The sequence below is a fragment of the Alkalicoccus chagannorensis DSM 18086 genome (assembly GCF_000429725.1).
Taxonomy (GTDB): Bacteria; Bacillota; Bacilli; order Bacillales; family Salisediminibacteriaceae; genus Alkalicoccus; species Alkalicoccus chagannorensis.
On sequence record NZ_AUCK01000013.1, the window covers coordinates 1 to 57,671 of the forward strand.

Here is a 57,671-nt window from a genome sequence, read left to right on the forward strand (position 1 = left end):
ACCGGTCTTTCAAGACGGAATCTGGCTAAAGATTCCTGTAAAAATTGACAGAGAATGATTCATTCTCTTGTTCCTTCTCATCATCTTTTGTTTAGTTTTCAAAGAGCTGTTTCGTGCGCCGCTCGTTTTTCGGCGACTTTTATATAGTACCATCTGCTCAATTTAGAGTCAACAACTTTTTTTGTTGTTTTTTCAAATGGCCTGCCGCTTTGTTGGCGACATTTAATACTATACCAAGATAACGTCCGGGACGCAACCTCTTTTCCAAAATTTCTGCTGATGTTTTTTTCAGAAGAGCTACTCCGTTTTTCACCAGCTCCGCTATTCTACAAATTTACACTCGGAAAGTCAACACTTGATGCACAGACAGCCGACCATCCATCTTCCTGCATGAGAAAAGCAAATTTCGAAGTGCGGGTACGGGAATGCCGTTCTACAATCCCACCTCTCCTTCTCTGCTGTATAAAATCCCCCTGCTTCTATCTCTAAGTGTCAAAGAAATCGCAGCTCTTGAGAGGAGCGTCCTTTTTCTATACTTCAAGCAGCTTGAAGATAGGAGGCATGATGTGGGAGTGATCTCACTGATGGTCAGGAAGACTGCGCTTCCTGTTGAAGGGCGAAAGTAGCTGCGGCTGAACAGGAAAGCGGGTCGCTTCACAGAGAAAAAGACGCCTGCCTGAAGCGTGCGGACAGCAGAAACAGACGGGTTTTCTGTGAAGAGCACCGCAGGAGCAGACGAACTTTTTTGCGACGAGTAACCGCAGGAGCAGACGAACTTTTTTTTGCGACGAGTAACCGCAGGAGCAGGGTTTGAATATCCCTTCTTCCCCAAGAAGGGGGAGAAGAACTTGAATGCAAGCCCTGCGAAAAGCCAGGTGCGTCAGGCACAGCGCCTTATTAACGTACGAATGCTTTGACGCTTACTTCCGTCTCGACGAAACGGAAAACAGAACGCTCCACTCTTCCATCCGACCAGCCGGACAGCAGCAAAGTGCAGGGGACTCAGACTTTGTTCTTCATCTGTCACTTCTATATGTAATACCTGCTTCGGCAGGAAGCGGAGAAGCCAAACGAAAGATCGGATTCTTTATCATCATGTAATCTCAGCTTCTCGGCCGCTCTTTTCGACCAGTGCGAGCACGGGAGGTAATGATAAGCGGAACTGCGTGCTTTTCTCTCTTCGCAGCGCAGGCATGTTGATCCGCTTTTTCAAAATAGACCGCGTTCAATCAGATGCTTTCAACATACAACAGTGCTCTATTGACTTTTTATGCTGGAAGCGATAAATTAATTGTTAACCAAAATATTCTTTAGTTAACATAACAGGAGGTCTTTTTGTGTATACACAATTAAGCAGCACACGGAAATTGACGTATGGAGCTATCTTTATTGCATTGATGGCAGTTGGAGCGAACGCAACAGCCATGATTACCATTGGCACCGTGCCATTAACATTTCAATCTGTGATTGCTATTCTATCCGGTATTGTGCTCGGTAAACGAACAGGCTCCTTCGCCATCATCGGCTACGTTCTGCTTGGACTCGCCGGAGCTCCGATTTTTGCCGGTTTTGCCGGTGGACCAGCCGCTGTCTCTCTTCCTACATTCGGGTTCATCCTGTCGTTTATCTTCACTGCGTTTGCAGCAGGGTGGGCAGCTGAGAATTTCAACCGGACTCGAAAAGGGTATACAGCAGCAGGCGGGCTCGGTCTTGCTGTGAACTATGTGGTCGGCACTCTCTACCTATACTTTTATTTAAACACAGTCGGCGCTGGAGCTCCCCTGTGGGGAACAGCAGCAGGAATGGTACCTTTCTTGATCAAAGATATTCTGCTCGTGATTTTTGCCGGCGGTCTCGCCTACCAGCTCCAGACGCGCGGCATCATTAAAACCGAGAAGAAGAATCCATCTGCCGCTTAACAAACGAGAAGAACGATGCCGCTGCGGCACTACCTTTTTCCAGCTCTTCCCTCGAGCAGAGACAGGTGACGCACTCCCAGTCAGACGTTCCTTTCTTTGAAAAAGAGCCCAAAGCGTGGAGCGCTCTTTGTTTGGAAAGGCGTACTGCAGGTTTTAGAAGGAAAGAACACCTTCTTTATTCCGCGCAGCATGCGCAGCTGCCGCCTTTCTCATGAAGAACGTAACCATTCTTATCAACGAAAAAAGAGAGACCCTGAAAAGGGCCTCTCTTTTTTTATACTATTAGTCAACATCACCATCGTAATGCTCTTCAATTTCCTCTTCCAGCATATCTAGGATCATTTCTGCATCGTCGCCTTCTTCTTCACGATAGAAGTCACGAACCTCTTCTGCCAGCTCACGGAACTGATCGCGCTCGTCTTCGTCGAGTTCATAGATTTCTGTCGGGTTTTCATCGTCATCTTCAATATCGGACAAGAAGTCACTGTTCTGTTGCTCCTGAATATCAAAGCCTACTTCCCGCATCTCTTCTACTACGTCGTCAATAACTCCCCGTGTCTCGTCATCTAAGCCATCATAGAATTCCGGGTTGACTGTTGTCATCGTGACATACATATTATGATTGGAAATCGTCATGTAATCCTGCACTTCATTAAAGGCAGCGTCGGCAATGAAGAAAATCGGGTTTTCCTGACCATCTACTGCACCCTGCTGAAGGCCTGTATAAAGCTCTCCCCAGCTCATTGCTGTCGGGTTCGCGCCATAGGCTTCATAGGAACGGAGAATCAGCGGCGATTCCTGCGTACGCATCTGGAAACCTTCGAAATCTTCAGGTTCCGTCAGCTGCACGTCATTGCTCGTCCACTGCATGGCACCTTCTGTCCAGAAAGAAAGTGGCTTGATTCCCTGATCTTCGTAATTGGCAGCCAGATGTTCATTAATTGCTTCTGACTCGTTCAAAATATCCTGGTTGATCTGCTGATCATCGCCAAAGAGGAACTGCAGGGCAAAGATATTCCCTTCAGGCACAAGTGTCCCTGTGAAACCTGGAGAAATAATCGCAAATTCTACGATGCCATCCGTCAGCTGTTCCACCTGGTCCACTTCACTTCCGAGTTCGCCGAATTCAAACACGTCAATGTCAATAGCACCATCAGTACGGTCGCTGACACGCTCTGCGAATTCCTCTGCATACACGTGCTGCACCTGTCCCTGTGTCTCTTCAACGACGAATCTCAGCTCTTGTGGTTCCACATCGACAGCTTCCGCATCGTCACCATCATTGTTGTCTGCATCGTTGTCTTCATCATTGTCTGCGTCGTTGTTCATGTTATTATCGGCTGCATCATTATTGTCTGCTCCACCGTTGTTGACCTCTTCGTTATTCCCATCATCATTTCCACACGCAGCAAGGACAAGCCCTAAAGACAGCGCACCAGTAAGCATTCCAGTTTTTTTAAACATTCGTAAACATACCCCCAAATTAAATTTAATATATATTTTAAAGAGTTTCTTTTCCCCTCTGTTAAAACATCCAGAGAAGGAATAAAGAAATCTCTTCAAAAACGATGACAAGTACCGCAACAATTAAAAGCATCACTATAAATGGCGGTGTTCCCCTGATTACATCCAGATAAGATTTGTTGAACACCGCACTCGCAGTGAATATATCGACTCCAAACGGCGGTGTTGCTGAGCCGAGAGCCGCCTGAAAGACAATAACGACACCGAGGTGGATCGGATCGACTCCAGCCTGAATGGCAGGGTCGTAGAAAATCGGTGTCAAAATCAGTATCACGACGATTGGATCGACGAACATACACCCTACAAAGAAGAATAATGCAACAATCACCAGCACGGTCAGCGCCGTTGGATCTTCAGGCAGGACTGCATCCGTCAGCTGCCGGGGGATTCTCGCAAAGGAAATAACCCAGGAGAACGCCTGCCCCGATGCAACGAGAATGAATACGGCTGAGGTGACAATGCCGGACGATAAAGCAATATCCGGAATCTGCTTCAGGTGAATGGACCTGAATATAAACACTTCAAGGATCAGCGCGTATAAGACAGATACCCCGGCAGCTTCGGTCGGTGTGAAAATACCACCATAGATTCCCCCTATTATGATGATGGGAAATCCAAGAGGCATAAGCGCCTGAACCGTAAGCCTTCCCCTCTCAGACCAGCTCGGCTTCTCTGCGAGAGGAATGTTGTGGATTTTGGCGTATATAAATGCGTATACAGCGAAAAAGAGAAATATAAGTACACCAGGCCCGATCCCTGCGATAAACAGATCGCCTACCGAAGCTCCCTGCGCCACAAGCGCATAGATGATCATCCCGATACTCGGCGGAATCAACAGCGCCACGTCACTCGAGTTAATAATGAGTGCGATCGCACTGGAGTCTTTATAGCCGGCTTTCAAAAGACGTTGACGCATCGGTTTCCCGATGGCCACGACCGTAGCCTGCGTAGATCCGGAGATAGAACCGAACAACGTACAGGCTGCAGCGGTTGTAATCGCATAGCCCCCGCGAAGGTGACCGACGAAAGCCCCGATGAAATCAAGCAGCTTCTGGGATGTTCTTCCGGAGGTCATGATGTCCGCTGCAAAGATAAAGAGTGGTACAGCAATCAGTACATAAGAGGAGATCCCTTCCCTCATCTGCTGTACCATAATCCACGGATCAGGCCCTACATCGAAAAAGAGAAGCAGGATTAATGGACCCGTAATAAGCGGAATCATCATTGGTAAACCAAGAGCGAGCAGGAAGACCATAACCCCTATTAATGTCCAAAGCATAATTCGTCCCCCACCATTCGTGTCAGTATTTGGTTACTGTTCATTGTAATCTTTCTTCTCCTGAGCAAGGTAAATTTCCTTGTTTACGATGTTGATCCACATGTTTCTTAAAAATTGAATACCACCCAGGACAAGTCCAATTGGTATTGAAACAACCATAAGCCAGTAAGGGAACTGAAGGGCAGCTGTTGTTCTGCCGCTCTCATAGACGCCGTATGTGTACTGCACCGCAAAGTATGCGACGACGAATAAGATTACTGCCGTTAAAAATGGATTGAAAATACTTAAAAACTTTTTAACCTTGTACGGAGCGAGATCAAAAAATGCAGACATGCTGATATGTCTACCTTTGCGGGCCGCATAGCTGATACCAAAGAAGGTGGCGACAATAATCGAAAGTTCACTCACTTCCTCGGCAAAATGCCAGCTGGCTCCGGTTAAAGTCCGATAGATGACATTCCCAAACGTCATCACGGAGATGATAATAATTGCCCATTTCAAGATCAGTTTTTCCAATGTATGCAGACCGGCATCGAGTGCTTTTGTTACACGCATGACCGGACCAGCCGCTCCGGATGTGTTGGAATCTGCCAAAGCTCTCTTCCCCCTTTAAGGACATAGGCACCTGTTTATGTATGTTACAGCAGAAATAAAGCCTGCTTTCTGCCGACAGATGCCTATTAAATATGATAAAACAAGCGCCGGATATTTACAAAACCGCTGACAGCGGGTCTGCGCCCAAATTCCGGCATATTCGGCTTTCAGCTTTTAACACGGACACACATCGACTAATCACACTCGGATAAAAGTCGTCCATTTTTTATCCTATATACCCCCATCCCACAATTTCAAACAATCCAGCGGCATTTTTTTGAATTGTATTCGTTATCTTTTTCGTTTTCCGGGTATGATATACTGAATCGGCACTTATTATCAATACTGCTGAAAGGACGTTCGATTCATGGATGCACTCCTCTTTAACTTTCCGTTATTCGCGGCTCTTTTTACGATTGCTTTTGCTCAAATCATCAAAATCCCCCTTCAGTTTATCGCTTCCAGGCGTCTCGACTGGACGCTTGTCACCTCCACCGGCGGCATGCCCAGTTCTCACTCCGGTGCAGTAACGGCCCTGGCAGCCGGCCTTGCGCTTGAACACGGCATGGACTCCCCTTATTTCGCTATTGCTGTTGTGTTTGGTGTCATTGTCATGTTTGATGCCACCGGCGTCCGCTGGCATGCGGGCGAACAGGCTACCGTGTTGAATCAGCTCGTCGATGACTTTAATAAAGTCGTCCACGAGATGCGCTCCTGGCCGGAAAAGCAGGAAGAAGAGAAGCGGAAAGAATTAAAAGAACTGCTGGGCCACCAGCCGATTGAAGTGTTTTTCGGCGGTCTGCTCGGCATCCTGCTTGCTCTGCTTCTTCACGTGATGTTTATGTAGAGGAGAAAAGCACCGGGCTGAACCGGGAGGCACTCTGCGCTGCCTGCAGCCTTTGCATGGGTGTATCCGGATGTCATCATGAATGCGGCGTCGAGATTTACTCACCTCGTTTTATCAGAGGATGAAAAAAAGCACCAGAAGGCCTGCCTCTGGTGCTTTTTTTAAATTCTATCGCCGTGCCTCGAACGGGTGACCTATTTCAGGCACCGGCCGGGCAGAGGCGGCCGCTAAAACATGCGGTAGCCTCTCGCACGCAGCATACGGATTGCTATACCGGAAAGTACAGCCCCGATCATGCCTGCGGCGAGAATGACCATGTCCGCGACCGCCAGGGACGCTGCGCTGCTCCCAAGCGAAGAGAAGGAAGCTGCTGGATTTGTGAAGTATTGAAAGAACCCTGCATCACTAATAATAAACAGAATGACAACAGGATAGAGCACTGCCATAGTCCATGTAGAACGGAGCAGCATGTTCAATATAAATCCGATGCCGAAGAACAAAACAAAATATAACAATATAGCAATAATCAGCTGAGGTAGATTGAGCAAATCGTGATGTCCCCTTTCGTTCAGTCAAAATCAGTTTACTGAATCGTAAAGGGTTCGTCAATCATCCTCGTCTGTGGCTTTTCTTTTTTCCGCTGCCTGCACAGTTCATACACGTTTCAGAACCTCCCAGCAGAAGCTGATGATATCCTCTTCCACTACAGTAGGAGCAGTCTTTACTGCCGTATTGACGAACCATGTTTTTCACCTCTTTTATAAATTATCTGATATTTCTGATAATATACCACGACGCAGTCAAGTTTGAAAACAAAGAATCCTCGGCACTTTCGTTCATGTAAGCGCAACCATCGTTATTTTCCTCTTCTATATTTATGATTTCATCGTTTTCGTCCTCTTTTTGTTTTTTTCATCACTTCTACGTCAGGACCCGATGAATCACGATGAAGGCAGCATGCCTCTGAAAAAATGTGCCGAACATACTTGCTGAAGAAAGGGGGCGGCGACAAAAGAAACCCCCACCCAGCCCCTCGGTGCGGGATATACGCGCACCAGGTTTTTCTTTCCGCACGGCTGGCAGCTGGACGCTTGACTACTGCGCGGAATCATGTGAATTCCCGGCGATGCTGGTAGACGTCGTCGCTTCACCGATCACAGGAAATCCTTCTCAACGATCACCTGCGTTGATGAAAGATCAAGGGCGCCTGCTTACCGGAGCGGCGTATGCCGCAGGTTTCAAAGAGAAGAAAAACCTTTCGTTCTTCACGGTTAGCGGACAGAGGCCTCCTCCGTTGATAAGCAAGAATACAATCATGTCCAAACAAAAAACCGAACCGGCAATCAAAGCGTGATTGCCGGTTCGGTTTTTATTCGGAAGAGGTCTTTTAGTCAGCCTCTTCCCTTTTATACAGTCCAGCTTAGAACATTTTCAGCTTGCCTTTCTTCAGTACGAGCGGCATCCCGCCGAGCAGGTACAGATAGCGGTTGTCGATCATTTTTTTCATGACGGATGCTGAGTTTCCGAACAGTTTACGACTTCCAACAACACCGATCGCTTCTTTCCCGCCGAGAGAAGCTACCGTGCCTTTAATATCCGGCTTGAATTCTTCCATATCGGCTTTTCCTTCAACGAGCGATTTCAAGTTGTTGGCAACTGTATACGCCTGCTGAATGGCAATCTGCGCTGTTGGTGGATACGGGCGGTTTGTTTCTTCGTTAATGATCAGGGCGCAGTCGCCTACGATGAAGACATCGTCGTGACCCGGTGCGCGCATATCTTTTTCCACTTTCACACGGCCGCGCATTGCTTCAAATCCGGAGTCTTCCACGATCGGATTTCCTCGGATTCCTGTTGTCCAGACAATGGTGTTGGACTTAATCTCTGTATCATCGTTCAACAGCACGCCGTCTTCGCGCACTTCTTTAATCGGCATGTTAATGAGAAACTCCGCGCCGCGGCTCTCCAGTACGTTCATTGCATACTCTACCAGCTCTTCGTCAAAGCCGGGAAGCGCTGTAGGTGCTGCTTCAACGGAGACGAGACGGACCTTGTCCCGGGGAATATCGTATTCTTCACACAGTTCCGGGATGCGCTCTGTCATTTCACCAACGAACTCGACCCCGGTAAACCCGGCTCCAGCTACGACAAAGGTCAGTGCACCTTCCTCTTTTTCTTCGGAACGATTATAGTTGGCAAACTGATATTCAATGTGTTCACGGATCAGTCTGACGGAGTTGACGCTGCGGATCGAATACGCGTGGTCTTCAACACCTGGAATTCCGAACGTTTCCGATACCCAGCCTAACCCGATCACGAGGTAATCATACTCAAGCTCCGTGTCTTTCAGTAGCACCCGTTTCTCTTCCGGCTTGATTTCGACGACGGTATCTTTGATGAAGTTGATTTTTGACGTGTCAATCACGCTGTCAATTTTCATTCTGGTCTGATCGTGATGCAGCGTGCCAGCTGCCGGTTCATGCAGCCATGTTGTCTGGTAGTGGTAGTTGTGTTTGTTGACAAGCGTGATGTCCGCGTCTTTCGCTACGGTGGATTTCTGCAGGCGGCTCGCTGTGATCATGCCGCCGTATCCGGCACCGAGTATAAGAATCTTCGGTTTATTCATCTCATTCACTCCATTTCAATGTAATTAAGACCGTAAACGTTCATGGAACCCGCGAAGTAATGTGATTTATTTCACGTATAATAGCAGAGGTAACCTCGGACTATAAAGAAAAATGCACGTTCAACCTCATTCTATCCTTCATCATCATAGGATGTTTGCCCGTTTATTTCAACCGTTTTCCCCGATTATTTTCAAGCGGCGTTACTTCCTTCATCATAACGCAATGTCATCTGCTTTTTCAATTGAAAACGTATACACAAAAGCAGTAGACTTTCATTCCCTACCGGAAAGGTCTATAATGGGTTAATGGAAATCACACTTGGAGGTGGACAACCCGTGTCAAAACATCGCGAGGTTTATGATATGACGATTATTGGAGGCGGGCCGGTCGGTCTGTACACAGCCTTCTATGCCGGCCTTCGACAGATGAAAGTAAAGATTATTGAAGCCATGCCCCAGCTGGGCGGTCAGCTTTCCGCTCTCTACCCTGAAAAATATATTTATGATGTCGCCGGTTATCCGAAAGTCCGCGCACAGGAACTTGTTGATAACCTGGTCGACCAGGCCATGCAGTTTGAACCGGAGGTCGTTCTGGATCAGTCTGTTCAGGATGTGGAACGCGACGCAGAAGGGATCATTACGCTTCGTACCGACAAGGAAGAACACTATACCAAAACTGCTGTTATTGCTGCCGGGGTCGGAGCATTTCAACCGCGCCGCCTGAAAATCGAAGGAGCTGAGCAGTTTGAGAACAGCAACCTGCATTACTTCGTCAATGACATCAATCAATTTGCCGGCGATCGAGTTGTCCTTGCCGGCGGGGGTGACTCCGCGGTCGACTGGACCCTGATGCTCGAAGACATCGCCGAAGAGGTCATGATTGTTCATCGCCGTGACAAGTTCCGGGCGCATGAGCACAGCGTCAATCAAATGTTTGATTCTGAAAAGATTACAGTTAAAACGCCTTATCAGGTGGAAGACATCCATCAGGAAGGCAGCGATATTGCTGGGGTGACGCTGAAGCACAAAGACGGCGACACGGAATATGTCGATGTTGACTCTCTTATCGTTAACTATGGGTTCGTATCCAACCTCGGTCCGATCAAAACATGGGGGCTGGATATTGAGAAGAATTCCATCGTGGTCAACTCCAACACCGAAACGAATGTCGAAGGCGTTTATGCCGTTGGGGATATTGTGACGTACGAAGGAAAAGCGAAGCTGATTGCTACAGGATTCGGTGAAGCACCAACAGCAGTCAACAAAGCAAAAGTGTATATTGATCCGGAAGCGAAAGCAACAGCCGGTCATAGTACCAGCCTCTTTTAATTACCAAAGCTGGACCAAAAGCTGCCCTGCCGTCTTATGAGAAGACGAAGGGCAGCTTTTTCTTTTCTGCTGGAAACCTCACGCATTAAGGTAAACGAAAAACTACCGCCTCCTTTGAAACGGACGCCATTGTCATTTGAAAGCCGTGCTGCGGCATAGAAAACCCCCGGAAGACGTACTTCCGGGGGATGTAACTTCGTGTTGCAGCAACTCGTTAACAGTCTTCCGGCTTGCCTGCATTGGTTGCCGTACGGAAAGAAGCGCCGCACCCGCAGTTGGCGATGGCGTTCGGATTATCGAGGGTGAACCCTCCGCCCATCATGTTTTGTTTATAGTCAATGGTTACGCCATCCAGCATCGGAGCGCTTTCCTTATCAATGACGAGGTCAATATTGTTTATCGTAATCTGCTGATCGTCGTCATGGACTTCCGTATCAAATCCCATGCCGTAGGATAGACCTGTGCATCCACCACCCTGCACGCCGACGCGCATGTAGACCGCATCATCGTCCTGTTCCATCATGGTTCGGATCTGGGCAGCAGCAGCTTCGGAAATTGTAATCATCGTTGTACCTCCTCTATAGTGTCTTCCTCTAGTATAACAACCTGACTTGGCACCGGCAAATATCCCGTCCAGCTTGGAATGTTTGGCATTCGGCCACACAGGATGATAAGATATAATCAGTTTCGCACCCCGAAAAGGGTGCTGTATTTCGATAAAGGCAGGGGATGGAGAGATGAGTACCATAACAACCGATACAAGACTTCAGGAGATACAGGAAAAAGTAGAGCGCGGCGAGCGATTGACGATCGAAGACGGTCTTGTTCTCTATGAGACACCGGACCTGTTGACGGTTGCGCAGATGGCAGACAAGGTGAATCACGAGAAAAACGGCGACCGCGTTTATTTTATTGAAAACCTCTATATCAATCCAACCAACGTCTGTGAAGCGAGCTGTGCTTTCTGCGGTTTTAAAAGAAAGCCGGGGGAAGAAGGCGCCTACACGATGCACGAGGAAGAACTTCTCGAGTATGTGCAGAAGCGCTGGAACGATAACATTAAAGAATTCCACATTGTCGGCGGCCATAACACAGATGTCCCGTTTGACTATTATTTGAACACGGTCCGTACGTTGAAAAAGCATTACCCGAACGTCACGATCAAAGCATACACCGGTGCAGAAATCGAGTTTTTTGCCCGCCACGCAGGACTGACGATGCGTGAAGTTCTCGAGCAGCTTCAGGAAGCCGGGCTGGATACACTGCCAGGCGGCGGTGCCGAAATTCTTACTGAAAATTACCGCGCCAAGATGAGCCCGGATAAAGCCTCGACGTATCAGTGGCTGGAGGCTCACGAAACGGCGCATGATCTCGGGATGAAAACCCACGCGACCATGCTGTACGGGTCGATTGAATCGAAGGAAGAGCGTCTGATTCATATGGACCGCCTTCGTCAGCTCCAGGATCGTACAAATGGGTTCATGGTCTTTATCCCACTGGCCATGCAGCCAAAGAAAGCGAGCGCCGGTCTGAAGCGCAGAACATCGGCCTACGACGACCTCCGTACAGTCGCCATCAGCCGCCTTATGCTTGATAACTTTGATCACATCAAAGCATACTGGATCAATATCGGGGTACAGCTGACGCAGATGTCCCTCACATTTGGCAGTTCGGATATTCACGGTACGCTGATCGAAGAACGGATTTCTCATTCCGTCGGAGCCCTGACTTCGCAGAGCCTGACACGAAATGAACTGGTTCACATGATCAAGGGTGCCGGCAAGACACCGGTCGAACGGGATACGTTCTATAACGTCGTAAAAGAATACTAAGCAGCTGCTCTGCCTTCTTCGAGGGCATCATCTGCAGCCTTCCTTATTCCCACGGCTGTCTGCCGGAAACGTATGCATTCTTATCACCGACCAAAAACGCAAAGCGCCTTTTGATCGGAACGGCGTGTACCGCAAGTTCTTTGAGGGGAGCATGGGTTCTTCATGCTTCCCGAGCAGCAGACAGAGATGCCGTCACCTTAATGTAAACTTATACATTCCTATATTTTAATAAAGAAGCACGTCAGAATCAGATTCTGACGTGCTTCTTTTATATCGACGTATATGACTGCGACGGTGCAGCGAGCCGTCCGCCTGTTCTCTAACGAAGCGTATGCTGGGTCCAGAAATAATCGTCGTCTGCTTCTAGTACAACCATTGTCTCCCGGCAGCACTGCAGCTGAATCCTGGTTTTTATCCCTTCCTTCGCTCTTCCGAGTGCTTCCTGACTCATGTTTGTCAAAATCCGTCCTTCCCCGCAGAACGGACAGGGTTCCAGATAAATATCTCCCATCTGCTGTTCATACGGCCACGTATTCTCAAATGGAATCGGCTTCATCTATCATTCCTCCTTTTTTGACCGGAAGCACAGACCGCTGGTCAGAACGGCACACGGTGCCGCTGACCCCTTTCAAAGACGGCCACCTCTCGACAGCCTCAGCGGAAACGAGTCGTCATGCACCCAGCTTCCTGTATTCAACGGGGCGGGCCGTCGAATCTGCCGCAGTATCATTAAAACATCGGATTTTCTTCCAGATGCTGATAAATATTCGCAATCAATTCGTCGTTCGTCTCACCGGTGACCATCTCCCCATTCACGAGGGCATAACGGCTCCTGGCACACATGCCGCAGTAGCTGAGACAGCCATACTCAATGACATCGAGCTCCGGATCTTTCTCCAGCTCCTGCATCACTTCCTGCGTACCGCTTGCGAGATTGCTGACGCAGAATTCTATAATAGGTTTCACGGTAGTTCACCTCAATTTCTCCTTGTTCATCGAACTCTATGCTAATCATGGTGGCCCCCTTTTGTCAATTAGTTCACTTCTGAGCGTTTTATTATTGCGGCATATTTAAACCGCTTACAATTTCAATTGTAGTGACGGGGCAAAACTGGTATATTAAAGTTGGTGTTATCATACTATATTTATTATGAAGGATGAGATAATCGCTCCATTCGATGTTTCTCCTTTTTCAATGCAGGAAAGGGGTGGATCCCGTGCATCATCTTGTGATACTGGGTGGTGGCTACGGAGGGCTCCGTGTCATCCAGCGGCTCCTGGCGGATAAGCAGGCGCCGGAGATGAAGATTACGCTGGTTGAACGCGAAGCCTATCATAGTCTGAAAACTGAATTTTACGCACTGGCTGCCGGTACGGTTGCAGACCGGCATCTTCGCATTTCCTTTCCGGAAGATGCGCGCCTGGAACATGTCTGCGATACCGTAACGAATATTGATTTGACCAATCAGAAAGTCGAACTGCAGTCTGGTGAACCGCTTAGCTACGATGATCTCGTGATCGGGCTCGGCTGCGAAGACAAGCACCACGGCGTACCGGGTGCCCAGGAAAAAACATTGAGTATTCAAAGCATGCGCCGTGCCCGCAAAACCAATCAGATCATTCAAAACGTACCCCACGGCGGACGTGTGGCGATTGTCGGCGGCGGGCTCAGCGGCGTTGAAACGGCAAGTGAGCTGCGGGAAAGCCGCACAGACATGGAAATCCGCCTGTATGACCGCGGCGAAAACATTCTGTCTATGTTCCCGCCTAAACTCTATAACTACGTGACAGACTGGTTCATCGAAAACAACATCACGATCATCAATCGGGCCAACATCACCGAAGTCGACTGGAAGACGCTCTACAACCATGGTGAACCGGAAGAGCTCGATGCGATTATCTGGACAGCCGGCGTCCAGCCGAACAAGCTGGTCCGCGAGCTGACGAATACGTATGAGCTGGAGACAGACGGCATGGGGCGCGTGGTTGTCAGCCAGTATCATCAGCCAGCGGGCTGGGAAAATGTTTTCTTTGTCGGGGACTGTGCTTCCTCCGAGCATGCACCGAGTGCACAACTGGCGGAAGCACAAGGAGATCAGATCGCGGTACTTCTCGTAAAAAAATGGCATGGTGAAGCATTTCCGCAGAAGATGCCGCGCATGAAGCTTAAAGGAGTACTCGGCTCCCTCGGCAAGAAACACGGCTTCGGCCTCATGGGTGAGCGACAGCTGATCGGGCGTGTGCCGCGCGTGTTAAAATCAGGTGTACTCTGGATGTATAAACATCACTCGGGGTAGTATCTGTTTCTGGCCCGCAGGAAACCGGAAACGGTCTCAGGCAGGTCGGCAGTCAAGCCGTTAATAGAGAAGAGAAAAATCGCGCCGCGGAAATCATCCGGCGCGATTTTTTTCATGGAAGGTAAGAGCCTGCTTCTGGACTCCCCTCCCTCTCCCATGCTGCAGCGGTTGAACAGGTTTCTTTTATATCTGTTTTTCTGCTGCGGTTTCGACATGCCGGAACACAGTCGGCAGACGCGGGTCGCCTTCTGCGATCACTTCTCCATTCAGCACAACGAGGGGGTAGAAATAATCCTCTTCAAGAATTTTCTCAGCAAACTGCTGTTCTTCTTCGGTTTCCGGCCGCTCAATATCACAGTAATGGAACTGGATACGAGTGTCCGGAAATTTTCTTGAAACTGCGGCTTCCAGCCACTCCATCGTTTCGCGTGCACTCGGGAGGTGGATACAGGAAGCGCACTTCTGCTCGGCACCATACACGGTTATCATCAAGGCCACCGCCTCCTTCCTTCTGCTCATTTTATCATGCGTTGGGCCATTCAAGCCGTAACCGTAGATTTTTTTTCTCTTACATACTATAATGGGATGCAAAGGAAAGGAGAGTGTATGCAATGACAACAGAAACGATGGAGTCACAGGTTCAAGAAGTACTGGATAAATTACGCCCATTTCTGCTCCGTGATGGTGGTGACGTAGAACTGGTGGATATCGAAGAAGGCGTCGTCAAAGTACGTCTGATGGGAGCATGCGGCTCCTGCCCAAGTTCAACGATCACGCTGAAGGCGGGTATCGAACGTGCCCTGCTGGAAGAAGTACCAGGATTCACAGAGCTGGAACAAGTATTTTAAGCTACATTGATATAAAGGCTGCCGGACAGAGGGAACCCTCTTGACCGGCAGCCTTTTTTACAGACTTCCGAACGAGAAAGCCTACGGTTTAAATCGTAGGATGAATCGTTCGTTTTTCTCGGCGGAAATGTTGCAGTAAATAAATTAAACTGATGCAATATCATTATGGAAAATCAATATAGAAAAACCAATACTACTGTCTCTCTGTTAAACTATCATTTTGTATTCTGCCCTCGTTATCGAAGGAAAATATTCCTTCGGAATGACGTGGAAAACCGCTTCAAGGAGTTGGTGGAAGAAATATGTCACAAGCAGGACATCGCTATTCTTGCGATGGAGTGTGACAAGGATCATGCACATTTATTTCTTCATGCCCTTCCTACAATAAGTCCATCCGATATGATGGCGAAAATCAAAGGGGTGACTTCCAAAACCTTAAGAGAAGAATTTCCGCATCTTCAACATTTGCCTAGTTTATGGACTCGTTCGTATTTCGTTTCAACCGCTGGGGAAGTATCGAAAGAAACCATAAAAAGGTATGTCGAACAACAAAAAACAAGGGGGTGAAAACGTGGAACAAACGATCACTGTTAAAATCAAATTGCTTCCAACAAAGGAACAAGCCCTTATCTTGCAGACAATGAGCCGAGCATACATTGAAACAATCAATACTCTTATAGCCGAAATGGTGACGAGCCAAGCAAGCACAAAGAAGACGAGCAAAGACGTTGAGGTTCCGCTTCCGAGCGCCGTTAAAAATCAGGCGATTAAAGATGCGAAAAGTGTCTTTAAGAAGGTGAAGAAAAGCAAGTACGAGCGTATTCCTGTGTTAAAAAAACCTGCGTGCATATGGAACAATCAAAACTATACAGTGGATCAGAAACACTTATCTTTTCCTTTGATGGTAGACGGGAAGGCGACAAAAACAGCGATCCGTTGCGCTTTTTCTGATAAAAAGGATCGTATCGGTCATCTGCTCTCGCATAAACTAGGAACGCTTCGGATCACACAAAAAGCAGGCAAGTGGATGGCTCAAATTGCGGTTACCATTCCCGTTGAAAAACGAACAGGTTCAAAAGAAATGGGCGTTGATTTAGGTTTGAAAGTTCCTGCTGTTGCAGTAACAGACGGTGGCAAGACCCGTTTCTTTGGCAACGGCAGGGAAAACAAATACAAGAAAAGAGCGTTTCGTTCTGTACGAAAGAAGTTGGGGGAGAAAAAGAAAATCAAAGCGATTCGCAACCTCGATGACAAGGAACAGCGGTGGATGAAAAACCAAGACCATAAAATAAGTCGTGAGATCATTGACTTTGCAATAGAACACGATATTTCTGTCATACGTTTGGAGAAATTAGCGAACATTCGACAGACGGCAAGAACAAGCCGTAAAAACGAAAAGAACCTGCACACATGGTCATTCTATCGCCTGTCTCAATTCATTGAATACAAGGCTAACCTTGCAGGCGTCCAAGTTGAATACGTTGATCCACGTTATACGAGTCAGATTTGCCCGAACTGCACAAAAAAGAATAAAGCTAAAGATCGCTTATACAAGTGTTCATGTGGATTTGAAACACATCGTGACCGAGTCGGTGCGATGAATATTCGTTATGCACCTGTGGTTGATGGTAATAGTCAATCAGCCTGAGAACCTATACGGTCTGTCTCAGGAGGGGTGATGACACACCCTAACCTTGAAGGTTGTTCAAAGCAGAAATGGACTGCGAACGCTTAATCATTCAAGAATCCCACTCGCCACACCGTGAGGTGTAGAGCTTGCCCCTTTAGGGGTGGGAGTGTCAAGGTTGGACCGCATGCATTCTCCTTCAGGACCGCGGTGGCTTTTCCCGGTGCTCCGGAACCGCGGTGCGCGGCTGGGTCCCCTGAAGGACATCCTTGATGTTGAGTCCCGCGAGTTCAATCATCGTCTGTCGTGTCGGCACTGCTGCACTTCCGATGTGCGGCAGTGCTGTCACGTTTTCCAGCTGCAGCAGCGGATGGTCCGCCCCTATCGGTTCATTCGAAAACACATCAAGCCCTGCGCCTGCTATCTTCTTTTCTCTCAACGCATTCTCCAGCGCCGCTTCGTCTACAAGCGGCCCTCTCGCGATGTTAATCAGATGAGCAGTCGGTTTCATCCGCTCCAGTGCCTCCGCATCGATCATGCCTTTCGTCTCCTCTGTCAGCGGAGCGGTCAATACGACAAAATCGACGTTTTCCAGTAGATCGTTTTTCTCCATCCATACCGCACCGGTTTCTTCCTCGGCAGCCGCATTCCGGCTCCGGTTGTGATAATAAATCGTCATATCGAACCCGCGTGCTCTTCTCGCCACAGCTGTGCCAATACTGCCCATACCAATAATACCGATGGTTGCTTGATGCACCTGCTGCCCGGCGAACATGAACGGACCCCATCCGGTCCATCTGCCTGCTTTGACGTAGTCTGCTGCCGACGTCACCTGCCTCGCAGAAGCCAGCAGCAGCGTCCAGCCGAGATCAGCCGTTGTATCTGACAGAACATCCGGGGTGTGACAGACATAAACACCGTGACGATCCGCCGCTTTCATGTCGATATTGTCATATCCCACCGCCATGTTTGCAATGACCTTCAGCTTCGGCGCCTTCTCCAGCAGCTCGTCCGTCACCGGATCGCTCATCATCGTCAGCAGGCCATCCGCTTCCGCGGCCTCGGCTGCAAGGACCTCTTCCGGTACGGGAATATCGGCTTCCTTCCACATCCGGATCTCCGCATGGTCTGCAAGCGTCTGAAGCTGTGCTTCGGGTAATGTTCTCGTTATGTACACGACTGGCTTATTCATGTGACAACCTCCCATTCTGTTAAATCGTCGACGACGTAGTCTGGCTGCTGCTGTTTTTGTGTTAACTCCTCACGGCTGGTCAATCCTGTCAGCACCATCAGCGTGTCGATGCCTGCGGCAAATCCTGCAGAGATATCCGTATCATAATTGTCCCCGACCAGCACTACTTGTTCTTTCGGGAGATTAAGCGAGGCCATCGCAGTCGTCGTCAGCGGCTCTTCCGGCTTTCCAATCACCACCGGAGCCTGCCCAGTTGATGTCTCCACAGCGGCAGCAAGGGCCCCGTTTCCAGGCATCAACCCTCGTTCTGTAGGAATGGCTTTATCGGCATTCGTGACGATAAATGCCGCCCCGTCCCGAATAAAGAGGCACGCTGCGGCGAGTTTTTCATACGTGATCTCCCGGTCGATACCAATGACCACCACATCGGGACGATCCTCGGTCAACTGGTGCCCTGCCCTCGTTAAGGCATGAAACAATCCACGCTCTCCGACCGCAAAAACTCGGACCGTCCCATGCCGGCGGAGGAGATAGTCTGCTGCTGCCATGCTGGAGGTGATCACATGGTCCGCTGCAGCCGCAATGCCCATCTGCGTCAATTTGTCTGCTGCTTCTTCCGGCGTTTTGGATGAATTGTTGGTTATAAAACGATAAGGAATCCCCGCTTCCACAAGACGCCGCACGAGGTCAGCCCCGCCGGGAAGAACCTCGTCTCCTCGATACATCGTGCCGTCGAGATCCAGCAGGTAGCCTTGGTACTGAGTCATTCATCTTCCTCCTTTTTCGGGATAAACGCCGATACCGGCCCCATTTCCTGTTCAAGGTACCGCTTCACCTGAGCCGGGAAAGCCCTCAGCACAGCTTCTTCGGCACGGAAGGCCTTCATCAGGGCAGCGTGATCCAGCGTGTGATACTGCTGCAGCAGTTCTTTCCGCCATGGAAGCAGCCGTCGTACTGCATGCCCTTCCTCTTCTGTCAGCACCGTTTCATCCACCATGATATCGACAATATCCTCAAAGCTGCCGGGATCTCTCATAATAAACCCGTCAATGATCTGATTGCCCGTATCCATCATTGATTCAATCAGCATATGACAGGCACGCTCGAGCGCCAGCCGATCCAGAGTGGAACTGCTGTCTGCTCTGCTGAGAAGCTCCTGCAGTTCATCAATATATGCCAGACGCTGCTCCAGCAGCGAACGATCCACAAAATACATCGAAATACGCCTCCTTTAGTATGTCACATTGGAAGCGCAGACACGAAAAAAGTGTGAAAAACTACGGCTCCTGCGTTCCAATTGTGTGTGATGTTTGATACTATAATGAAGGTAAAATACTTCACGGATACTATTATACACGCTCAGCAGACAGATTTGGAGGAATCAGAATGGATCGGGAGTTAGCACTGGAAACAGCAAGAGTAACAGAAGCTGCAGCCCTGGCATCGGCACAGTGGATGGGAAGAGGAAGAAAAGATGAAGCAGATGATGCTGCGACGACAGCCATGCGCACGATGTTCGATTCCATCAGCATGAACGGGACCGTCGTCATTGGCGAAGGCGAGCTGGATGAGGCACCCATGCTGTACATAGGAGAGAAACTCGGCAGCGGAGAGGGGCCGGAAGTGGATATTGCCGTCGACCCGCTCGAAGGAACGAATATCGTAGCGAAAGGCCACCCGAACGCGATGGCCGTCATTGCTATCGCTGAACGGGGCGCCCTGCTGCATGCACCGGATATGTATATGGAGAAACTCGTGGTTGGACCGGAAGCGGCAGGCCTTGTCCGACTGGACGATCCTATCGAAAAAACGATCGATATCACCGCGAAAATGAATGATAAGCGGGTCCGGGATATGACCGTGATCATTCAGGAGCGGGAGCGTCATCAGGAGCTCGTCGAACGCGTCCAGCAGAAAGGCGCCCGGGTGAAACTTTTCGGGGACGGCGATGTCGGTGCTTCTATCGCAACCGCCATGCCAAGAACCGGGATTGATCTCTTTATCGGTACAGGAGGAGCTCCGGAAGGCGTCATTTCTGCCGCTGCGATTAAGGCGCTCGGCGGGGACATGCAGGCCCGTCTTGTGCCTTCCAATGAAGAAGAGGCAGAGCGCTGCCGGAAGATGGGACTGCACGATCCCCAGGCTCTGCTGATGCTCGATGACCTCGTCAAAAGCGATGACGCTATCTTTGCAGCAACCGGAGTTTCCACAGGGGAGCTGCTGGAAGGGGTCCGTTTTCTCGGACAGGATCTGGTGGAAACAGACACCCTCGTCATGAGAGCCAAGACAGGGACGGTTCGTTATATCAAAGCTCATCACCGGCTGAATCAAAAGCCGCATTTAATCGAAACCGATTGATGTCACGGAACCGACGCTGGCAGAGCGGTGCTCCGTTATCCCCGATGCGGCAACAATGGAGACTGCCCGCCCCGCAAGGACGCCTTTCGTCGGACCAGCGCAGGCCACAGGCTTTTGGAGGAAGAAAGAGGCTTTCTTTCTTCCCGTACAGTGCATGAAGCCGTCTTCTTCTTGTATGAGAACTTAAACATTCCTATATTTTAAGGTTCTCATCCCCATGTTGAGCAGGCTCAGGGATGCTCTTTAAAAAGAAAGCTCTGTTATTGTTTATTGTTGATAATGACAGAAAACGCCGCTGCAACTCGGCAGGCTTGCCGTGGAGGAAATCTCCAGCTTCCTCGGTCTAACGCCCTGCGGGATCTTCCCATCTCCTTCTTCCACAGGCGTCCGCCGGTCTTCGCTGCGTCCTTCTGAAAGAAAAGAAACGTTTATGAAACGGAGCAGGCCCAGGCTATTTTTCGAGACGCCTGCGGATAAAGAAAGCGTGAAGATCCTCCCGGACGTAAGGGAGGGAGAGCGGAAGGATGTCTCCGCGGCAAGCGAAGAAAAAAGGTTCTCATTCACATGTTGGGCTGATTAGGCTTAGGAATGCTCAAACGCTTTTCAAATGGCGGACCTATGATTCTCTTTGAAAAGAAAAAACAAAAACGACCCCTTTTCAGGAGTGAAGGGCGGAGACGCCAGAGGGATCAAGCGCAGTCCGAAAATCCTCCTCGCAACGCGAGGAGAGTGGAGGGCAAGCCCCTTGGCAAGCGTCCGCCTGAAACGGAAGAAAAGATGCCACGGAAATGAACCTCTACCCCAACATGTATTTTAGAACCAGAAAAAAGAGCCGCAGGCGTACTTTTGTTATAACAACACTAGGCTTTAACAAAGCCAAAAAGAAAAACAAAACGAACCCTTTTCAGTATGGAAGGGCGGCGACGCCAGAGGGATCAAGCGGCGTCCGAACATCCTCCTCGCATTGCGAGGAGAATGGAGGGCAGCGCCACTTGGCAAGCGTCCGACTGAAACGGAAGAAAAGATGTCACGGACATGAACCTCTACCCCAACATGTTTTTTAGAACCATTTCTTACAAACAAAACGCTTTCGACGAACCTACATGGGTCGTCGAAAGCGTTTTTCACGTGCTGGAGAACTGTTGTCCCAGCGTCTTTTTTCACTCCGTGACATCACACGCCGGTTTGTTTTGTTTGGCAGGACTAGATTATTCCTGCGTTAATAACGACCGGTTATACCTGTGCAGGCTCTTCCGGATGTTCCTCCGCTTTGCCTTCTTCTTTGGCATGGGACTGCTTCACTTTTCTTACGACGAAGTACGCACAGCCAAAATTACAGTACTCGTACAAGTACTCGTGCAGAAAACTGATTTTCGCATCCTGCGGCGATTTGCGGTGGTGATCCTCGAAAAACCCTTTGAGCCTGAGCTGATCGTAACCCCAGTCACCGACAATATAATCATATTTATTCAAGATGTCGCTGTATCGTTCTTTAAACGCCTCTTCCGACCATCCATCACGGAAGTTTTCCACTACTTCATACGTGTGCCCTTGTACTTTCAACATCGTCCGTCCACCTGCCTTTCTCTTCTAATCATGCCGCATTCCTGTCGAAATTTCAATCCTTCTTCCGCCTGTGCCGAGGATCTGCCGGACAGGCAGGGATGCGGTTCCGCATCGATAACGTTAAAACAGAGAAGAACCGTCCGGAGCAGTGCTCCAGACGGCCCATACGTGCGAGACGATTATGCTTTTGCTGCTGCGTTCACCTGTTCGTCAGCATGGTAGGAAGAGCGGACGAGCGGTCCAGCTTCGCAGTGCTTGAAGCCTTTCTCCAGTGCGATTTCTTTCAGCTCGGCGAATTCTTCCGGCGTCCAGTATTTTTTGATTTTCAGATGCGATTTCGTCGGCTGGAGATACTGGCCGATTGTCATGATATCAACATCGACCGAACGGAGGTCATCCATGACTTCCAATATTTCTTCCTTCGTTTCACCAAGCCCGATCATCAGGCTGGATTTCGTTGGAATCGACGGATTGAGTTCTTTGGACGTTTTCAGAACACCGAGAGTACGATCATATGTCGCACGTGCTCTGACACGAGGGGTCAGGCTGCGGACCGTCTCGATATTATGATTGAAAATATCCGGCTTCGCTTCAATCAGGGTACTGACATTCTCTTCCTTACCACCCATATCAGAAGGCAGCACTTCAATACTCGTGTCGGGATTCAATTCACGTACTTTTCTGACCGTTTCAGCAAATACTGCAGCGCCGCCGTCTTTTAAGTCGTCTCGTGCCACCGCAGTGATAACGACGTGACGCAGACCCATTACTTGAACGGATTCGGCAAGACGTTCCGGCTCGCCCCAGTCCAGTTCATTCGGCAGGCCCGTCTTGACTGCGCAGAAACGGCATGCACGTGTACATACATCACCAAGAATCATAAACGTCGCCGTTTTTCTTTCCGCCCAGCATTCGTGAATATTTGGACAGCGCGCTTCTTCACAAACTGTGTGAAGGCGTTTCTCGCGCATCAGTTTCTTCAGTCCTGTATACGATTCATTTGTATTCAGCTTTATCTTCAACCACTCGGGCTTGCGGAGATATTCTTCCTGTTTCGCCACGAAGGTCACGCCCCTTTTTCTATGTTTATATTTTCACTATATTCACTTTACCACACCCCGGGGCACACCACCAAGAAAGAAAGGCCGCATCCTCCGTTGCCGGATTATTCTGTCTTTTTCAGCTGCCATTCTCTGTTAAAGACCGCCTTTGATCGCGGTTATTCAGTCATTTCGTACGCCTTCTCTTCCCAAGTCACAAGCGCGTAACAGCTTGTACCACAGGCTTGTTGAGGGAGGAACAAGTTCTTCGTTCTTCCCGCGCAGCGCATGGGGCCGCTTTCTCCCTCGATAAAAACCGGTTCTCATTCACATATTGGGTGAATAGACTTAGGCGTGCTCAGACGCTTTGCAAATGACACCTAGGAATCTCTCTGAAAAGAAAAAACAAAAACGAATTTTTTTCAGCAGTGAAGGGCGGCGATGCCAGAGTGAAAAACACCGTCCGAACATCCTCCTCGCCGCGCGAGGGTTGTTGAGAACAGCGCCGATTGACAGGCGTCCGACTGAGAACGTATACATTCCTATCACACAAAAAAAGGAGCTGCCTGTGATCAGACAGCTCCTTCCCTTATGGTTCATGATGCCATTAACCAGTAATGGCAGAGATGACGTTTTGAATAAGGATAAGCAGAATACCTACCGGTGCGATGATCCGCAGGAACCAGATCCAGATCAAGCCGATAGTCGTATCGGTCAGGCCTGTTTCCTTCAGTACGTCAACTTTATTCCAACCCCACCCGACGAACAGGGCGATAATAAATCCACCGAGAGGAAGGGTGTACTGGTCGGTCACTGTATCAACCAGATCCAGGAAGTCGAAAGGAATCGGTCCACCTTGACTCAGAGCGGATGGAACACCAAACAGAGTTACAGCGACACCTGCAAGCAGTGTTGCCTTCCGTCGATTCCAGTTCAGCTGACGCATGACATAGGATACACTTACCTCCAGCAGAGAAATGGCGGAAGAAAGCGCCGCAATCGCAACGAGGAAGAAGAAGAAGATACCAAAAATGACTCCCCCGCCACCCATGAGGTTAAATACTTCCGGCAGTGCGATGAAGATGAGGCCAGGACCGTCTCCTGGCTCCACGCTCGCAAAGGTGAACACAGCCGGGAAAATGACGATACCGGCTACGATCGCGAAGAGCGTATCAAGAGCAACAACGCCGCCCGCTGCGGATGGCAGTTTCGCCTGTTTACTCAGGTAAGAGGAGTACGTAATCATCGCACCCATACCGAGAGACAAGGTGAAAAAGGCCTGTCCGATCGCTGCGGACCACACGTTGAAGTCCCCAAAGGCTGTCCAGTCTGGAGAGAACAGAAATGCCAGACCTTCTCCTGCGCCATCCAGCGTCAGGCTGTAGCCGGCAAGGAAAATCAAGATGAGTGCCAGAAGCGGCATAAACACTTTATTGGAAAGCTCGATGCCTTTTTTGACACCGAAGAAAACGATTCCAAGCACGAGTGCCATGAAAATAAACTGCCAGATGACAGGCGAGAGCCCGCCTCCGATAAACGCTTCAAAAAACTCGCCGTACCCTTCCTGCTCAATGCCGCCTGCCTGGCCGGTGACAAAGGAGAAGAAGTAGTACAGCACCCACCCTGCAATAACGCCGTAGAACGAGAGGATGAGAAAAGAAGTCAGTACTCCAAGGATACCGGCAATGACCCAGGGTTTCCCGGGAGCGATATTATTAAACGATCCAACGACATCCGATTGTCCACGGCGGCCGATGGAGAACTCCGCAAGCAGCACGGGCAGACCAATCAGGAAAATACAGATAACATAAATTAATAAGAACGTTGCACCGCCGCTTTCCCCCGCAACATAGGAAAAACGCCAGATATTTCCCAGCCCGACTGCTGAACCGACAGCCGCAAGAATAAAGCCCAGTTTCGTCGCAAACTGTTCTCTTGTCTCCATAAGTATACTCCCCCTTTAACATTCTGTATTGAATAAGTACATGGTGTGATGGACTACGCTGTGTGGACCGGGTCGTCCCTCCCCTCTTCCTTCCTTAATTATCTATCCGCTTTGCTATTTCATTATAATGTCAGCTTGTGAAAATGTCAAAGAATTTTCGGAATATTTATTTTACACTGAAAACAGTCGTGAGAATGGGTCACTTCACTCCATCAATGCGTCAGCGTGATGGAGAAAAAGGGAGTCAGAGCGGCAATTCATTTTCCTTTAATAACAAACGAGGAGAGAGCAGCTAACGTAAATGCCGAGGCACCGGGGTGTTTTCCCTTCCTTCTAAGAGGCAGTAGCTCTCTGTGATTCCTGCTTTCAGCGGACGACTGACGCACTGCCGATCGCGTGCTCCTGCAATCCGATGTCTTCATCTACGCTGAACCTTCTTTATTTGCAGGCTCGTGGTTTGATAAGGAGCACAAAGGCGCTCGCGCTTTTGTTCAGACGCCTGCGGAAAAGAAAGCGTGACAATCATCCCGGACGAAAGGAAGGGACCGCGGAAGAATTCTCCGTGGCAAGCGGAGAAAACGGAGCCGCAGGCGTCCTTTTTATATCAACACCAGCCTTTCACAGAGCTTCCTACAAAGGAACAAAAGCGCAAAGCGCCTTTTGGTCGGAACGGCGTGCGGAAGCGCTGCAAGCCTTTTGAGGGAAGAAGACGTTTTTGTTTCTTCCCGTGCAGCGCATGAAGCCGCCGTCCCCCTGTATGAAAACTTATGCTTTCTTATACTTGCACAAAGGCCCTTACCACATCATGGTAAGGGCCCTCTTGGCTTTGCGTTGTTATCCCCGTTGCCTTTAAGCAGGCAGTAGTCAGGCTGCCGCGGGTTTGTCTTTCGGCCGGAGGAAAAACAGGGTTCCCAGCGCAACAGCTGTCCCGGCTGCAAGTCCGAGCAGGACGCTGCCAGTGAAGCCGAGCAGCAGAAAAGCAGCTGCGGATGCACCAGCGGTCAGCACGGCATAAGGAAGCTGCGTCCAGACGTGATCAATGTGGTGGCTTCCTGCGCCTGTGGAAGACAGTATCGTCGTATCAGAAATCGGAGAACAATGGTCCCCGAAAATCGAGCCGGCCAGAACAGCAGCAAGCAGCGGCAGCATCAGTGAAATATCCACCGAAGCTGCAAAGTCTCCCGCAATCGGAAGCATAATAGCAAACGTTCCCCAGGACGTCCCGGTGCTGAACGCCATGAATCCGGCCGTCAGGAATAAGATGACCGGCAGGAAACCTGGGTGCACCGCTCCACCAACCTGATCCGCCAAATAGACGCCGGTTCCGAGTGCATCAATCACCTCGATGATCGTCCAGGCAAATAGGAGAATATAAACGGCCGGCAGCATCGATTTCATCCCGTTACCGAGCGCCTCCCCGAGATGAGCTGCGGTGAGCCTGCGCCGAAGAGCGATGACAATAGCGGAGGCAAGACTGATCAACCCGCCATAGAGCAGGGCTGCTGCCACATCCGTATTCTCAAACATATCCAGAATGCCGGCAGTCCCTTCTGTCGCCGCTGCTCCTGTCCAGAGCATGAAGAAGAGAACAGCACCAAGCAGAATGAAGATCGGCAGCAGCAGGTCATACACGCGTCCTGCGGCCCGTTCTTGCTGTTGATGATCCCCTGGTACACTGCCTTTTGTGACGTCCGTCAGCTCTCCTTTTGTTACGGCTCGATCCTCATGCGTTCTCATCGGACCGATATCGACTCTCCAGAATATCGCTGCAAAGACGACCAGAATGGCGAGAAGAGCATAAAAATTCATCGGTGCAATGAGTACGAACGCTTCCAGAGCACCGTACTGCGCAACGCCGTGCGTAGCCAGAATACCGCCGATAATGGTAATGATGTAGGCACCCCAGCTGGACACCGGCGAGATCACGCACATAGGAGCGGCGGTCGAATCCACGACGTAGGCAAGTTTGGCACGCGACACGCGGTGACGGTCCGTCAGCGGCCGGCTGACATTTCCGACCGTCAGACTGTTAAAATAGTCATCAATAAAGATAATAATACCGAGGACCGCCGGCGTATACTGGGCTCCCCGGCGGGTGCGGACTTTTGCTGCCGCCCATTCCCCAAAGGCACGGCCTCCACCGGCTGCGGTCAGAAGCGCTGCGATCATCCCGAGGATAAAGAGAAACAGCAGAATGTAAAGTTCCCACGTATTCACGCTGCCGTCCACCCAGAATATCCCGATGACCGTTGATGACACATCTGCTGCCGCTGCAGTAACGACGTTTTCCGCACCGGCATGAATCATGAGTGCCCCTGCCACAATACCAGCTCCTAAGGATATCAGTACTCGTCTCGTCACCAGGACAAGTACCAGGGCAAGTACGGGCGGCAGCAGCGACCATATTGTTTCTGTCATGTTCCTTTGCTCCTTTCTTTTATACAAACAAAAAAAAGCCTGCAGAACGGGTCCACAGACTGGAACGTCCTTGCAACTCAATCAGGGCAGCGCTCCGCACCCTCTCAGGCGCGGCAGTCTTAAGCTTGTTCAACTTAAGCCCAGCGCAGCAGATAAGCCTTACTGCTGCACTTCGGCGGTTCTGCCTTTTCCCGGGATCACTGCCTGCTTAAGGCTCCCGCCGGGTACTGATCAGAACCGCGCCTCTCCCCCGCAGAGATGCGGGGACTTATGCTTCTTTTTTCAGCGGAGAAAATATATCACGGTTTTCTCTTATACGTCAACCTTCCGCTCCAGAATCATGTACGTATGCGGATGCACGTTTTTCTCGTCTACCGGCCCTTCCCGGCTTTCAACCACGTGCCAGCCTGCTTCGTCCCATTCCGGGAAAAAGGTGTCTCCTTTAAACGTATCGTGGATTCTTGTAATGTATAGTCTGTCTGCATACGGAAGAAATTTTTCATAGAGAACCGCACCGCCGCAGATAACGACTTCCTCTTCTTCCGCTTCCCGCCTTACCTCTTCTGCTTCGTGCAGGACGGTCACGTTCTCATGGCTCCAGTTCCGGTTGTTCGTCAGCACCATATGATGACGTCCCGGAAGGGCTCTGCCAATCGAATCGAACGTTTTTCGACCCATCACGATCTTTTTGTCCATCGTCCGTTCTTTGAAGAAGCGCAGGTCTGCCGGAAGGTGCCACGGCATCGTTCCGTCTCTTCCGATGACATTGTTCTCATCCATCGCCGCGATCATCGTAATCATACCGATACTTTCCCTTTAATCGCAGGATGCGGGTCATAGCCGGTCAGCTCAAAATCCTCGAACCGGAAATCTTCGAGACGCTGTACATCCGGATTCAGCTGCATCTGTGGCAGAGGGCGCGGATCGCGCTGCAGCTGTGTTTTTACCTGTTCCAGATGATTAGAATAAATATGCACATCCCCGAATGTATGGATGAACTCCCCCGGTTCCAGACCACATTCGTGCGCAACCATCAAGGTGAGGAGCGCATAGGATCCGATATTAAAAGGCACACCGAGGAAGACGTCGGCGGAACGCTGATACAGCTGACAGGAAAGTCTGCCGTCCGCGACGTAAAACTGGAACAGGCAGTGGCACGGCGCCAGCGCCATCTGATCCAGCTCCCCGACATTCCAGGCGTTCACGACGAGACGCCGGGAATCCGGATTGGATTTGATTTCTTCGACCACCTGCCTCAATTGGTCGATTTCTCCCCCGTTCGGATCGGGCCAGCTCCGCCACTGCCGTCCGTAGACAGGACCGAGACTGCCGTTCTCATCCGCCCATTCATTCCAGATACGCACCCCGTTTTCCTGCAGGTACTGGACATTCGTGTCGCCCTGAATAAACCAGAGCAGCTCATGGATCATCGCTTTGACCGCCATTTTCTTTGTCGTTAACAGCGGGAAGCCTTCGGAGAGATCCATCCGCATCTGATAGCCGAACGTACTGATGGTGCCGGTGCCTGTCCGGTCCTCCTTCTCTACGCCGTTTTCCAGCACGTGCCGGCATAATTCCTGATACTGCTTCATCTTTACCCTCCTCTTAAACCTGTCCGCTGATCGAGAGCTGTTTCACAGGAGACGATCATGCTTGATAAGTCTTCACTGAGATCCACTTCATACGCTGTGACGGGCACGCCTTCTTCGTGCGTAATCCGGACGAGCGGGCGCTGCGGAATGCCGGTATTCTTCTGCGTTATGATCCCGGTACGACCGCCATTCAGTTCTACTTCCAGTCCCGGCGGGTATACCGCCACGGTCCTGGAGAATGTTTCCACCATTTTTTGATCAAACTGGGTACCGGCACCGCTGTAGAGGACTTCCAGTCCTTCATGCGGCAGCATCGCCTGACGGTAGCTGCGGTGGGACGTGACAGCATCGAAGACGTCTGCAATAGCGATGATTTTGGCAAAAGCATGGATATCCGATGCGTTCAGGCTCCGCGGATAGCCGCTTCCATCCAGACGTTCATGATGCTGGTAGGCACAGTGGGCTGTCAGGAGCGAGATCGTATGGCTGTTCCTGAGAATATCAAAACCCGCAGTTGTATGATGTTTAATGATCTGAAACTCTTCGTCTGTCAGCTTCCCCGGTTTTTTCAACACTTCCAGCGGGAGACTCATCTTGCCGACATCATGAAGAACAGCTCCCATACCAAGCTTATGGAGCTCTTCCTGGTTCAAACCGAGCGATTTTCCCAATGACAGGGCGTAGACGGCGACATTGAGCGAGTGATGAAACACATACGTGTCGTGTGCAACCACATCGGAGAGCAGGGTGACCGCCTCTTTTTTGTGGAGGATTTCCTGCATCACCTGGTCGACGATGGAACTGAAGGAGACACTCATGTCATCGATATTGACAGACTTGCCCAGCGCCAGTTGTTTCCCGGCATTTTCGAAATTTTCGCGGATGGTCTTGATCGACGCAGCGCGTATCCGCGGATCGATGGCGTCCTCTGCTTCAATATCTTCTGTCCCTGGTTCCTGAACATAGACAAACGTGACCCCTTTTTCTTCCAGCCTTTCGACAAGACGCTCTGTCAGTACAGCACCGATCTGAAGCAGGGGCCGTCCATCTTCTTTATAAATCGCCTTCGCCAGTTTCTCGTCCTGTTTGAGACGGTGCAGCGGCACGAGCTTCAACCTCAACAACTCCTTTGCTTCCATTCATGCTGCTCAATTTCCATCGGAGCACATCCCGTAAAAATTCAGGCATGAAATAGGTGACCTCATACCCTTCCGTCAGCTCGGGATATAGGTGGCTGAAGGTAAACAGATCCGGCACAGCCAGCCTGTAATGTTCTTTTTCTATCACACTGGCTGACGTCATGTTCTCCGTTTTGGACTGAAACATAGTATATCCTAGTATTTTCCCACGAAAGCCGTAGCCTTTCAATGCGTATCTTATCATTTTTTCCTGGGACGATGTTCTCATCAGCTGCTTCAGCACTTTTCCGGTCACATGCAGAACGGCCGGATTGATCGGATGCGGACAAACAGCGTGAAGATGACCATTATGCACCTCGCCGGAAGGGAGTCCTTCCAGGAGCAGTCCGGCGTTGAACATGGAGACATCCGCCTGACACCAGTCCCGGACTGCCTCTGCAGCGACGGCGGCGAACGGGGAGGATTCATACCAGGACAAAGAAAGACCGTCCTGCAGATGCGCTACAGGCAGGCGGAGATGAAGTCCTGCTTCCCGGTCCACCTGCTGCAGCAGGTCCGACGTTCGACGGTCCGGCGTCTGCTGTTCCGTTTCATGTGTTTCGATGTGGACGACTTCCGGTCTGCCTCCCGACGTATCGATCGTGATTTCTCCGACATGGGAGGCGCCTCGTCCGCACTGGTGCACCCACGTCTGATTGATTTTTCTACCGCCCTCCAGAACGTGATGTGTATGCGCACCGAGGCAGAGGTCGACGTCTGGATACATGGCTGCCATTTTTTCGTCGAGACGGAGACCCAGGTGAGACAGGCAGATGATAAAGTCCGACTGCTGTTTCATCTCCGGAAGGAAACGCCCGAGCACTTCCAGCGGATCCTCCATCTGCCAGCCGAGCTGCTGATAAAACGCATAAAACGGAAAGGTTAAGCCGATCATGGCAATCCTCGTTCCGTCGCTCAGCGTATGGATTTTCCACGGGATGCACCAGGAAGGGCGGAGTCCGGATGCACCATCTTTCACGTTCGCAAGCAGCACCTCAAAATCCGCCTCATCATACAGGTGGTCCAGGTCCTCCTTAGCAAACGTTATGCCTTCATTGTTGCCGATCGTGACCGCGTCGTATTCGAGATCATTCAGCAGACGGATGTTGCCCCTGCCGGCAAGCCCTTCCGTTACGGGGTGGGCACGGTCAGCATGATCGCCGATATCCAGGAGCAGCGTCTCGCGTCCGCTGTCGAGAGCCGCCTGCCGCTGCCGGCGCAGGATCGATGCCGCTTTCGGCCACCGCTGCAGCTCGCTGTGCAGATCGTTCGTATGCAGAATCGTCAATGTTGTCATCTACGGCCCTCTCCTTTGTGTAAACATCATTGCATCAGTCCTTCATAAATCAAACGCAGTCCAATCACAATTAGTACGATCCGCAGAGCAAGAACGAGCGTATCACTCTTTAATTTCTTTCCGATCCAGGCCCCTGCCTGACCGCCGAACCATGCACCGGGTATGAGCGCCAGTGCGTAAAGCCAGTCCACGTTTCCGAGCGCCATGTGGGAGACGGAGCTGACCAGTGCCGAAAGAAACACGAGAAACATCGAGGTCGCAACAGCCATATGCGGCGGGAATGCGAATAAAATGATCATGGCCGGCACCATCAAAGACCCGCCGCCGATCCCGAATAGACCGGAAAACATGCCGACTAGAAAAGCAATCGGTACCGCGACAGCGGGTTCGTAGCCGTACTCCCGTGTCGTGCCATCCAGTTCCAGCGCCGTCCGGCGGATGCCTCTCGGCCGGAGGGGTATCGGTTTAATGTATTTACGTATCATCAGTATAAAGGATACGAGGACAATGAAACAGCCAAACGCAATCATGAACGCGTCGACGTCAATTCGGTTATTGAGCCATACGCCGAACAGCGCTCCCGGTCCGCTGCCGATAAAAAAGATCAACCCGCTCTGCAGGTCCACGACTTTTTGTTTCATGTAGGCGAGGGTCGAGGACAATCCCGTAAAAATCATCACGAGCAGCGAAGTTCCAACCGCTGTCTGGGGCGTGACCCCCTCCAGGATCGCGGTCCAGCTCCCGAGTACGAGCAGAGCCGGTACAATGATGATACCTCCGCCGAGACCCATGACGCTGCCGATGACCGCTGCCACAAAGCCCAGTATTACTAATAACAACCATTCCATGATTATCTACAGCCTATCTTCTATGAATTTGAGGACGCGGTCATCCGGTTGTATCCATATCACGCTATCACGTTGAAAACGAACGTTTTAATACGGAAGGAGCCGGGATCCGCTGCCGGCATGCCGGTTTAAAACAGCGTCTCATCCTCCCCGAAAAGGGGAAGCTGCTTCGGGTGCAGCCCTGTGTATGTAATGTTCATCAGCTGCTGCAGCTTGAATGCATTGCCTGCGGCGTGACCGCCGGAATTGTTGTTAAAAATGATGCTCACTCGCCGCGACTGCTGCTGCAGACGCTCCACTGCCGGGATCAGCTCTTTCAATTCGCTTTCTCGATAATCGTATAAGTAACGGACTTTTCTCCAGTCCTCGCCGGAGGCAGGTTTCTGCCAGGCCCCTTTGTTTCTTCCGTGAAGCCGAATGAGCGCATCGCTTCGGTGGACTGCTTCCGGAACAAACGGCACGGAACGTTCACCAATTTGTGGTTCATCGCATACCGTGTGGATCCAGTCGTCTTCTTTCATGTACGCAAGCGTCTGCTCCTGAAAAGGCTCGTACCACGAACGGTGCCGGAACTCGAGCGCCGCCGGAAACACCTGCACCGCTTCTCGGAGCCTTTTCAAATAATCGACGTGCTTTTTGCTGCAGTCAAACCAGGGCGGGAACTGACAGAGAATGTAGGCAAGCTTCCCCGCTTCCTGCATCGGCAGGAAAGCCCGGCGGAATGCCGCCAGCATCTCCTCTGCACTGGAAAAGGGGTTTTCTCCCCGCTGGTGGCCGGTCATTCCCTGGTAGGCCTTCACGATGAACTGAAAAGAATCCGGTGTCTCTCTGATCCATTTCTGCACCGTATCTGCAGCAGGAACAGCGTAAAAAGAAGCGTCCAGTTCCACAACAGGAAAATGCGAAGCATAGGCGGACAGGCGGGACACGCCACGCTCATGCAGTGTAGTATGATCTCCCCACCCTGTGAGTCCAATCTGCGGTTGTACCATGCTCTCCCTCCTCCCCGGTCGAGAATTCGTCAAAAATGAACGTCGTCTATGATGTTGATCCAGTTCCTCTGCGTTCTTCGAAGAAATATGTAGGTATGCGCTGAAACAAAAGCGCGGAGTCCTTTTGTTTCAGCGCATACTGCAGGTGTTCGAGATTCTTCGTTCTTCCCTTGCAGTGCGCGAGGCTTCCTTCATCCAGCTGGGACATCTTATGCGTTCCTACAAAATAAAGAGGTTCTACGTCAATTGTTGGGGTAACCACCCTGGTATCTAAAGATACTCCCTCAAATAGGGTATGTTAAAAAAACTATAAACAAACACAAATACGAGCGTTTCCGAAAGTGACAGGCGGCGACGCCAGAGGGATCAGCGAGTGTTTTCTTGCGACGAGTAACCGCAGGAGCACAGTCCGAAAATCCTCATTCGCTCCGCGAATGATAGTTGAGGACAAGCCCCTTGGCAAGCGTCCGCCGAAAACGAAGGAAATCGGCGTAGACGTTGTTTCAACACCCCAACATATATTTTAGAACCAATAAAGAAAGCTCCGCAGCCTCGCGGGGAGGTGCGGAGCTGAACCTTCATGGATTAACCGATAGAACCTTCCATTTCGAATTTGATCAGGCGGTTCATTTCTACAGCGTACTCCATTGGGAGTTCTTTCGTGAACGGCTCGATAAAGCCCATCACGATCATTTCTGTTGCTTCCTGCTCGGAAACACCGCGGCTCATCAAGTAGAAGAGCTGCTCTTCGGAAACCTTGGAAACGGTCGCCTCGTGTTCCAGAGAAATGTTGTTATTCAGAATTTCGTTGTAAGGAATCGTATCGGAAGTCGACTCATTGTCCATGATGAGCGTGTCGCACTCAATGTTGGACTTGGATCGCTCCGCTTTACGTCCGAAGTGAACGATTCCGCGGTAGGAAACTTTCCCGCCGTGCTTGGAAATCGACTTCGACACGATGGTAGACGAGCAGTCCGGAGCGAGATGCGTCATCTTCGCACCTGCGTCCTGGTGCTGGCCTTTACCTGCGATAGCGATCGAGAGCACGTTCCCGCGGGCACCGCGTCCCTTCATCACAACAGCCGGATACTTCATCGTTACTTTGGAACCGATGTTGCCGTCAACCCATTCCATCGTTGCGTTCTCTTCTGCCACGGCACGCTTCGTAACAAGGTTGAATACGTTCGGTGCCCAGTTCTGGATCGTTGTATAACGGCAGTAAGCATCCTTTTTCACGATGATTTCTACGACCGCACTGTGCAGGGAGTTCGTGGTATACACTGGTGCTGTACAGCCTTCCACGTAATGCACGGAGCTGTCTTCGTCAGCAATGATCAGCGTACGCTCAAACTGACCCATGTTCTCCGAGTTGATTCGGAAGTACGCCTGCAGTGGCGTATCGGTTTTGACGCCCTTCGGTACATAAATGAAGGAACCGCCGGACCATACTGCAGAGTTCAGTGCTGCGAACTTGTTGTCAGCTGGAGGGATGACTTTTCCGAAGTGCTCGCGGAAAATTTCTTCATCTTCCTTCATTGCTGTGTCCGTATCCTTGAAGATAATTCCCTGCTCTTCCAGGTCTTCCTGCATGTTGTGGTACACAACTTCGGACTCGTACTGTGCAGAGACCCCGGCGAGGTACTTCTGCTCCGCTTCCGGAATACCGAGCTTGTCGAACGTATTCTTGATTTCTTCCGGAACCTCGTCCCAGGAACGTTCGGACTTTTCCGACGGCTTCACGTAATACGTGATTTCGTCAAAGTCGAGTTCGGAGAGGTCGCCGCCCCACTGGGGCATTGGCATTTTATAAAACTGCTCCAATGACTTCAGTCTGAAGTCGAGCATCCACTCTGGTTCATCTTTAATACGGGAAATTTCACGGACGATTTCTTCTGTCAGCCCTTTACCAGAGCGGAAGATTGATACGTCTTTATCGTGAAAACCATATTGGTATTCCCCGATTTCCGGCATTTCTTTTGCCATGTAAAACCCTCCTTAAAAATCTATCGTGCAACACAGACACTGCGGGTTCATCTCCATTTTACACGAAAAATGGCTTAGAGCCAAATCAGGCTTCTTCTTCTTCTGCCAGCCCTTGTTCCATCGCCTTCCATGCCAGCGTTGCGCACTTGATTCGTGCAGGGAATTTTGCTACTCCCTGCAGTGCTTCAATATCTCCGAGATCCATGCCTGCCGCATCGATTTCTTTTCCGAGCATCATATCGGAGAAGAGACTCGACATCCGCAGCGCATCTTCTGTCTTCATACCTTTGACAGTCTGCGTCATCATGGACGCGGAGGAAAGGCTGATGGAACAGCCTTCTCCATTGAATTTCGCTTCTGCTATTTGATCATCTTCCACACGCATCTGGAGCTGAATCCGGTCTCCGCAGGTGGGATTGTTCATATCCACCTTGAGAATATCTCCTTCAAGCTCGCCGCGGTTTCGTGGATTTTTGTAGTGATCCATGATCACCTGACGGTAGAGTGTATCGAGATTACCCAAAGACATCGCCGAAATACTCCTTTGCTGTACGGAGAGAGGAGACAAACGTGTCTACATCTTCTTCCGTGTTGTATAAATAAAAGCTGGCTCGGGCGGTGGCCGTGACATCGAGCCACTTCATCAGCGGCTGCGCACAGTGGTGGCCTGCACGGACCGCGACGCCTTCAGCATCCAGCACGGTTGCCAGATCGTGCGGGTGGACATCGTCTGCATTAAAGGTAACGATACCGGCCCGTTTTTCCGGCCCGTACACAGTCACCCCGTCCATCTGCCTCATCTGGTCCAAAGCATAGGCAGCAAGCTTTTCCTCATGGGCTTCGATCGCGTCCAGACCGATTCCTTCCAGAAAATCAATCGCTGCCCCGAGACCAATCGCGCCGGCGATGACAGGAGTTCCCCCTTCAAATTTCCAAGGGAGTTCTTTCCACGTTGCGTCATACCAGTCGACAAAGTCAATCATTTCGCCGCCGAATTCGACCGGCTCCATGTTTTTCAAAAGCTTTTTCTTTCCGTAAAGTACTCCGATACCGGTAGGACCGCACATTTTGTGTCCGGAAAAGGCATAGAAATCCGCACCGATATCCTGCACATCCACTTTCATGTGAGGAACCGACTGGGCTCCGTCCACGAGCATCGCAGCTCCGTGGGCGTGCGCGGTTTCTGTGATTTCTTTTACCGGATTGACCGTTCCAAGAACGTTGGAGACGTGCATGACGGCGACGATTTTCGTTTTATTGGTAATCGTGCTGCGGACATCTTCCATCGAGATGGAACCATCCTCCTGCAGAGGAATGTACTTCAGTACCGCACCTTTCGCTTTCGCGAGCTGCTGCCACGGAATGATGTTGCTGTGATGCTCCATCGGCGTGATGACAATTTCATCGCCTTCTCCCACGTTGTCCCGGCCGTAGCTGGAAGCAACGAGGTTGATGGCCGTTGTCGTCCCGCGGAGGAAGACAATCTCCTCCATGCTGGAGGCATGAATGAAGCGGCGTACTTTCTCGCGCGCTCCTTCATACCCGTCGGTAGCAAGAGAACCGAGCGTATGCACACCACGGTGTACATTGGAATTGTAGCGGCGGTAATAGTCGTTCACCGCTTCAATTACCTGTGCCGGTTTTTGAGAAGTTGCCGCGCTGTCCAGATAGACGAGTGGATGCCCATTGACTTCCTGATCAAGAATTGGAAATTCGCGGCGGATTTCTGCTGCTGTGAGCATTAGTACACTTTCCTTTCAATCAGATCATACAGCTGCTCTTTAACAGAATCGATTGCCAGAGCACCAACGACCGGCTCAAGGAAACCGTGGATGATCAGTCGTTCTGATTCAAGACGGGAAAGACCCCGGCTCATCAGGTAGAACATCTGCAGCGGGTCAATACGGCCAACTGACGCAGCGTGTCCTGCAGTGACATCATCTTCATCGATAAGCAGGATCGGGTTCGCATCGCCGCGGGCACGTTCACTCAGCATGAGCACGCGCTCGGTCTGCTCACCGTTTGCTTTCGTTGCTCCCTTTTCGATTTTGGAAATGCCGTTGAAAATCGACGTTGCCCGGTCGCGCATAACGCCGTGCTTCAGAATTTGTCCGTCCGTGTCCTTACCGAAGTGGATCACGTTCGTCGTGAAGTTCTGAACCTGGCTGCCCCGTCCGATGGAGACGGACTTTGTATCTGCATGAGATCCCTGTCCGTGCAGGTACGTCGTATTGTCTGATACCGTATTTCCGTCATTCATCATTCCGAGGGACCAGTAGAGCTCTGCATCTTCCCCGTTCACCTGGCCTCGTCGGTTGACGTAGGTAGTAACGGAGTCAGCAAAGTTGTCGACCGAACCGAAGTTCACTTTCGCTTCCCGGCCGAGAACAACTTCCGCTACGATATTCACCGTAGCCTGGTCGCCGGAACCTTCACTGAGGTAATTCTCGATATACGTTGCTTCTGCCTGATCTTCTACAATCATGAGGACATGGTTGAAGAGACCGAAGTTTCCTTCGTGAGCATAGACTGCCTGCAGCGGTGCTTCTACTTTCACACCGGCAGGTACATAAATGAACACACCGCCGTTTACCATCGCCGCATGCGCAGCAGTCAGCTTGTTTTCATCAGCGGTTACCGCCTGCATGAAGTATTTTTCCATCAGATCGCTGTGCTCTTCCAGTGCGGTCTGGATATCGGTGAAAATAACGCCTTTATCCTTTAGTTCCGCTTTCGCTGCAGCATACGTCGTGATGCCGTTTTTCTGGGTGATCAGGTTCTCTACTTTATTCTCTTCGCCTACGAGTGTACGCACGGCGTCGGAAAGTTCATTATAGGAAGCTGTTGCTTCCGTTTCCGGATCGAAGGTGAAGCTGGTGAAATTCCATTTAGTGATTTTCGTTTTGTCCGGGTTCGGCAGCTCCAGGTGCTCTGCCTGATCAAGAGCTTTCAGGCGCTGGTCTGTAAACCACTGTGGTTCACGACGGTCCTTGGAAAAGCTCTGCAGCTCCTGCTGCTGTACGGGAAAAGTAACTTCCGTTGTCATATCTGCATCCTCCTCTGCTGCTTATTCCTGGCCGACGGTTTCGTCTTCGATGCCAAGTTCTTCTTTGATCCAGTCGTACCCTTGCTCTTCCAGCTTCTGAGCGAGTTCTGGTCCGCCTGATTTTACGATGCGTCCCTGCATCATCACGTGCACGTAGTCCGGCTCAATGTAGTTCAGAAGACGCTGGTAGTGCGTGATAATCATGCAGCCGAAGTCGTCGGTGCGGAGCTGATTGATGCCTTTCGCTACGACTTTTAGTGCGTCGATGTCAAGACCGGAGTCGATCTCATCGAGGATGGCCATTTTCGGTTCCAGCATCAGCAGCTGAAGGATTTCGTTCCGCTTCTTCTCGCCACCGGAAAAACCTTCGTTCAGGTACCGGTGCTGGAAGGACTGGTCGATTTCCAGAGTGCCCATCTTTTCGTCGATTTTACGGATGAACTGCATCAGAGAAACCTGATCGCCTTCTTCACGATCCGCGTTCATAGCAGAACGGATGAAGTCCGCGTTTGTCACACCGGACACTTCACTAGGATACTGCATCGCGAGGAACAAGCCGGCACGGGCGCGCTCGTCTACTTCCATCTCAAACAGATCATCGCCGTTAAATGTTGCTTCTCCGCTTGTTACCTCGTAGTTCGGGTGACCCATGAGGGCGGAAGCGAGGGTGGATTTACCTGTTCCGTTCGGTCCCATGATCGCGTGGATTTCTCCACCTTTCACATCGATACCGAATCCTTTCAGAATCTCTTTATCTTCAATAGAAACGTGAAGATCTTTTACGTTCAGGCTAGGTTTCGTCATGACAAATACCTCCATTAATTTTGAAAATTGTTTTATTCCCGTGTTATGATAGACATTGTGTCTCTTCATAATAATGAATCACACAGGGATTACTAATTATTCTTGTTCTAATCTTATCGTAAATATAAATTGAGTTCAAGGAAAAGAGCGTAATCTTTTTTTCGCGCAGCGGCGGCTTTCTTTATGTATGTGCCTGATTGTTGAAGCTCATGACAGGTGTGTTCCATTCTCAATGGAGCTCTTTTTTTCGTTTCTAATTGAGAACGATGTTCATTCTATTCCACGATCCCTTCCTCCCCTTCCACAGCTCGGGCAGCGCTATTTCGTCCAACGAGCACGGACAGCGGACAAAGCCGCCGCTTTTTCCATACAGATGCCCCCTCGCCTCCCTCGATGAAAACAGGTTCTATAATTCATGTTGGGGCAGGCGTACATGTCCGTGGCATCTTTTCTTCCGTTTCAGACGGACGCCTGCCAAAGGACACTGTCCCCAACGCCACTCGCGCTGCGGGGAGAATGTTCGGACTGCGCTCCACCCTCTGGCGTCGCCGCCCTTCACTCATAAAAAGAGTTCGTTTTTTTCTTTTCAAAGAGAAACATCGATGCCAATTGAAAAGCCTCTGAGCATTCTGAGCCTATTCACACCACTATGTGAATGAGAACCTGAAAGCAAAGACATTCTTATCACCCTATGAAAAAACCATCGACCAGATGATCGATGGATGATTCGTGCTTATAGGCTGTTCAGTGTGCTCACCAGCTGTTGACTCTCCAGGTATTCTTTCTCGCGTGTCTTTTCCACTTCCAGACGATTCTCCAGTTTACTATTGTACTCAGCGTACCCCATGCCGTGTGAGCTGTGCATCGCTTTTTCCATTTCTGTTGTCTGTTTGTTGTCGATCTGGTGGATAATGAATCACATTCCTTCCAAAGAGTTTTGCCGGTGTGAACCGAACTGATGATAATCTTACCACGGCGCTTCTTGTGAACCAATGCGCATTCATTGGTATATTTTCTGACAATTCTTTCTTTGCACCCCAATGAAAACCTCACATCTTCCAAAGCAATGATTTGTTCGATTTTCTCCCAAATGCTCTGGATTGCTCGACCTCGACGGAAGAAAACCTCACAATGAATATGATGGAGCGTTTGGCAGCAGCACCAGCCGGATACCGCGGCGGTTGCTCTCGGATTGTCGAAAAAGAAAATACAAGCACCGTCTGCTGCGCCAAAAAGAGCGGCTTTTCCCTAAGCTTTTCAGCAGCATAGAAATAAGATGCCCCGTCGGAAGCGTCCAAGAATCCATACGGACGCAGGGCGGCGTGTTCCCGGCGTTCAATGGCCCAATATCAAGCCGGTGGCTCCTTGTTTCTTCAGGGCGTCCCGCCTGCTTCAAGCAGATGGACATCTCCTTTTTTCCGTGAAACGACCCGCTTTCCGCCGCTGCCATGCCCTCCAGGCAGCGAAAATAGCCAAGAAGGCGTACCTTCAAAAGCGGAAGCAGCCAACGGAATACGCATACTGGATAAACAGACTGAGGGCCGCTGCAGTTCGCTGCAGCGGCCCTCTTCGACTCGACATGTTTACTGGTCCAGATAGTGAACGACGGAACCTTCGTACTCTTCGTCGATAAAGTCTTTTACATCCTCGGAACGGAGCACATCGACCAGTGTTTCGATTCGCTCGTCGCCTTCATCTTCACTGCGGACAGCGATCACATTGAAGTATGGGTTGTCTTCTACTTCTTCGCTGGCGATTGGATCTTCAGACGGATTCAGGCCGGCGTCTAGTGCATAGTTGGAGTTGATTTGAATCGCGTCGGCTTCGTTGTTCTCATATGCCGTCGGCAGCAGTGCTGCTTCGACGTTTGCCTGGAATTCAAAGTCATTCGGATTCTCTGCGATATCTTCAATCGTCGCTTCGATGCCTGCTCCTTCTTCCAGTTCAATCAATCCTTCTGTCTCCAGCACATTCAGGATACGTCCCTGATCTGCAACGGAATCAGACATGAGGATCAGTGCGCCCTCGGGCAGATCGCTGAGGCTGTCGTAATCCTGGGAATAGATACCAATCGGCTCGACGTGGATTTCACCCGCATTGACAAAATCGTAGTCAAATTCATCAATCTGGGAATCAAGATACGGAACGTGCTGGAAGTAGTTTGCATCCAGTTCTCCTTCATCCAGCGCCTGGTTCGGCAGGATGTAATCGTTAAAGGTTGTGATTTCAAGGTCGATTCCTTCGTCTTCGAGAAGCGGCTGGGCAAATTCAAGCACTTCCGCATGCGGCACGTTCGTGGCGCCGACGTTGAGCGGTTCCATGTCTCCGGCTGCTTCGTTGTTTTCATTATTGTTCTCGTTATTGTTTTCGTTGTTGTCATCCATGTTGTTTTCTTCGTTATCATCGTTGTTCACATTCTCGTTGTCCTCATCGGAATTGTTATCGTTGACGTTGTTCTCGACGTTATTGCCACCGGCATTGTTATCAATTTCGGTCGTCGTGTTGTTATCCTCTCCGCATGCAGCAAGCAGTGCCACGGAAGCGAGAGTAAACCCAGCTAGTTGACATGTCTTTTTCATTTTGTTCATTCCTCCATCAAGTTAGTATTTCTTTATCTTTTATCCAGAACTTTGGTGACGGTGTCGCCAATGAACTGAAGGATAAACACAAGCAGTAATACAATAATCGTAGCCGTGAAGGTTATATCCGGCTGATTACGCTGGAAGCCGTCCCGGAAGGCGAGATCCCCGAGTCCTCCTGCTCCGATGACGCCGGCCATCGCCGTGTAGCTGACGAGTGCAATGGCAGTCACCGTAATGCCCGACACCAGTGCCGGCATCGATTCTGGAAGCAGTACTTTCTGAATGATCTGCCCGTTCGTTGCGCCCATGGCCTTAGAAGCTTCAATGACCCCTTTATCGATTTCCCGCAGGGCGATTTCCACCATTCTTGCATAGAAAGGGGCAGCGCCGATGATCAGTGCCGGCAGCGCCGCCGACGGCCCGAGCATGGTTCCTACAATCATCCGAGTGAACGGAATCAAAAGCACAATCAAGATGATAAACGGAATCGACCGGAAGATATTCACGTATGCGCCGATGACGAAATGAGCGGCTTTGTTCTCCCATAACTGCCCTCTGTCCGTGAGAAACAGCAGCAGCCCGAAAATAATACCGAATACAAAGGTGAAAAACAGGGCGATGACGGACATGTAGATGGTTTCCAGCGTCGCATCCCACATGTTCTCCCAGTTGATGTTTTCCAGCATCAAAGCGCTGCCCATGATGAATTCAGGCATGACGGATCACCTCCACTTCCACCTGCTGTTCTTTGATGAAAGCGATGGCGTCTTCTGCCTGAGCACCGGTGATGCTGATGAACAGCGAACCATAGGATCCGTGCTGCGTCTGGGAGATCTTCCCCTGCAGAATACTGACTTCGACATCGTAGGCACGCACGACATCGTTGATCAGTGGACGCTGCGCTTCGCTGCCTACAAACGTCAGCTGCAGCACATGGCCGATGCTGTCATCTTCAAACAAATGACGCAGTGCCTCCTCGGTTTCTTCCGGTTCGGTCACCTGCCGGACAAACTCCTTGGTCATGTCCTGCTGGGGACGGCGGAAAACTTCGAGCACATCGCCCTGCTCTACGACCGATCCGTTCTCCATCACAGCCACGCGGTGGCAGATTTTGCGGATGACATGCATTTCATGTGTGATGAGCACGATCGTCAATCCAAGCTTTTTATTGATATCGACGAGCAGGTCGAGAATAGAATCCGTCGTTTTCGGATCCAGTGCCGAGGTCGCTTCGTCACAGAGGAGTACCTTCGGATTGTTCGCAAGCGCTCTTGCTATGCCGACACGCTGTTTCTGCCCGCCGCTGAGCTGAGCGGGATAGGAGCCGCCCCGGCCTTCCAGACCAACCAGCTCAATCAATTCATTCACACGCTGTTTCTGTTCAGCTTTGGGAACGCCTTTGATTTCCAGCGGGAAGGCGATGTTGTCCGCTACGGTCCGGGACCAGAGGAGGTTGAAATGCTGGAAAATCATTCCGATTTCCTGCCGTGCTTCGCGCAGCGCTCTTTTTCCGAGCGTGTTCATGCTTCGTCCGGCAACTTCTACTTCCCCGGATGACGGAGCTTCGAGCATATTAAGCATGCGGATCAACGTGGACTTGCCAGCGCCGCTGTAGCCGATCACGCCAAAGATTTCGCCTTGATCGATCGAAAGATCAATATGATCGACAGCGGTCACGCTGCCGTCTTTGGTTTGAAATGTCTTCGCGAGTTTGGAGAGCGTAATCACCGTGGAACTCCTTTCTTCTCTCTAAAAGAGATTAAACTACCCTGTTTTGTCTGTTTAACGCACAAACGTGCAGAGACGCATCCTCTCCCTGGCCGGGGGTGCGTGCACTGCTGCCGGTCTTAGAGAAGGCACATGCGCTCGCTTTTCCGCGCAGCGGAAAGCACTCATGCTGTGCTTCAACGTACTGTCATGCAAAGTTGTTAAAATGAAAGACCCTTCATCCCGGATTGGGACAGAAGGGCCTGTGAAGTCATCTGTCTCCTCATCTTCCGGTCATACCGTGGAATTGGCACCTGGCAGCTGCATGCTGTCGGTTGCCGGGTTTCATCGGGCCATTCCCTCCACCTCTCTTGATAAGAAGTATGTTGTTGAAGTCTAAGATGGATAATATCACCCTCATCTGTCCCTGTCAATAAAATCGTGCTGTTTCATGCTCTGCTCTCTTTCTGAGCGTCCAAGAATCTGTACAGGAACAGGTCCTGTCCCTGCATGCGGACAGCAGAAGGGGTGCCCGGCTTGCTGCGGGGCACCCCTTCCTTTGTTTCCATGCGGATGATTAGTCCTGATTGATCATTTCCTGGTAGGCTTCTGCCGACATCAGCTTTTCCAGATCCCCTTTACTGGATGGCTCCACGGTAATCATCCACGCTTTTTCATATGGAGATTCGTTCACGAGCTCTGGTGCATCTTCCAGTTCGCTGTTCACTGCAGTCACCTTTCCGCTGACCGGGGCGTACAGTTCAGAAACCGTTTTGACGGATTCTACACTGCCAAATGGTTCATCTGCTTTGATTTCATCTCCTTCTTCGGGAAGTTCTACGAAGACGATATCTCCCAGTTCGGACTGGGCAAAGTCGGTGATGCCGATGCGGAGCGTTTCCCCTTCCTCTTTGACCCATTCGTGCTCTTCTGAATACTTGTAGTCTTGCGGCAGGCTCATGTACGATCCCTCCATCTTAAGTATATGTTGTGCGGGCCAGCCTAAGCTGTCTCTTCCACTATAATACATTGTTCCATCCACCCGCAACTGACGCCGGCATTGTTTCTCCTTTTCATGCCGACAAAGAAAGCGGTTACGTCCAGGCTTCCTCGTACTGCTCCGGTTTAAAGCCGAGGGTGACGATTTTTCCGTCGGAGGCAATCGGCCGTTTTATCAGCATGCCGTCCGAAGCAAGAAGCTCCCGCTGCTCCTCTTCGCTCATATCCGGCAGCCGGTCTTTCAGGCCGAGCTGACGGTACTGCTGTCCGCTCGTATTAAAAAATCGTTTCAGGGGAAGACCCGCTGTTTCCTGCAACTGCTTGATTTCCTCTGCTGTCGGCGTGTGATCCACGATCGATACAGCCTCATAGGAAACGCCGTGCTCTTCCATCCATTTTTTTGCGTTTCTGCACGTCGAACATTTCGGGTACTCATAAAACGTGACACTCATCCTGAAGTCCTCCTCGGCGATTGTTTTTTCTTATACATGTTCATTTTCTCTCGTTGGGGTGGAAAACTCAAGGCTTTTCCTCCGGGCTCAAAGGAGAATTCCCGCAGCCATAGGGGGGTCAGCAGAGATCTTCTTTCGTTTTCGTGGAAGCATGTGATATACTCAAATCGTAACGATTTCGTTTTAACTATTTTTGCAGAGGAGTAATGCTGTGTATACATGGATTATTATCGGGGGCGGTATCCAGGGGATGACCGCAGCCGTTCATTTTATCGAACAGAAGCTCTGCCGGCCGGAGGAGCTGGCCGTCATCGATCCACATGAAGAGCCGATGAACGTGTGGTCCGAACGGACAGGGCGCATCCACATGCCGTACCTCCGCTCTTCGTTCGTGCACCATCTTTCCTCCGACCCTTTTGCTCTGGAAAAGTCCGCTTCATCCAGGGAGGACTTTTACGGCCGTTACCAGCGGCCTTCCCTCTCGCTGTTCAATCGTTTCTCCCGCCGCACCTTAGAAGCGCTGGGCTGCACCGAAAACTGGGTGCAGGGACGTGCTGCCTCATTGGAAAAGCAGGAGGAAGGATGGACCGTGCATTTGGAAGACGGGCGCGCGCTGCAGAGCCGGTACGTCCTGGCGGCAGTCGGTGCAAATGAAACGCCGTATGTACCACCGGCACTTCAAGGGCATGCATCCCATGTTTTTGCCGAAACCAGCCCGCTCGAGCAGGCTGCTCCTCCTGCTGCTGTCATCGGCGGCGGCATCACGGCAGCCCACACGGCCCTCCACCTGGCCGGACACATGCCGGGACTGGTGACGCTCGTGTCCAGAAACCCGCTGCGGGTCCGCGCCTTCGATGCGGATCCGGGATGGCTCGGCCCTAAAAAGATGCACCGCTTCATGGAGTATGATTACGAGAACAGACGCCGCTGCATTCACGAAGCCCGACACACCGGTACGATGACAAGAGAACTGTACTTTCGTCTTCTGCAGGCGGAACGAAAAGGCCTCCTGCACCGCCGGGTGGAGGAGCCCGTCGAAGCGGTGCCCCATGGAAGCTCCACCACGCTTATCGGATCGAAAGGGACGCACCTCGGCCAATTTCATAGCGTCATTGCCTGCACAGGTTTTCAGCAGCGCCTTCCCGCGTCGGGACTGCTGCAGCCGCTCATCGAAACATACAGCCTCCCCTGCGCGGCATGCGGCTGGCCGGTCCTTTCTGCTTCACTCATGTGGCAGGAAGGTCTTTTCGCCTCTGGAGCCCTGGCGGAGCTCGAAATCGGTCCGTCCGCCAGAAACATTGCAGGCGCTCAGCGTGCCGCCCGTCGAATCACTGCCTATTTTCAGAAGCGCCAGGCCGCGGAGCTGCAGCTAAGATAAATCAGCTCTGGAACGATGTGAAGAGGAGCTGCCTGCGTTTTCCGGAAGGCTCCTCCTGCCGTGGCCCCTTCTCTCCTTCCAACGGAAAGGAACAAAAGCGCAAAGCGCCTTTCGTTCGGAACGGCGTGCGGAAGCGCTGCAATCTTTTTGAGGGAAGAAAACGTTCTTTGTTTCTTCCCGAGCAGCGCATGGAGCCGCCGTCACACTGTATGAAAACTTATACATTTCTATACTAGAACAAAAGCGCAAAGCGCCTTTTGGTCGGAACGGCGTGTACCGCAGGTTTTGAAGGGAAGAACACGTGCTTCGTTCTTCCCGTGCAGCGCATGAAGCCGTCGTCTTCTTGTATGAGAACTTATATATTCCTATACTAGAACAAAAGCGCAAAGCGCCTTTTGATCGGAACGGCGTGCGGAAGCGCTGCAAGCTTTTTGAGGGAAGAAAACGTTCTTTGTTTCTTCCCGAGCAGCGCATGGAGCCGCCGTCACACTGTATGAAAACTTATACATTCCTATACTACAAAAGAAACGCGCTGTACCCGTGGGGAGACGGGACAGGGCGTTTCTTCAAGAGATTGGTTTTACTGCTCATAACAGGCAGTAGTATCATAATTTTAGGGCAGATGCCCTAAATTGGTTAACATGCATTAAACGACGTAGCGTTCACTCTCAATGACCCGCTTTGCCAGCTCACGCTTTTTCGAAATCAAATCGATCGGCGTGTGGCGGGTCAGTTTTTTCAGGATCGACAGCATGGTACGCAGGCTGTCTCCGTCTTCCAGTGTCACGAGGGACTCTTTCGCCAGGGATTCAATCTGATTGAATGCATCCTGCGTGTACACTTCGGTCATAAGAAGCTTCTGCGCTGCTTTTTCTTCACCATCACGGTTCATTGCTTTTTCAGTACGCAGAATCATGGACTCGATGTTGAAGACTTCGTTGACGATGTCCGCCACGTTTGCCAGCAGCTCCTGCTCTTTTTCGAGCTTATCGCCGTATTTCTGTGCTGCTGTACCAGCGATCATCAGGAAGATTTTCTTCGCATTCTCCAGTAGGTAACGCTCCTGCTCGAGCGGCTCATCGCCGACTTCTTCCGGCATCATCATCATCAGCTCTTCCTGAAGGCCCTGTGCCTGTTCGAACAGCGGCAGCTCCCCTTTCATGGCTTTACGCAGGAGCGTCGCCGGTACGAGAAGGCGGTTGACTTCGTTGGTTCCTTCAAAGATTCTGTTAATGCGGGAGTTCCGGTACATCGTTTCGACTTCATACTCAGCCATGAAGCCGTACCCGCCGTGAATTTGAACGGCCTCATCCACGACAAAGTCGAGCACTTCCGACCCGAAGAATTTGTTCAGGGAACATTCCATCGCATACTCCCCGATGGCTTTCCCGACAGCAGCGCCGTCCTTCTGCTCTTCGTCACTGAGCGCGCTGAACGCATCTTCGATCAGGCCGCCGGTGCGGTAGATGGAGCTCTCCATCGCATACGTTTTAGCAGCCATTTCCGCGAGTTTTTTCTGAATCAGCGTGAACTTGGAGATCGGGAGCTTAAACTGCTTCCGTTCGTTCGCATATTTCGCGCTCACTTCAATCGCCCGCTTCGCCCCACCGATACAGCCGACACCAAGCTTATAGCGTCCGATATTCAGAATGTTAAAGGCAATGATGTGCCCTTTGCCGGCTTCACCGAGCAGATTCTCCTTCGGCACCTTTGCTTCTCCCAGAATGAGCGTACGGGTCGAGGAACCTTTAATACCCATCTTTTTCTCTTCCGGTCCTACAGACACGCCTTCGTAGTCACGCTCGACGATGAAAGCGGAGAAGTGCTCCCCGTCAATTTTGGCATAGACAATGAAGACATCGGCAAAACCTGCGTTGGTGATCCACTGCTTTTCTCCGGAAAGCACGTAATGGCTTCCATCTTCGGAAAGGACCGCTGTTGTTTTCGCGCTGAGGGCGTCAGAACCGGATGTCGGCTCTGTCAAAGCGTATGCTGCAATCTGCTCGCCTGTAGCGAGCCCCGGCAGATACTTCTGCTTCTGCTCTTCGGAACCGAAGAAGACGATTGGCAGGGAGCCGATCCCGACGTGCGCTCCGTGCGTCAGGGAGAAGGAACCGCCGAGAGCAAATTTTTCCGTGATGAGCGTGGAACTGATCTTATCCAGTCCAATACCGCCATACTCTTCCGGAACGTCCGCACCGAGAAGACCGAGCTCGCCGGCCTCTTTCAAAAGGCGGACGGAGCGGTCGAACTCATGGTTCTCAATGTGCTCGATTTCCGGAACCACTTTTTCTTTTACAAAGTCTTCCGTTGTTTTCGCGATCATGCCGTGTTCTTCTGTGAAATCTTCCGGTGTGAATACGCTGTCTGCTGTCTGGGATTCAAGCAGGAAGCTGCCCCCCGTTACTTTCTTATCCGTCGTTGTCATACGAATTCCTCCTCTATTTTTATACGAGCTCGAACACACCAGCAGCACCCATGCCGCCGCCGATACACATCGTTACAACACCAAACTGTTCACCACGGCGCTTCATTTCATGAATCAGACTGAGCGTCAGTTTCGTTCCTGTGCATCCGAGCGGATGACCGAGGGCGATTGCACCACCGTTGACGTTGACTTTGTCATGGTCCAGTTTCAGATGACGGATCACCTGCAGAGCCTGCGCAGCGAATGCCTCATTGAGTTCAAAGAGCCCGATATCCTCCAGCTGCAGGCCAGCCTGCTTTACGGCTTTTGGAATGGCTTCCACCGGTCCGATCCCCATGATTTCCGGGGCTACACCTGCTACGGCAAAAGATCGGAATTTCACGAGCGGAGTCAGCCCATCCCGCTCCGCTGTTTCCCGGTCCATCACAAGGACCGAAGCTGCTGCGTCACTCATCTGCGACGAGTTACCGGCCGTTACCGTTCCATCCTTCGGTTTGAATGCCGGGCGCAGTTTTCCGAGGGTCTCTGCCGTCGTGTCCGGACGGACGCCTTCGTCTCGATCGAGCGTGACTTCATGCTCTTCGAGTTTGTTCTCTGCATTCAGTCCGCGCAGGGTCACCGGGACCGGAACGATTTCATCATCAAACTTCCCGTCAGCAAGCGCTGCCGCCGCACGTTTATGACTTTCTGCAGCAAATTCGTCCTGCGCCTGCCGTGTCACGCCGAACCGGTCTGCTACTTCTTCTGCCGTAAAACCCATGCCCATATAATATTCCGGTGCGTTTTCCACGAGGTCCGGGTTCGGAGCCAGGACATGACCGCCCATCGGAATCATGCTCATCGACTCTGCTCCGCCGGCAAGAATCGCTTCCGACTGGCCGAGCATGATGCGCTCGGCGCCGTAGGCAATGCTCTGCAGGCCGGACGAGCAGTAGCGGTTGATCGTGATAGCCGGAACGTGGTCCGGAAGACCGGCAAGAGCTGAAATGCTTCTGGCCATATTCATGCCCTGCTCGGCTTCCGGCATCGCACAGCCGATAATGACATCCTCGATCCGTGCCGGGTCAAAGCCGCCCGCCCGCTTGAGGGTTTCTTTTATACTCGCAGCAGCCAGATCATCCGGCCGCACGTTGGCAAACGTTCCTTTTTTCGCTTTTCCTACAGGTGTTCTTGCACCTGAAACAATCACTGCTTCTTTCACGCCGATTCCTCCTCCTGCTAGTTACGCAATGGTTTTCCTGTCGAAAGCATATGCTGCATGCGCTGCTGTGTTTTCGGTTCACCGACGAGACTGAGGAACGCTTCCCGTTCGAGATCCAGCAGGTACTGCTCGTCTACTTCTGTGCCGAACGGCAGTCGTCCGCCGGCCAGGGTGAAGGCGAGCTTCTGTGCGATTTTCAAATCGTGGTCGGAGACATGGCCGCCGAATTGGAGCGTCTTGGCCCCGAGCAGCATCGTGGCGTACCCTTTTTCGCCGACGACTTTGATCTTGTCCCGCTTCGGTGGACGGTATCCCTGTTCGTAGAGATACAGCGCCTGCTGCTTGGCATCATGAAGCAGGTGATCATCGTTGATGCTGATGTGATCCTGCGGACGGATGAAGCCGTACTGCTGCGCTTCGTGGGCACTCGTACTGACTTTCGCCATGGCAATTGTTTCAAAGACGTTGTTCGCAACGGCCTGCAGGTCCATCTTCGTGCCTTCCGGAATCCGGTTGAGGTGCCGGAGATAGAGTTCCTTGTTTCCACCGCCGCCAGGTATAAGGCCGACACCGGCTTCGACAAGACCCATGTACGTTTCCATAGAAGCCTGCATCCCTGCTGCCGGGAGACAGATTTCGGTTCCGCCGCCGAGCGTCATCTGGAACGGCGCTGCGACTACCGGACGCTCCGAGTAGCGGATGTTCGCCATCGACTGCTGGAACTGACGGACGACCAGGTCAATTTCAGGGTAGTTCATGTCCTGTGCTTCCATGAGAATCATCATCAAGTTGGCGCCAACACAGAAGTTTTTGCCCTGATTGTTGATGACCAGCCCTTTATAATTTTTTTCCACTTCCTTGATCGACTTGTTGATCATCTGCATGACGTCCAGGCCGATGGAGTTATTCGGAGATGTGAATTCAAGCACTGCCACATCGTCGCCGATGTCGATCAGTGATGCACCGGCGTTTTTCATGATGACGTTTTTGTCATCTTTATGAGACGCAAGGTGTATGACTTTCTCGTTCATATCCGCATCGATGTAGCTTCCCTTGTGGTAGTAGCGCCCGTAGCTTTCGTAAAAGGAGGTAATGCCGTTCTGCAGCATCTCTTCCACCCAGACAGGAATCGTGTCCCCCTCTGCCTTCATTTTCTCCACAGAGCGTTCCACGCCAAGGGCATCCCATGTTTCAAAAGGTCCGAGTTCCCAGCCGAAGCCCCACTTCATGGCCTGGTCGATGTCGTACAGATTATCCGCTACCTCTTCGGCTTTGTCCGCAGCATAGAGCAGCGTTTTTTTCAGCACATTCCATACGAGCGTGCCGGCTCGATCATCGGCATAGGCGAGCGTCTGAATTTTGGCTTTCTTGCCTTTGGCCTGTTTCAGCTGCTGCATCGAAGGCGCTTTCATTTTTCCTTTTGGCTGATATTCCATCGTTTCGTAGTTCAGCTCATAAATGTCACTGCCTTTTTCGCCTTTCCGTTTCTCGAAAAATCCTTTCCCCGTTTTACTCCCGAGCATGTTCTGCTCGACCATGTCCTTCATGAAGGCAGGCGGGTCGAAAATTTCTTTTTCAATGCCTTCCACTTGATCCCGGACGTTTTTGGCTACGTGCATGAACGTGTCCAGCCCTACGACATCCAGCGTGCGGAACGTGGCGCTTTTCGGTCGTCCGAGCGCCGGGCCGGTGACAGAATCGACTTCTCCGACGGAATAGCCGCCTTTCACCATTTCATCGACGGTGACGAGCAGGCCGTAGGTGCCGATCCGGTTGCCGATGAAGTTCGGCGTGTCTTTCGCTTCGACTACTCCTTTACCGAGCACATCTTCTCCGAACCGCTTCATGAAACGGAGAACATCCGGTGACGTCTTTTTCGTCGGAATGACTTCGAGCAGTTTCAAGTAGCGCGGCGGATTGAAGAAGTGCGTACCGAGAAAATGCTTCTGGAAATCTTCGCTGCGTCCTTCTGCCATCGCTTCCACAGAAATACCGGAAGTGTTCGAACTGATGAGGCTTCCTTCGCGGCGGTGCTCATCCACCTGAGCGAAAACCTTTTGTTTCACTTCCAGGTTTTCAACGACGACTTCGATCACCCAATCTACTTCGCTGAGCCGGTGCATGTCGTCTTCGAAGTTCCCCGGTTCAATCAAGTCTGCGTTCTCCGGCCGGGCGAGCGGCGCGGGTTTATGTTTTTTTAGTTTCTTAATAGCTTCGACTGCAAGCTGATTTCGTACTTTTTTCTCTTCCATCGTCGCGACAGAACCACCGCTCTGGGACGCTTCTTTCGGTACCATATCCAGCAGAATCACTGGAATGCCAATGTTTGCGAGATGAGCGGCGATGCCGGAACCCATGATACCGGAACCGAGAACCGCTGCCTTCTTTACCTGAAAAGACATGAGAACCCTCCTTTTTCACCATTTGAATGAATACTCATTCATTTTTTGGCGAAAAAAATAATGTATGCGTTATCTTTACTATAAAGAATATCTTCCAGCTGCGCAAGTGCATTTTTAAAAAAATCTGACGAGTCATTGGTTCAAGAGGCGTTTGTGGTACAATGAGAGCTGATTATATCAGTATTGGAGTGCTCATAACGATGATACAGCGTTTTTGCATCCTTGTACTGTTTGTGATTTGTTTCCTCCCAATTAGTGTGGCAGCAGAGACGGAATCAGAGACCGTACGAGGACAAATTACCGACATGCTTCAGGACGATGCCGGTTTTCAAATGATGGAGGTCGAGATTGAACAAGGAGAGTTTACAGGGGAAACGGTGACGGTAGAACAAGCTCTCTCCGGTAATCCCGCCCAGGATTTTTACTTTGAGGAAGGAGACCGGGTACTCGTTTACATTGAAAGCGAAGACGGTACCATTCAACGGTCGCTTGTCAGAGAACTTGCGAGGGATCATCATCTTACATATTTAGGAATCTTCTTCGCGATCTCGCTCATATTGATAGGAGGATGGAAAGGGGTTAAGACGATCTTCTCTCTGGCGATTACGATCTTTCTCATTCTCCAGGTTCTCATTCCCCTTATACTGGGTGGACTGCCGCCGGTGTTTGTGACGATCGTCGTTGCTTCGATGATTACAGTCATATCCGTCCTCCTTATCAGCGGCTGGAACCGGAAGTCGCTTGCCGCGGTCATCGGAACGATCGGCGGTGTTATTCTGGCCGGGATCCTCGCTATCGTCATGACAAGATTAACAAGACTCACAGGCTTTACCGGTGAGGAGTCGCAGATGCTCATGTACGTACCGGAAGCTTCGTTTGACTTTCAGGGCCTGCTGCTGGCAGGTATGATCATTGGTGCCATTGGCGCCGTCCTGGACGTCGGTGTCTCCATCGCATCTGCTGTTGACGAAGTAAAGCGGAACAACCCGGCAGCAAAGGCGAAAGAGCTGATTAAGTCTGGAATGAATCTAGGAAGAGATATTATGGGGACGATGGCGAACACGCTGATTCTGGCATACACTGGCGCTTCGATGTCTCTGTTGCTCGTGCTGAATGCTCATAACGTTTCCTTTAACCGCGTGATCAACATGGAAGCTATGTCTACAGAGATCATCCGGATCCTTGCCGGCAGCATCGGTCTGATCTATGCAATTCCATTGACTGCCGTCGCAGCCGGCCTTCTCTACCGAAAAGTAGATGAAGAAACGCTAAGAAAAGAAGTAGAGCGTAAACCTTTATGGAAACGGCTGCTGCGAAGATGAATCTATCATTCATCTCTCCAGAGTGGGCTGGAAGCTGACCATCCTGAAATCTTTCCTATATTTCCTTTTTGACGAACTCGTATGCTCCCATAACCCATGACAAAGCCGCAGCCCCTGGAACCACTTTTTCGGTTCCAGGGGCTGCATTCGTTGGTGGAAGGCCAATAGAAAGAGAGACCCCACAGTCGTGAGGCCTCTCTTTGATAGCGATTATTACTGATTGTGTGCTTGATGCAGCAGGATAGAGAAATCCTGTCGCGTCATAGCCTGATTTGTCCCGAAGGTTGTTTCACTTACACCGCTTGTCAGCTCGAGTGTGTCCAGGACGGCGATGTAATCTTCAAAAATACCTTCTGCATCCGTAAATGCTGTTTCTGCATTTTCAACTTGCATGTCATATGCACGGACAAGGACGGCAGCAATTTCACCACGGGTAATGTCATCGTTCGGACGGAAGCTATCGTTTCCGTCACCCTGGAAAATACCTGCTGCCTGCACAGCTGCCACTGCATTCGCAGCGTAGTGGTCCTCCGAAACATCTGCAAATCCTTCTGCATCAACATTGGTATGAAGACCAAGCGCACGCGTCAGCATGATTGCCGTATCAGCACGCGTAATCGAAGCGTTCGGTCGGAATTCATTGCCAGGGAAGCCTTGAATGATGCCATTCGACACCAGCTGCTGCACCGTATGATGACCGTAATTCTCTTCATCAAAATCGACGAAATCCATCACAGGCGTGTCTTCTTCTTCCTGAGCCAGCGCGTTCAGGTTGTACGTGAACACGGCGCCGTCTCCATCACTTGTTGTTTCTCCAGTGTAGCTCACCTGATCAAGGCCAAGCTGTTCTGCATGAGCAGGAGCATCCAGGGAAGAATTGAAGGTGACATCGCCAGCGGTTTCTACAGGCTTAACCTCCCAGTTCATGGTGGCATGCGGCGTGTAGTCTCCCGTTTCTCCAAGGAAATCAGCAATGATCTGCCGGTTCTGAACGTTCATATCTACCAGCGATTCCACGAGGTCGGCATCATCGAGGTGGTCCCCACCGCCGCCTGCGCGGTAGTTATTCGTAACAACGTAAAATTCATCGTCGCCAGTTACTTCCTCGCCGTTGTAAGTGAGGTTTGTGATTCGTTCACCTTCCGGCTGTGTTACGTCAATTTCATACTCGACGCCTTCCATAATGTCGAAGTTAAATGCGGAGAAGCTTGCAAGCAGATACTGATCGTCTGTCTCATCCGGATCAATCTGATTAAAGCTCTCGGCAGAGCGCTCCATCCACTGTACAAGTTCGTCTCCGTCGAGATCAACGACCTGCAGTGTATTCGAATAGAGATAAATATCAGCCAGGTCACCAATTGTTACAGGACCTGCATCTACTTCCGTATAACCACCGCGGTATCCAGCCCGAAATGGAGCGGAAGCAGAAAGGATCGGCTTTTCTTCATACTCGGAATCAGCGAAGTATTCTTCTGCGAACCAGAGCTGCGCGTCGTTTACAATTTGAGTAACTTCATTGTCCATGACAAGCGAGAAGAACGTATTCATGCCTTCCGTAAAGTGTCCGACTGTTTCACTGATGTAGTCGAGAGTACGCTCGTGGACATCAGCAATCATATCGACCATGGTGTCGTTCGGCTCCACGCCTGTATCTTCCACACCTGTCACTTCGGAGTACGCACTTCCTACGGTCCATTCCCCGTCTTCTTCGTAAAGGTCAAGATCAATAGTACCAAGATGGCTTCCCCAGCTTCCTGCCATTACCGCAGGGACACCATGAATGGTGCCGGCTTCATCGTCCACGCCGTCTACTTCATCGTAGCCGGAGTTACCTGGGAACGTCTGGTGAGCGTGTCCCATGACCATCGCGTCAATACCATCCACCTGAGCCAGATCAACGGCCGCATGCTCGGATCCACGATCGCTCGTATTCACTCCCGTGTGAGCGAGTGCAACGACAATATCAGATTCTTCCTGGAGATCCGGCAGGTAACGCTCAGCAGACTCTACAATCTCCCGCACTTCTACATTTCCTTCAAGATGCAGGTTGTCCCACTGCATAATCTGTGGAGGTACAAAGCCGATGACACCAATATCAAGCGGCTTGCCGTCCACTTCATGCTCTACAACAGTATACGGCTCAAAATAATGCTCTTCCCGGTCGGTTCCTGCTTCATAGACGTTGGCACTAAGCCAAGGATAGTCAGCAGAATCAATCGCGTCATCCAGATAATCGAGACCGAAATTGAATTCGTGGTTACCTATGGAAGCGGCCTGAACATCAAGCTCGTTTAACAGCTTAATAACCGCCTGAGTTTCATCCTCTTCGAGCGGCTCGATCAAGGTCTCGAGTTCACCGAGCATGCTTCCTTCGAACGTATCCCCGTTATCAAACAGGATCGTATTTTCCTTTTCTGCTCGGACCTGCTCAATGAGCGTCGCAGCTTTAACAAAACCATAATCATCCACTTCTTCATCATTCATGTAGTCATAAGGCATAAGATAAGAGTGAATATCCGTGGTACCCATAATCGTCAGCTCATGGTGGTCTCCTTCGCCATTGTTAACATCGCTGCTGTGGTCATCTGCAAGTGCCTGCGCCGGCATGAAGACGAGTGATGCGGCACCAGCTGCCACCGCCCGCTTCATCCACTTTGAAAAACCAGTAGAATGCATTCTTTCCCCTCCATTTGTATGTAGTGTGGATCGATGACGCTGCCTGCCTCCCCCCTTCTCAGGACTACCTGAAGAAAATCATATTGTAACCGCTTCAGGTTCACATATTTTATCATATTTTGTACATATTTTTAATATTTCAGAGAAATGATTTTAATTTTGTAAAATAGACTTATAACTTTATATTATGTACTAGGTTTTTTGTATTACTCTTATGAATTGAGGAGGTTGTCTGGACCTCACACTTAATATATGTAACTACTTTTCTTTTCAGTAGTATGTTACATTCCCTCACATCAAGGGACTCTCTGCTTAATTTCAATAGAGATCTGTATATTCTATCTTCTTAGAGGTACGGAATAAGCTGTTGAAGCTCTTTTTATTTCTTCAATGTCCGTCCGTCCTTCTGGACAGCTGATTTAATTATATAAATATAATTACTTAATCGCTTGTTTCGATTCAGCACCTTTCTGGTATGAAAAGGTTCACAGCTGTTTGACATCGATGCCAGTTGTACAGGAGACAAATGCTTCGTTCTTCCCACAACAACCGATACAGCCGCCGGCACCCTGTTTCTCGTTCATGTTAAAAAGAGATTCTACGTCCATTGTTGGGGTAACCACCCTGGTATCTAAAGATAATCCCTCAAATAGGGTATGTTAAAAAAACGATAAACAAACACAAATGCGAGCGTTCCCGTAAGTGACAGGCGGCGACGCCAGAGGGATCAGCCAGTGTTTTCTTGCGACGAGTAAACGCAGGAGCACAGTCCGAACATCCTCATTCGCTCCGCGAATGATCGTGGAGGGCAAGGGCCCGCCGAAAACGAAGGAAATCGGCGTAGATGTTGTTTCCACACCCCAACATATATTTTAGAACCAAAAAAGGCTGCTTCAGCTTTTACACTGAAGCAGCCTTTTTCTTATCGTCTGTTCTCCTCTTATCAGGACGATCGGCGCATAAAGCCGGAATAGCGGCGGTCGATGAGCTGACTCTCGATCCGCTTCATCGTATCCAGTGCTACACCCACAACAATGAGAAGTCCCGTACCACCGATCTGTACTGCCGGCGGAAGACCCGCAAGCTGTCCAAAGATCAGCGGCAGAATCGCAACCACGGCAAGGAAAAGGGAACCGACAAACGTCAGTCGGTACAACAGACGGGTAATGAATGTCTGCGTCGCCTGCCCTGGACGAACTCCTGGAATAAATCCGTTCTGACGCTGGAGGTTCTGCGCCATTTGTTCCGGATTCATCTGCACGAACGTATAGAAATACGCGAAAGCGATAATGAGGGCAGCGTATACGACCATCCCGATTGGGTTCGTATAATCAAACGTCTGCACGACCCATGTGGCAATCGGACTGCCTTCCCCGACGAAGTTGGCAACGGTCGGCGGGAAGATAAACAGCGACATGGCGAAGATAACCGGGATAACACCGGCTGCGTTCACCTTGATCGGCAGGTGGGAAGACTGTCCACCTGTTGCGCGTCCGCCTGCAGCAATCTGTTTCGCATACTGCACGGGAACTTTCCGCTCTGC

Annotated in this window: 50 protein-coding genes and 2 riboswitches (1 of these 52 running past the window's edge); of the genes, 11 read left to right on the plus strand and 39 right to left on the minus strand. The window is 50.8% G+C overall.

The window, feature by feature from the left end; translation table 11 throughout:
• Nucleotides 1-1,337: 1,337 nt before the first annotated feature.
• Complete coding sequence (locus tag G477_RS19110) at nt 1,338-1,919, plus strand: biotin transporter BioY (RefSeq protein ID WP_035211620.1); 582 nt, start codon at nt 1,338-1,340, stop codon at nt 1,917-1,919.
• A 282-nt stretch (nt 1,920-2,201) separates the two neighbouring features.
• Here G477_RS19110 and G477_RS0108430 read toward each other — a convergent pair whose 3' ends face one another.
• The 3 genes from G477_RS0108430 to G477_RS0108440 all read right to left on the minus strand — a co-directional run bounded on the left by G477_RS0108430 (nt 2,202) and on the right by G477_RS0108440 (nt 5,316).
• Entirely contained in the window at nt 2,202-3,383 is a 1,182-nt protein-coding gene (locus G477_RS0108430) for a DctP family TRAP transporter solute-binding subunit (protein WP_026697582.1), read from the minus strand.
• A gap of 61 nt (nt 3,384-3,444) precedes the next feature.
• Nucleotides 3,445-4,722, minus strand: coding sequence for a TRAP transporter large permease (locus G477_RS0108435; RefSeq protein ID WP_026697583.1), 1,278 nt, complete (start codon nt 4,720-4,722; stop codon nt 3,445-3,447).
• A 33-nt stretch (nt 4,723-4,755) separates the two neighbouring features.
• Nucleotides 4,756-5,316, minus strand: coding sequence for a TRAP transporter small permease (locus G477_RS0108440; protein WP_342664183.1), 561 nt, complete (start codon nt 5,314-5,316; stop codon nt 4,756-4,758).
• A gap of 367 nt (nt 5,317-5,683) precedes the next feature.
• Here G477_RS0108440 and G477_RS0108445 point away from each other — a divergent pair, with 367 nt between their 5' ends.
• Complete coding sequence (locus G477_RS0108445) at nt 5,684-6,163, plus strand: divergent PAP2 family protein (protein WP_026697585.1); 480 nt, start codon at nt 5,684-5,686, stop codon at nt 6,161-6,163.
• A 227-nt stretch (nt 6,164-6,390) separates the two neighbouring features.
• On the opposite strand, the gene G477_RS0108450 is transcribed toward G477_RS0108445, so the two are convergent.
• The 3 genes from G477_RS0108450 to G477_RS0108460 form a co-directional block, all read right to left on the minus strand.
• Nucleotides 6,391-6,711, minus strand: a complete 321-nt coding sequence (locus tag G477_RS0108450) for a YuiB family protein (RefSeq protein ID WP_026697586.1) — start codon at nt 6,709-6,711, stop codon at nt 6,391-6,393.
• 61 nt (nt 6,712-6,772) lie between these two features.
• Complete coding sequence (locus G477_RS21375) at nt 6,773-6,907, minus strand: YuiA family protein (protein WP_170203862.1); 135 nt, start codon at nt 6,905-6,907, stop codon at nt 6,773-6,775.
• A gap of 676 nt (nt 6,908-7,583) precedes the next feature.
• The gene (locus G477_RS0108460) at nt 7,584-8,789 is read right to left on the minus strand and encodes an NAD(P)/FAD-dependent oxidoreductase (protein WP_026697588.1); all 1,206 of its coding nucleotides are present in this window, start codon (nt 8,787-8,789) and stop codon (nt 7,584-7,586) included.
• Nucleotides 8,790-9,125: 336 nt separating this feature from the next.
• On the opposite strand from G477_RS0108460, the gene G477_RS0108465 reads away from it, so the two are divergent.
• Nucleotides 9,126-10,118 (plus strand): NAD(P)/FAD-dependent oxidoreductase, encoded by a 993-nt coding sequence (locus tag G477_RS0108465; RefSeq protein WP_026697589.1) that lies wholly within the window; start codon nt 9,126-9,128, stop codon nt 10,116-10,118.
• A 214-nt stretch (nt 10,119-10,332) separates the two neighbouring features.
• Here G477_RS0108465 and G477_RS0108470 read toward each other — a convergent pair whose 3' ends face one another.
• The gene (locus G477_RS0108470; protein ID WP_026697590.1) at nt 10,333-10,683 is read right to left on the minus strand and encodes a HesB/IscA family protein; all 351 of its coding nucleotides are present in this window, start codon (nt 10,681-10,683) and stop codon (nt 10,333-10,335) included.
• A gap of 172 nt (nt 10,684-10,855) precedes the next feature.
• Between G477_RS0108470 and mqnE the strand changes: the two genes are divergently transcribed.
• Nucleotides 10,856-11,950 carry an aminofutalosine synthase MqnE gene (mqnE, locus tag G477_RS0108475; protein ID WP_026697591.1) on the plus strand — a complete coding sequence of 365 codons (1,095 nt, stop codon included), beginning with the start codon at nt 10,856-10,858 and terminating at the stop codon, nt 11,948-11,950.
• A gap of 319 nt (nt 11,951-12,269) precedes the next feature.
• Here mqnE and G477_RS0108480 read toward each other — a convergent pair whose 3' ends face one another.
• The gene (locus G477_RS0108480) at nt 12,270-12,506 is read right to left on the minus strand and encodes a hypothetical protein (RefSeq protein WP_026697592.1); all 237 of its coding nucleotides are present in this window, start codon (nt 12,504-12,506) and stop codon (nt 12,270-12,272) included.
• A gap of 173 nt (nt 12,507-12,679) precedes the next feature.
• A complete protein-coding gene (locus G477_RS0108485; protein ID WP_026697593.1) occupies nt 12,680-12,916 on the minus strand; it encodes a YuzB family protein in 237 nt (78 codons plus the stop codon).
• A gap of 251 nt (nt 12,917-13,167) precedes the next feature.
• On the opposite strand from G477_RS0108485, the gene G477_RS0108490 reads away from it, so the two are divergent.
• Nucleotides 13,168-14,247: an NAD(P)/FAD-dependent oxidoreductase gene (locus G477_RS0108490; protein ID WP_026697594.1), complete on the plus strand. Its 1,080-nt coding sequence runs from the start codon at nt 13,168-13,170 to the stop codon at nt 14,245-14,247.
• A gap of 183 nt (nt 14,248-14,430) precedes the next feature.
• Here G477_RS0108490 and G477_RS0108500 read toward each other — a convergent pair whose 3' ends face one another.
• Entirely contained in the window at nt 14,431-14,736 is a 306-nt protein-coding gene (locus G477_RS0108500) for a YuzD family protein (protein WP_245575448.1), read from the minus strand.
• A 122-nt stretch (nt 14,737-14,858) separates the two neighbouring features.
• Here G477_RS0108500 and G477_RS0108505 point away from each other — a divergent pair, with 122 nt between their 5' ends.
• From G477_RS0108505 to G477_RS0108515, 3 genes are all read left to right on the plus strand, one after another.
• Nucleotides 14,859-15,095, plus strand: coding sequence for a NifU family protein (locus G477_RS0108505; RefSeq protein ID WP_026697596.1), 237 nt, complete (start codon nt 14,859-14,861; stop codon nt 15,093-15,095).
• A 165-nt stretch (nt 15,096-15,260) separates the two neighbouring features.
• Nucleotides 15,261-15,662: an IS200/IS605 family transposase gene (tnpA, locus tag G477_RS20920; RefSeq protein ID WP_026697597.1), complete on the plus strand. Its 402-nt coding sequence runs from the start codon at nt 15,261-15,263 to the stop codon at nt 15,660-15,662.
• Between the two features lie 4 nt (nt 15,663-15,666).
• Nucleotides 15,667-16,743 carry an RNA-guided endonuclease InsQ/TnpB family protein gene (locus G477_RS0108515; RefSeq protein ID WP_026697598.1) on the plus strand — a complete coding sequence of 359 codons (1,077 nt, stop codon included), beginning with the start codon at nt 15,667-15,669 and terminating at the stop codon, nt 16,741-16,743.
• A 178-nt stretch (nt 16,744-16,921) separates the two neighbouring features.
• Here G477_RS0108515 and G477_RS0108520 read toward each other — a convergent pair whose 3' ends face one another.
• Genes G477_RS0108520 through G477_RS0108530 form a run of 3 tightly spaced genes read right to left on the minus strand, consistent with a single transcriptional unit; the run spans nt 16,922 to nt 19,130 of the window.
• Nucleotides 16,922-17,914, minus strand: coding sequence for a 2-hydroxyacid dehydrogenase (locus G477_RS0108520; protein WP_026697599.1), 993 nt, complete (start codon nt 17,912-17,914; stop codon nt 16,922-16,924).
• Nucleotides 17,911-18,681, minus strand: coding sequence for a TIGR01457 family HAD-type hydrolase (locus G477_RS0108525; RefSeq protein WP_026697600.1), 771 nt, complete (start codon nt 18,679-18,681; stop codon nt 17,911-17,913). The genes G477_RS0108520 and G477_RS0108525 overlap by 4 nt, the downstream gene beginning before the upstream one ends.
• Nucleotides 18,678-19,130, minus strand: a complete 453-nt coding sequence (locus G477_RS0108530; RefSeq protein WP_026697601.1) for a DUF86 domain-containing protein — start codon at nt 19,128-19,130, stop codon at nt 18,678-18,680. Before G477_RS0108530 ends, G477_RS0108525 begins: the two co-directional genes overlap by 4 nt.
• A 170-nt stretch (nt 19,131-19,300) precedes the next feature.
• On the opposite strand from G477_RS0108530, the gene glpX reads away from it, so the two are divergent.
• Complete coding sequence (gene glpX, locus G477_RS0108535; protein WP_026697602.1) at nt 19,301-20,272, plus strand: class II fructose-bisphosphatase; 972 nt, start codon at nt 19,301-19,303, stop codon at nt 20,270-20,272.
• A gap of 1,233 nt (nt 20,273-21,505) precedes the next feature.
• Here the strand turns inward: glpX and G477_RS19115 are convergent.
• The 21 genes from G477_RS19115 to G477_RS0108655 all read right to left on the minus strand — a co-directional run bounded on the left by G477_RS19115 (nt 21,506) and on the right by G477_RS0108655 (nt 44,721).
• Nucleotides 21,506-21,838 carry a YutD family protein gene (locus G477_RS19115; RefSeq protein ID WP_051287831.1) on the minus strand — a complete coding sequence of 111 codons (333 nt, stop codon included), beginning with the start codon at nt 21,836-21,838 and terminating at the stop codon, nt 21,506-21,508.
• Between the two features lie 179 nt (nt 21,839-22,017).
• Nucleotides 22,018-22,899, minus strand: a complete 882-nt coding sequence (lipA, locus tag G477_RS0108545) for a lipoyl synthase (RefSeq protein WP_026697603.1) — start codon at nt 22,897-22,899, stop codon at nt 22,018-22,020.
• A gap of 586 nt (nt 22,900-23,485) precedes the next feature.
• The gene (locus tag G477_RS0108550) at nt 23,486-24,823 is read right to left on the minus strand and encodes a sodium-dependent transporter (protein ID WP_026697604.1); all 1,338 of its coding nucleotides are present in this window, start codon (nt 24,821-24,823) and stop codon (nt 23,486-23,488) included.
• Nucleotides 24,824-25,687: 864 nt separating this feature from the next.
• Nucleotides 25,688-27,241 carry a Na+/H+ antiporter NhaC family protein gene (locus tag G477_RS0108560; protein ID WP_026697606.1) on the minus strand — a complete coding sequence of 518 codons (1,554 nt, stop codon included), beginning with the start codon at nt 27,239-27,241 and terminating at the stop codon, nt 25,688-25,690.
• Between the two features lie 79 nt (nt 27,242-27,320).
• A riboswitch (Lysine riboswitch) is annotated at nt 27,321-27,497 on the minus strand.
• Nucleotides 27,498-27,553: 56 nt separating this feature from the next.
• Nucleotides 27,554-28,042 (minus strand): dihydrofolate reductase, encoded by a 489-nt coding sequence (locus tag G477_RS0108565; protein ID WP_026697607.1) that lies wholly within the window; start codon nt 28,040-28,042, stop codon nt 27,554-27,556.
• Nucleotides 28,039-28,833, minus strand: coding sequence for a thymidylate synthase (locus G477_RS0108570; RefSeq protein WP_026697608.1), 795 nt, complete (start codon nt 28,831-28,833; stop codon nt 28,039-28,041). The genes G477_RS0108565 and G477_RS0108570 overlap by 4 nt, the downstream gene beginning before the upstream one ends.
• Nucleotides 28,834-28,835: 2 nt before the next feature.
• Complete coding sequence (locus G477_RS0108575) at nt 28,836-29,939, minus strand: HD-GYP domain-containing protein (RefSeq protein ID WP_245575449.1); 1,104 nt, start codon at nt 29,937-29,939, stop codon at nt 28,836-28,838.
• The gene (locus G477_RS19120; RefSeq protein WP_051287833.1) at nt 29,887-31,308 is read right to left on the minus strand and encodes a bifunctional metallophosphatase/5'-nucleotidase; all 1,422 of its coding nucleotides are present in this window, start codon (nt 31,306-31,308) and stop codon (nt 29,887-29,889) included. Before G477_RS19120 ends, G477_RS0108575 begins: the two co-directional genes overlap by 53 nt.
• Before the next feature lie 26 nt (nt 31,309-31,334).
• The gene (locus tag G477_RS0108585) at nt 31,335-32,156 is read right to left on the minus strand and encodes a sulfite exporter TauE/SafE family protein (RefSeq protein ID WP_026697610.1); all 822 of its coding nucleotides are present in this window, start codon (nt 32,154-32,156) and stop codon (nt 31,335-31,337) included.
• A gap of 128 nt (nt 32,157-32,284) precedes the next feature.
• Entirely contained in the window at nt 32,285-33,148 is an 864-nt protein-coding gene (locus tag G477_RS0108590; protein ID WP_026697611.1) for a DUF72 domain-containing protein, read from the minus strand.
• Nucleotides 33,149-33,733: 585 nt separating this feature from the next.
• Nucleotides 33,734-35,131 carry a Fe-S cluster assembly protein SufB gene (gene sufB, locus G477_RS0108600; RefSeq protein ID WP_026697612.1) on the minus strand — a complete coding sequence of 466 codons (1,398 nt, stop codon included), beginning with the start codon at nt 35,129-35,131 and terminating at the stop codon, nt 33,734-33,736.
• A gap of 85 nt (nt 35,132-35,216) precedes the next feature.
• Nucleotides 35,217-35,660, minus strand: coding sequence for a Fe-S cluster assembly sulfur transfer protein SufU (sufU, locus tag G477_RS0108605; protein WP_026697613.1), 444 nt, complete (start codon nt 35,658-35,660; stop codon nt 35,217-35,219).
• A complete protein-coding gene (locus G477_RS0108610) occupies nt 35,647-36,873 on the minus strand; it encodes a cysteine desulfurase (RefSeq protein WP_026697614.1) in 1,227 nt (408 codons plus the stop codon). Before G477_RS0108610 ends, sufU begins: the two co-directional genes overlap by 14 nt.
• Complete coding sequence (gene sufD, locus G477_RS0108615) at nt 36,873-38,177, minus strand: Fe-S cluster assembly protein SufD (protein ID WP_026697615.1); 1,305 nt, start codon at nt 38,175-38,177, stop codon at nt 36,873-36,875. The genes G477_RS0108610 and sufD overlap by 1 nt, the downstream gene beginning before the upstream one ends.
• Nucleotides 38,178-38,198: 21 nt before the next feature.
• Nucleotides 38,199-38,981 carry a Fe-S cluster assembly ATPase SufC gene (gene sufC / locus G477_RS0108620; protein ID WP_026697616.1) on the minus strand — a complete coding sequence of 261 codons (783 nt, stop codon included), beginning with the start codon at nt 38,979-38,981 and terminating at the stop codon, nt 38,199-38,201.
• A 733-nt stretch (nt 38,982-39,714) separates the two neighbouring features.
• The gene (locus G477_RS21740; protein WP_483756939.1) at nt 39,715-39,858 is read right to left on the minus strand and encodes a YuzK family famiily protein; all 144 of its coding nucleotides are present in this window, start codon (nt 39,856-39,858) and stop codon (nt 39,715-39,717) included.
• 706 nt (nt 39,859-40,564) lie between these two features.
• A complete protein-coding gene (locus G477_RS0108630) occupies nt 40,565-41,560 on the minus strand; it encodes a MetQ/NlpA family ABC transporter substrate-binding protein (protein WP_026697617.1) in 996 nt (331 codons plus the stop codon).
• A gap of 32 nt (nt 41,561-41,592) precedes the next feature.
• Nucleotides 41,593-42,279 carry a methionine ABC transporter permease gene (locus tag G477_RS0108635; protein WP_415783279.1) on the minus strand — a complete coding sequence of 229 codons (687 nt, stop codon included), beginning with the start codon at nt 42,277-42,279 and terminating at the stop codon, nt 41,593-41,595.
• Nucleotides 42,272-43,291 carry a methionine ABC transporter ATP-binding protein gene (locus tag G477_RS0108640; RefSeq protein ID WP_026697619.1) on the minus strand — a complete coding sequence of 340 codons (1,020 nt, stop codon included), beginning with the start codon at nt 43,289-43,291 and terminating at the stop codon, nt 42,272-42,274. Before G477_RS0108640 ends, G477_RS0108635 begins: the two co-directional genes overlap by 8 nt.
• 259 nt (nt 43,292-43,550) lie before the next feature.
• A riboswitch (SAM riboswitch) is annotated at nt 43,551-43,651 on the minus strand.
• Nucleotides 43,652-43,847: 196 nt separating this feature from the next.
• Nucleotides 43,848-44,231 (minus strand): glycine cleavage system protein GcvH, encoded by a 384-nt coding sequence (gene gcvH / locus G477_RS0108650; protein ID WP_026697620.1) that lies wholly within the window; start codon nt 44,229-44,231, stop codon nt 43,848-43,850.
• A gap of 133 nt (nt 44,232-44,364) precedes the next feature.
• A complete protein-coding gene (locus G477_RS0108655; protein WP_026697621.1) occupies nt 44,365-44,721 on the minus strand; it encodes an arsenate reductase family protein in 357 nt (118 codons plus the stop codon).
• A 211-nt stretch (nt 44,722-44,932) separates the two neighbouring features.
• Between G477_RS0108655 and G477_RS19125 the strand changes: the two genes are divergently transcribed.
• Nucleotides 44,933-46,099: an FAD/NAD(P)-binding protein gene (locus tag G477_RS19125; protein WP_051287835.1), complete on the plus strand. Its 1,167-nt coding sequence runs from the start codon at nt 44,933-44,935 to the stop codon at nt 46,097-46,099.
• Nucleotides 46,100-46,745: 646 nt separating this feature from the next.
• On the opposite strand, the gene G477_RS0108670 is transcribed toward G477_RS19125, so the two are convergent.
• The 3 genes from G477_RS0108670 to G477_RS0108680 are packed head-to-tail and all read right to left on the minus strand — an operon-like array spanning nt 46,746 to nt 52,130.
• Nucleotides 46,746-48,527 carry an acyl-CoA dehydrogenase family protein gene (locus tag G477_RS0108670; RefSeq protein ID WP_035211627.1) on the minus strand — a complete coding sequence of 594 codons (1,782 nt, stop codon included), beginning with the start codon at nt 48,525-48,527 and terminating at the stop codon, nt 46,746-46,748.
• A gap of 19 nt (nt 48,528-48,546) precedes the next feature.
• Nucleotides 48,547-49,728, minus strand: coding sequence for an acetyl-CoA C-acetyltransferase (locus G477_RS0108675; protein WP_026697624.1), 1,182 nt, complete (start codon nt 49,726-49,728; stop codon nt 48,547-48,549).
• 17 nt (nt 49,729-49,745) lie between these two features.
• The gene (locus tag G477_RS0108680; protein ID WP_026697625.1) at nt 49,746-52,130 is read right to left on the minus strand and encodes a 3-hydroxyacyl-CoA dehydrogenase/enoyl-CoA hydratase family protein; all 2,385 of its coding nucleotides are present in this window, start codon (nt 52,128-52,130) and stop codon (nt 49,746-49,748) included.
• A gap of 200 nt (nt 52,131-52,330) precedes the next feature.
• Between G477_RS0108680 and G477_RS19130 the strand changes: the two genes are divergently transcribed.
• A complete protein-coding gene (locus tag G477_RS19130; protein ID WP_035211650.1) occupies nt 52,331-53,452 on the plus strand; it encodes a YibE/F family protein in 1,122 nt (373 codons plus the stop codon).
• A 213-nt stretch (nt 53,453-53,665) separates the two neighbouring features.
• On the opposite strand, the gene G477_RS19135 is transcribed toward G477_RS19130, so the two are convergent.
• Nucleotides 53,666-56,128 carry a bifunctional 2',3'-cyclic-nucleotide 2'-phosphodiesterase/3'-nucleotidase gene (locus G477_RS19135; RefSeq protein ID WP_051287836.1) on the minus strand — a complete coding sequence of 821 codons (2,463 nt, stop codon included), beginning with the start codon at nt 56,126-56,128 and terminating at the stop codon, nt 53,666-53,668.
• Nucleotides 56,129-57,071: 943 nt separating this feature from the next.
• Nucleotides 57,072-57,671, minus strand: the 3' portion of a protein-coding gene (secY, locus tag G477_RS0108695; protein ID WP_026697626.1) for a preprotein translocase subunit SecY. 702 nt of this gene lie beyond the right edge of the window; the window shows 600 of its 1,302 coding nt (coding positions 703-1,302); the start codon falls outside the window, past its right edge; it ends in the stop codon at nt 57,072-57,074.

Bases quoted from the DNA above. Each gene is read 5' to 3' on its own strand.
- G477_RS0108430 (WP_026697582.1), bottom strand. From the start codon at position 3,383: ATGTTTAAAAAAACTGGAATGCTTACTGGTGCGCTGTCTTTAGGGCTT.
- G477_RS0108435 (WP_026697583.1), bottom strand. From the start codon at position 4,722: ATGCTTTGGACATTAATAGGGGTTATGGTCTTCCTGCTCGCTCTTGGT.
- G477_RS0108445 (WP_026697585.1), top strand. From the start codon at position 5,684: ATGGATGCACTCCTCTTTAACTTTCCGTTATTCGCGGCTCTTTTTACG.
- G477_RS21375 (WP_170203862.1), bottom strand. From the start codon at position 6,907: ATGGTTCGTCAATACGGCAGTAAAGACTGCTCCTACTGTAGTGGAAGA.
- G477_RS0108460 (WP_026697588.1), bottom strand. From the start codon at position 8,789: ATGAATAAACCGAAGATTCTTATACTCGGTGCCGGATACGGCGGCATG.
- G477_RS0108470 (WP_026697590.1), bottom strand. From the start codon at position 10,683: ATGATTACAATTTCCGAAGCTGCTGCTGCCCAGATCCGAACCATGATG.
- mqnE (WP_026697591.1), top strand. From the start codon at position 10,856: ATGAGTACCATAACAACCGATACAAGACTTCAGGAGATACAGGAAAAA.
- G477_RS0108480 (WP_026697592.1), bottom strand. From the start codon at position 12,506: ATGAAGCCGATTCCATTTGAGAATACGTGGCCGTATGAACAGCAGATG.
- G477_RS0108500 (WP_245575448.1), bottom strand. From the start codon at position 14,736: ATGATAACCGTGTATGGTGCCGAGCAGAAGTGCGCTTCCTGTATCCAC.
- G477_RS0108505 (WP_026697596.1), top strand. From the start codon at position 14,859: ATGACAACAGAAACGATGGAGTCACAGGTTCAAGAAGTACTGGATAAA.
- tnpA (WP_026697597.1), top strand. From the start codon at position 15,261: ATGGAAAATCAATATAGAAAAACCAATACTACTGTCTCTCTGTTAAAC.
- G477_RS0108520 (WP_026697599.1), bottom strand. From the start codon at position 17,914: ATGAATAAGCCAGTCGTGTACATAACGAGAACATTACCCGAAGCACAG.
- G477_RS0108525 (WP_026697600.1), bottom strand. From the start codon at position 18,681: ATGACTCAGTACCAAGGCTACCTGCTGGATCTCGACGGCACGATGTAT.
- G477_RS0108530 (WP_026697601.1), bottom strand. From the start codon at position 19,130: ATGTATTTTGTGGATCGTTCGCTGCTGGAGCAGCGTCTGGCATATATT.
- glpX (WP_026697602.1), top strand. From the start codon at position 19,301: ATGGATCGGGAGTTAGCACTGGAAACAGCAAGAGTAACAGAAGCTGCA.
- G477_RS19115 (WP_051287831.1), bottom strand. From the start codon at position 21,838: ATGTTGAAAGTACAAGGGCACACGTATGAAGTAGTGGAAAACTTCCGT.
- G477_RS0108550 (WP_026697604.1), bottom strand. From the start codon at position 24,823: ATGGAGACAAGAGAACAGTTTGCGACGAAACTGGGCTTTATTCTTGCG.
- G477_RS0108560 (WP_026697606.1), bottom strand. From the start codon at position 27,241: ATGACAGAAACAATATGGTCGCTGCTGCCGCCCGTACTTGCCCTGGTA.
- G477_RS0108565 (WP_026697607.1), bottom strand. From the start codon at position 28,042: ATGATTACGATGATCGCGGCGATGGATGAGAACAATGTCATCGGAAGA.
- G477_RS0108570 (WP_026697608.1), bottom strand. From the start codon at position 28,833: ATGAAGCAGTATCAGGAATTATGCCGGCACGTGCTGGAAAACGGCGTA.
- G477_RS19120 (WP_051287833.1), bottom strand. From the start codon at position 31,308: ATGACAACATTGACGATTCTGCATACGAACGATCTGCACAGCGAGCTG.
- G477_RS0108585 (WP_026697610.1), bottom strand. From the start codon at position 32,156: ATGGAATGGTTGTTATTAGTAATACTGGGCTTTGTGGCAGCGGTCATC.
- G477_RS0108590 (WP_026697611.1), bottom strand. From the start codon at position 33,148: ATGGTACAACCGCAGATTGGACTCACAGGGTGGGGAGATCATACTACA.
- sufB (WP_026697612.1), bottom strand. From the start codon at position 35,131: ATGGCAAAAGAAATGCCGGAAATCGGGGAATACCAATATGGTTTTCAC.
- sufU (WP_026697613.1), bottom strand. From the start codon at position 35,660: ATGTCTTTGGGTAATCTCGATACACTCTACCGTCAGGTGATCATGGAT.
- G477_RS0108610 (WP_026697614.1), bottom strand. From the start codon at position 36,873: ATGCTCACAGCAGCAGAAATCCGCCGCGAATTTCCAATTCTTGATCAG.
- sufD (WP_026697615.1), bottom strand. From the start codon at position 38,177: ATGACAACGGAAGTTACTTTTCCCGTACAGCAGCAGGAGCTGCAGAGC.
- sufC (WP_026697616.1), bottom strand. From the start codon at position 38,981: ATGACGAAACCTAGCCTGAACGTAAAAGATCTTCACGTTTCTATTGAA.
- G477_RS21740 (WP_483756939.1), bottom strand. From the start codon at position 39,858: ATGGAAAAAGCGATGCACAGCTCACACGGCATGGGGTACGCTGAGTAC.
- G477_RS0108630 (WP_026697617.1), bottom strand. From the start codon at position 41,560: ATGAAAAAGACATGTCAACTAGCTGGGTTTACTCTCGCTTCCGTGGCA.
- G477_RS0108635 (WP_415783279.1), bottom strand. From the start codon at position 42,279: ATGCCTGAATTCATCATGGGCAGCGCTTTGATGCTGGAAAACATCAAC.
- gcvH (WP_026697620.1), bottom strand. From the start codon at position 44,231: ATGAGCCTGCCGCAAGACTACAAGTATTCAGAAGAGCACGAATGGGTC.
- G477_RS0108655 (WP_026697621.1), bottom strand. From the start codon at position 44,721: ATGAGTGTCACGTTTTATGAGTACCCGAAATGTTCGACGTGCAGAAAC.
- G477_RS0108670 (WP_035211627.1), bottom strand. From the start codon at position 48,527: ATGACAACGACGGATAAGAAAGTAACGGGGGGCAGCTTCCTGCTTGAA.
- G477_RS0108680 (WP_026697625.1), bottom strand. From the start codon at position 52,130: ATGTCTTTTCAGGTAAAGAAGGCAGCGGTTCTCGGTTCCGGTATCATG.
- G477_RS19130 (WP_035211650.1), top strand. From the start codon at position 52,331: ATGATACAGCGTTTTTGCATCCTTGTACTGTTTGTGATTTGTTTCCTC.
- G477_RS19135 (WP_051287836.1), bottom strand. From the start codon at position 56,128: ATGCATTCTACTGGTTTTTCAAAGTGGATGAAGCGGGCGGTGGCAGCT.